Raw genomic sequence first — 55998 nt, forward strand, 5'->3', positions numbered from 1 at the left:
GATCGCCGCTGCGAAGAACCACCGCTTCGACACATGATGCTCGGCGAAGAAGTCGCGCAGGATCTCGCCCACCGCATAGCCGATGCCGGTCATGACGAAGCCCCAGAGCAACGCGCCGATGATGTTGTAGAACAGGAAGCGCCGTGGGCGTACGCCGCTGGCGCCGATCAGCAGCGGGCCGATCAGGCGGAAGCCGTAGGCGAAGCGGATGCCGATGATCCACAGCGCCTCGTGGCGATGGATACGGCTGCGCAGCCAGTCGATGCGTGCCTGCTGGCGCTTGAAACGACCGAGGATGCTGTCGCCGTAGCGCCGCCCGAGAAAGAACAGCGTCTGGTCACCGATGAAGCCGCCCAGGGCCACGCAGACGGCCGTGAGCGGAAACAGCAGATAGCCGTGGCGGGCGGCGATGCCGGCCAGGATGGCCACGCCATCGCCCTCAATCAGGGCGCCCAGCACGGCGGCGCCGTAGCCGTAGTTGCTGATGACCTCGCTGTCGATCATGGCGCGTCCCTAGAGACCGAGGATGGTCAGCATGATGAAGGTACCGAACAGCACGAAGTGGGTCATGCCCTCGATGGCGTTGGTCTCGCCGTCGTTGAGGTTGATGGCGGCGACGATCAGGGTCACGGCCATCATCACCGTCTGCACCGGGGTCATGGCCATCTGGATGGGCTGGCCATTGAACAGGGCGATGGCTTCCACCACCGGTACGGTGAGGATGACGGTGGACAGGCTGGCGCCCAGGGCGATGTTGATCACCGACTGCATGCGATTGGCCATGGCCGCGCGCAGGGCCGTGAGGATCTCCGGACTGGCGGAGATCACCGCCACCACCAGGGCAGGCACCAGGGCCGGCACGGCCAGGCCTTCCAGACCGGTATCCAGCGACTTGGACATCACCTCGGCCAGGGCCCCGGTGGCGACGATGCCGACGATCAGGAGGCCGATGGACAGCGCCGAGCTGCTCTCGCCATGGCCGCCTGCCTCGCCCTGCCCTTCCACGGCCGGGCGCTTGCGCTTCTTCTCTGGGTAGCTGTAGCTGAAGAAGTAGCTGTGTGGACCGGTCTGCATGCGCAGGAACAGCGCATAGAGCAGCGCCATGGCGCCGATGGTGAAGAAGGAATAGACGTGCCACTGGGCCGTGGGGATGAATTCCGGCACCAGCATGGAAATGCTCACCGCGGTCATGATCATCACGCCGTAGCTGCGGCTGGAGTCGTCGTTGTAGGGCTGCTCGCCGTGCTTGAGGCCGCCGAGCAGTGCCGCGAGACCGATGATGCCGTTCATGTCCAGCATCACCGCGGCGTAGATGGTGTCGCGGGCCAGGGTCGGCGAGTGGTCGTGGCTCATCATGATCGCCAGGATGATCACCTCCACCAGCACGGCGGAAAGGGTCAGGATCATGGTGCCGTAGGGATCGCCGACCTTTTCCGCCAGCAATTCGGCGTGGTGGGCGACGCGCATGGCCGCGCAGATGATGGCGGCGATCAGGCCGCCGGCGACGACCAGCGCCAGGGTCTGGCCACCGCCGAGCAGCGCGTGTTCGAACACATAGGCCAGCACCGTGGCACCGATGGCGACCAGCAGCAGGGTTTCGTCTTTGAGGGCGGCGAGCATGGAAAAGGCGTCCTTGGTTGAGCAATGCCTTGTTACGACCGCCATAGACGGCAAAACGCTCGCACCTCGATACGCCTCTGCCCTGCTCCCCCGCGCGGCGGCCCCTCAGCCGACCCGGGCGCGCGGCGCCAGACGCCTCCACACCGCCTTGGTGCCGGTGGCGCAGACCTGGCGATAGCCCAGGGCGTGACGCTCGACCAGGTACCAGGACACCACCGCCAGCGGCAGGGTGATGCCGATGGAAAGGATCACCATGGTCCAGGCCTCGATGCCGGGGATCACCGCCGCCAGGGTCTGCTGCACCGGAAAGGAGTAGATGTACAGACCATAGGAATAGTCGCCCACCTCGTTGAAGGCGCGGATGCGCCCGGCCGGCACGAAGGCGAGATAGAGCAGCACGTAGCCCAGCACCAGGTTATAGACCAGAAAGAAGCTGTCACGGTCGGGCATGGCCACCGCCAGCAGCGCTACGGCGGCGACGAAGAGCGCGCGCGACAGTGGGATGTAGGCGCGCAGCACATAGAAGGCGCCACCGAGAAAGAACATCTGGAACAGCCGCAGCAGATGGGATTCGCTGGCGAAGAAGTAGTGGGCGAACAGCTTGAACAGGGCGGCGCCCACGGCGAACAGCAGGATGGCGCGCTGGAAGTGGCGACTGTCCAGGCGCAGCCAGAGCACGGCCAGCCAGAGCAGCGCCAGGGCGCCGTACATGCCTACCTCGAAGGGCAGCGTCCACAGCGAGCCATTGACGATGGCCTGCAGCGGATTGCCTTCGAACAGCCCGGGCAGGTCGAACTCGGCGCCGGCGATCAGGCCGGTGTTCTTGAACAGATAGAACCAGGTCTGGGGATCGCTCAGATAATCCTGCAGGGGCGCCCGGGTCAGCCAGGCGCCGAGGCCGAGCACCGTCAGCACCAGCATCACCAGCAGCCCAGGTACCACCCGCAGGGCGCGACCCCAGACGAAATCGATGATGTCGGCCCGGCTGAGCAGGCTCTTGGTGACCAGGAAACCGCTGGTGATGAAGAAGATGTCGACCGCGATGTCGCCCAGGGTCATGCCCAGGCTCTCGCGTCCGGGCTCCGCCGTGGGGGTGCCACTGGAGATGGCGAAGCTGTGGCTGAAGACCACGGCGAGCGCCGCAATCATGCGAATCAGATTGAGATTGTTGTTCTTGCCGCCAACATGATCCTGAACGGTCTGCACGGATACCTCACGCGTGGTGTTTGGAGCCATGCGTCCCGATTGTAGTCAGATCCAGACCCGATGCAGGCGTTATGGCCTTTTGCTGGCCCAAAGCGTGGAATGCTGGGAATTTCTGACCGACGAAGCCACCGTACATCGGTCAGCGGGAACCCGGATGGCTGCGGAAAACCGGGCAAAGCGTGCGACAATCGTCCATCTTTTCCTGATTCAAGCTATCCCGAGGATCCCATGTACGACTGGCTCAACGCCCTGCCCAAGGCCGAACTGCACCTGCACCTGGAAGGCACCCTGGAGCCCGAGTTGCTGTTCAAGCTGGCCGAGCGCCATGGCGTCGCCCTGCCCTGGGGTGATGTCGAAGCCCTGCGCGCCGCCTACAACTTCGGCAATCTGCAGGAATTCCTCGACCTCTATTACGCCGGTGCCGACGTGCTGCGCACCGAGCAGGACTTCTACGACCTGACCTGGGCCTATCTGCTCAAGTGCAAGGAACAGAACGTCATCCACACCGAACCCTTCTTCGATCCCCAGACCCACACCGATCGCGGCATTCCCTTCGAGGTGGTGGTGCGCGGCATCACCCAGGCGCTGGCCGATGGGGAAAAGCAGCTGGGCGTGACCAGCGGGCTGATCCTGAGCTTTCTGCGGCACCTGTCCGAGGACGCCGCCCAGGCCACCCTGGATCAGGCGCTGCCGTTCCGCGACCACTTCGTCGCCGTCGGCCTGGACAGCTCGGAAAAGGGGCATCCGCCGAGCAAGTTCAAGCGCGTCTTCGCCCGTGCCCGCGCCGAAGGCTTTCCGGCCGTCGCCCACGCCGGCGAGGAAGGTCCGCCGGAGTACATCTGGGAAGCCCTCGACCAACTCGGCGTGGTGCGGATCGACCACGGCGTGCGCGCCTTCGAGGACGAGCGCCTGATGGCTCGCCTGGTCGACCAGCAGATCCCGCTCACCGTCTGCCCGCTGTCCAACACCAAGCTCTGCGTGTTCGACGACATGAGCCAGCACACCATCCTCAAGATGCTCGACCGCGGCCTCAAGGTCACCGTCAACTCCGACGACCCGGCCTACTTCGGCGGCTACGTCACCGAGAACTTCATGGCCCTGCACGAAGGCCTGGGCATGACCCAGGAGCAGGCCCGGCGCCTGGCGCAGAACAGCCTCGACGCCCGCCTGGTGAAATGAGCATGAGCCTGACCGCTGCCGAGATTTCCTACTACGAACGCTTCGCCGAGCGCCTGGCCGATGCCGCCGCCGTGGCCATCCAGCCCTACTTCCGCGCCCAGCTGGCGGTGGACGACAAGGGCGACGCGGCCGTCGCCGGGCGTCGCTACGACCCGGTGACCATCGCCGACAAGGCCGCCGAACGGGCCATGCGCGAACTCATCCAGGCCGAGCACCCGGATCACGGCATCCTCGGCGAGGAAGAGGAAAACGTCGCCGGCAGCAGCCCCCTGAGCTGGGTGCTCGACCCCATCGACGGCACCCGCGCCTTCATCACCGGCCTGCCGCTGTGGGGCACCCTGGTGGCGCTCAACGACGGCAGCCGCCCGGTGATTGGGGTGATGAACCAGCCCTTCACCGGCGAACGCTACCTGGGCACCCCGGCCGGCGCCTGGCGCAACGGCGCGGCCCTGCGCACCCGTCCCTGCGCCAGCCTGGCCCAGGCCCGGCTGATGTGCACCAGCCGCGATATCTTCGACACCCCCGAGCGCCTGGCCGCCTTCGACGCCGTGGCGGCCGAGGTACAGCTGGCCCGCTTCGGCGGCGACTGCTACGCCTACTGCATGCTGGCCTCGGGCTTCGTCGACGTCATCATCGAGGCGGGCCTGCAGCCCTACGACGTCCAGGCACTGATCCCCATCATCGAAGGCGCCGGCGGCCGCATGACCGCCTGGGACGGCGGCGATGCCCAGCAGGGCGGCGCCATCCTCGCCTGCGGTGATCCGAAGTTGCATGCGCTGTTGGTGGAGCGGTTGCAGCACCTGGCCTGAGGCTTGGTAGATGGATTCGTAGGTTGGGTTGAGCGGAGCGAAGCCCAACACGGAGTCTGCCGTGATGTCTTGGCTTATCAGTGCCCTATTTGCTTATCGAGTGCTCGGATGGCTTTTGTTTCGCCCCCTCGGGCGAGTCACTTTTGCCAGTCGCGGCTGCGCGCCCCGGACAAAAGTATGCAAAAACGCATGCCTCACGTTCGGCCCTTCGCTCCGGCGGCGCTCTAGGGGCACGGCACGAAGGGGTGTCCTGCCTCGCACCTCCCTCCGCAACACCTGCACTCGGCCTCACTGACGGGGACGGGAGGCCAGCCTGAGACTACGGTGTTTACAGGCAAAGTCAGAGCGATTCGTAGCGTGGAAAACCGCGCAGCGTTTTCCACTGAGGGAGTAAGGCCTATCGCGTGGACAAGGCTGCGCCGTTGTCCACCCTACCGGTTTGCACCCAAGGCATCAGGCTAGCGAATCGCCCCGTTCAGGAGGGCGAACGCCAGTGTCGTGAAGTGGGGCGAGCCGCATGGATGCGGCGAGAGGTCCAGTGGGCCATGGACGGCCCATCTGGACCGACCCCGGAACGGCGCTGGCGTGAGCGCACCCGAAGCGAAGCGGAGGGCCGGATGCCCGGGGCAAGCGTTTTTGCTTACTTTTTTGCGGGGCGCGCAGCCGCGACTGAAAAAAGTGAGTCGCCCGGGTGGGCGAAACAAAAACCTTCAAAGCGCTCGATAACCAGCCCTGGCACCAATACCAGCAATCGCGGCCATGGGCCGCTCCTACAGGCCCAATCCAAGCCTGTAGGAGCGGCCCATGGCCGCGATCGCCCCCCGCTAACCTCTTAAGCCCCCTCTAAGCCAACTCCCGTATACCGGCAGGATTCCGCCAAGAGTCCCTGCCGTGCTCCCCTCCTCTTCCACCGCCTCCCCCAGAGCCGCACAGCTGGAGCGGGCCTTGCTGCTCGGCTGCCTGGCCGCCTACCTGCTCGCCGGCCTGTTCGGTCGTGGTCTGTGGAAGGCCGACGAACCCTATTCCTTCGGCATGGTGTGGAATTTCCTCACCACCCCGGACTGGCTGGTGCCCCGAGTCGGCACCGCGCCCTTCATGGAAAAGCCGCCGCTGATGTACTGGACAGGCGCCTTGACCGCGCGACTGGCCACGCCCTGGCTGAGTGCGCCCGACGGCGCACGGCTGGCGGTGCTGGGCTGGATGCTGGTGACCCTGGCCGCCCTCGCCTGGCTGACCCAGAGGCTGCTGCCCGGCCGCCGGCGCGAGGCCGTGCTCGCCCTGCTGGGCATGCTCGGGGTGGTGCAGCACAGTCATCTGCTGATCGCCGACGTGCCGCAACTGGCCGGCGCCACCCTGGGCCTTGCCGGGCTGGCCGCGCAGCTGCACGACAACCGCCATCCCTGGCGCCGTGGCCTACTGTTCGGCAGCGGCCTGGGCATCGCCTTCATGAGCAAGGGCCTGCTGGTCCCCGGGGTGCTGGGCCTCACCGGGCTGCTTTGTGCGCTCTGCTGGCCGCGGCGGCTGGTCGAGCCGGAAGGACGGCACTGGCTGCTCGCCGCCAGCCTGGCCGCCCTGCCCTGGCTGCTGGTCTGGCCGGCGCTGCTCTGGCACCGGTCGCCGGAGCTGTTCCATACCTGGCTGTGGACCAACAACATCGGCCGCTTCTTCGGCCTGGAGGCGCGCAACAGCGATACCGATGGCCTGGCCTCCAGCCTGGCGGATCTGCTGGCGCTGTCCTTTCCCACCGGGCTGATCCTGCTGGGCGCCACGCTCTGGCAGCTGTATCGCCGCGGCGGCAGCCCGCTGAAGCGCCTGGGTCGGCATCCGGGACTGGCCACGGTGGTGCTCTATGCCATCGTCTGCCTGGCGGTCCTGCTCAAGTCGGCGGTGTTCCGCAGCCTCTATCTGCTGCCGCTGTTTCCGGCCCTGGCACTGCTGGCGGCGCGGCTGCAGCCTCCGCCCGCGCTCGCCGCCCTCGGGCGCACCCTCGGCCTGGCCTTCTGGACGCCGATCATCGTCTTGCTGACCTTGGGCGGTTTCGGCCTGGCGCTGGGCTGGCCGCTACCCTGGCCAGCGCTGGTCCGGGACCATCTGCCGCTCGCTGAACGACTGCCGGTCGGCCTGCTGGCCTGGACCCTCGCCGCGCTGGCGTTGCTCGGCTGGGGCCTGGCACTAGGACTGCACAGACGCCTGGCACCCGGCAGTCTCTGGTTCGTCGGCCTCACCGTGAGCTGGAGTCTGGCCAACAGCCTCTGGCTGCCCTGGGTCGACCTGGGCAACAGCTATGCCCGGCCCTTCACCGAGTTGCAGCGGGTGCTGCCACGGACGGATTGCGTGGCCAGCTACGGCCTGGGCGAGTCGGAGCGTTCCATGCTGCACGTCTACGGCGGCTACCCCCCATTGGAGCTGACCGCGCTGCGACAGGTGCCCTGCCAGGTGCTGGTGGTGCAGGACGAATGGCACGAAGCCGTGGCGGTACCGCCGGGCTGGCAGCTGCTCTGGCAGGGCGCCCGCCCCGGCAATCTCAAGGAGCGCTTCCGCGCCTTCACGGTGTCGCCGAGGGTGCCCTGAGGTGTTGGATACTCAAGCCAACCTACGGCGGCTCCCCGCGCAGGTTGGGTCGAGACGGCTCCATCGTCTAAGCCCAACGGACCGCGATCAGGAGCCGCTGCCAGCACCCCAGGCCGCGAGCAGATCCTGGGATTCCATCACCAGTCCGAGGTGCAGGGAGACCATGCTCAGCGCCGCGCGCTCCAGGCTTTCATCGGTCCCTCGCACCAGGTCGCGCAGGACGATGACGCGATAGGTGCGGTTGCTGGCATCGAAGGCGGTGTTGAGCACGCAGCAGTCGGTGAAGCCGCCAACCAGCACCACGGTGGTGATGCGCTGGTTGCGCAGCAGGAAGTCCAGGTCGGTGGGATAGAAGGCCGACAGCCGCCGCTTGTTTTCCACCCGCAGATCCTCGGGCAGCACCTCGGTCAGCAACTCGGTCCAGGGCGAGCCTTCCACGGCATGGGCGTCGGCATTGGGAATCGGCCCGACGTGCAGCGGAAAGGTCCGTCGCCAGGCCGCGGGAATGCCGCCCAGGTCGTCGGTGCCATTGGCGCGCAGTACCGACTTCACATGGACGATGCGCACGCCCAGGGCGCGGGCCTGGCGGTGGAAGGTATCCACCGGCGCCACCAGGTCGCGGGCGCGTGGCGCCGGGCAGGGGCAATCCGGCGAGGCGTCCAGGTGGCCGCGGTGCAGATCGATGGACAGCACCGCCGTGGTGCTCGGGTCCAGGTAATCGGCGAAGTCCGTCCGCGCCAGCAGCCGGGGTTCCTCATAGACGAAAACACGCAGGTTCATCGACGCTCCTCACGGACATAGGCTTCGCCCAGGGCGCCGGGTTGGCTCAGGCGGTCACGCCCGGCCAGGGCGACCCAGATCATCACGCCCAGGGTGACGGCATAGGGCGCCATCAGGATGAAGTATTGCGACAGCCGCACCCCGGCGGCGGCCAGTTGCGGAATCAGCGCCTCGATGCAGCCGAACAGCAATGCCCCGGCCAGGGCGCGCCAGGGCGACCAGCGGGCGAAGATCACCAGGGCCACGGCGATCCAGCCACGGCCGCCGGTCATCTCGGCGATCCACAGCTTGGTGCTGAGCACGGCGATGTAGCCGCCGGCGAGACCCACCAGCGCCGCGCCGGCGAGGATCGCCAGCAGTCGATAGCCGGCCACCGAGAGACCGGCGGCATCGGCCGCCTGGGGATTCTCGCCCACCGCCCGCAGGCGCAGGCCGGGGGTGGTGCGTTCGAGCCAGGCGATGACGGCGAGAAAGATCAACGGAGTCAGGTAGACCAGCAGGTTCTGCTGGAATAGACGCCCCACCAGCGGCAGCTCCGACAGCGGCCAGAGCGCCAGCGCCGGCAGGCCGGCCACTGGCTGGTTGGTCCAGCCCCAGAGGGTACCGAGCAGGCCGGTGAGGCCCTGGCAGAAGAACACCAGGGTCAGGCCGGCGATCACCTGGTTGATGCGCAGCCAGATCACCATGACCGCGAACAGCAGCGAGACCAGCGCCGCCGCGCCCATGGCCGCCAGCAGCGCCAGGCCGGCATTGCCCAGGGCCAGTTGCGCGCCGATGCCGAACAGCGCGCCGACCAGCATCAGGCCCTCGGCATGCAGGGCCAGCACCCCGGATCTTTCCGTGAGGATCAGCCCCAGCGCCGCCAGGGCGTAGGGTATGGCGAAGTCGGGGACGTTACCCAGCCAGCTGGCGAGCAGGTTCAAGCGGCACCTCCCTGGCTGCGTCTGAGCCGATGGCGGATGAAGAAATCCGAGGACGCCACGCAGATGACGATCAGCGCCTGGATCAGCTGCACCATGGCGAAGGGGATCTGGTAGAACACCTGCAGATTGCGCCCGGCGACGAACAGGGTCGCCACCAGGAAGGCCACCACGGCGGCGGCCAGGGGGTTGTTGCGCGCCAGGAAGGCGATGAGGATCCCGGAGAAGCCATAGCCCTGGTAGAAGGACTGGGTCAGCCGCCCCTCCTGCCCGGCCGCCACCACGAAGCCGGCCAACCCGGCCAGGGCGCCGGAGGCCAGCACCGTGGCGAGGATGGTGGTGCGCACCGGCACCCCCACGGCGCCGGCCACCCGCGGATTGGCGTCGACGAATCTCAGGTAGAGCCCGGCCCGGCTCAGGGCCACGAACCACCAGGCCAGCACCGCCACCAGCAGCGCCAGGGGCACCGCCAGACTCAGCCCGGGCAGCAACTCCGGCAGCCGCTCGAATGGGCGGAACAGCGGCGAATAGGGAAAGGCGTCGCGCGGGTCCTTCCAGGGACCGAACACCAGGTGCAGCAGGAAGTTGGCGGCGATGTAGTTGAGCATCAGCGAGGCGATGATCTCGTTCACCCCTAGGCGCAGCTTGAGCAGCAAGGACGCCAGCGCCCAGAGCAGACCGCCGAGCAGCGCCGCCACCAGCATAAGCGGCAGGCGCAGGGCCTCCGGACCGATCTCGAACAGCGACACCGCCGTGGCGCCGATGGCCCCCCAGATCATCTGGCCTTCCAGGCCCAGGTTCCAGAAGCGCGCGCGAAAGGCCAGGCAGCCGGCCAGACCGACCAGGATCACCGGCGCGGCCTGGAACAGGGTGGCCTGCAGACTCTGGGCATCGAACAGGGTGGCGACCACGAATTCGTTGAGCAACTCGCCGGCCGGCACCCCGGCCAGGACCAGGATCGCAGCCGACAGGCCCAGGCCCAAGAGCAGCGCCAGGCCGAGGATCAGCGCCTGCCAGGGCCAGGCCAGCTGCTGGCGGATCTCCAGGGTGTAGCGCCGGCTGAACAGCGGTTGCCGTGGTCGCGGGCCATCGACCGGGGAAAGCGGAGCACTCAGGGGTTCAAGCATGATTCACCATGGCATGGCCGATCGCCTGGCGATCGGCGGGTCGCTGGAATTCGGCGACGAGGCGTCCGGCGCTCATCACCCCGATGCGATCGGCGAGGGCCAGCACCTCGTCCAGGTCTTCGCTGATCAGCAACACCGCGGCGCCGGCCTCGCGGGCAGCCAGCAGCCGTGCCTGCACCTCGGCACCGGCACGCACGTCGAGGCCACGGCTGGGGCTGTGGGCCAGCACCAGCCGCGGTTCGCGGCCGAACTCCCGGGCGATCACCAGCTTCTGGGCGTTGCCGCCGGAGAGCAGCGCCGCCTTCTGCCGCACCGAGCGCACGCCCTGGACATCGAATTGCGCCACCGCCGACTGGGTCGCCGCTTCCTGGGCGCGTCTATTCAGGCGGGCGAAGCCGCCGAAGCGACCGCTGTGCACCGCGCCGATGGCGAAGTTGTCGGCCACCGACAGGGAGCCGGCCAGGGCACTGCCATAGCGGTCGGCGGGAATGGCAGCGATGCGCAGGTCGCGGCGGCGGGCGCTGGCAGCCGCGGCCAGATCGCCGAAGCCCTCCAGCCGCACCTCGCCTTCGTAGGGCTGCGGCAGGCCCATCAGCACATCGGCCAGTTCGCCCTGGCCGTTGCCGCCAACGCCGGCGATGCCATAGATCTCGCCAGCGCGCAGTTCCAGGTCGATACCGTCGAGGGCGCGGCGCCCGCCGCGTTCCGGGGTGCGCAGGCCGCGCACCCTGAGCAGCGGTGCCCCGGCAGCACGGCGCGGGGTATCGGCCAGCGGCTGGGCGTCCCCCACGGTAAGGCGTACCAGTTCGTCCACCGACACCTCGGCGGGGTCCAGGCTGCGCAGGGTGCGACCGCCGCGCATCACCGTGAGGCGGTCGGCGTAGGTCAGGGCGTCCTGCATGCGATGGGTCACCAGCACCACCGCTGCGCCCTCCGCCGCCAGGGCGCGCAGGGTCTGCAACAGCCGCTCGCCTTCGCCATCGGTAAGCACCGCGGTGGGTTCGTCGAGGATGAGGATGCGCGCCCCGGCCAGTAGCACCTTGAGGATTTCCACCCGCTGCTGCTCGGCGATGGACAGGTCCGCCACCCGCTGCTCCGGGCGGATGGCAAAGCCCAGGGCGGCGGCCTGCTGGCGGATGCGCTCGCTGATCTCGGCCAGGCGCCGGCGATGGCTACCCTCCCCCGCAGGCAGGCCGAGCAGGACGTTCTCCGCCACGCTGAAGGGGCGCACCAGCTTGAAGTGCTGGTGGACCATGCCGATGTGCAAGCGAGCGGCGTCCGCCGGACCGCGTAGCCGCACCAGGTTGTCGTCCACCAGGAGCTCACCGCTCTCCGGCGCATAGAGGCCGGCGGCGATGTTCATCAGCGTCGACTTGCCTGCGCCGTTCTCGCCGAGCAGCGCATGCACCTCGCCCCAGCGCACCAGGAAATCCGCCTGCTGCAGCGCCTGGAAGCCATCGAAGGTCTTGCCGACGCCACGCAGTTGCAGGGCGTTGTGTCTTTTCATGCTGGTCGGCCTTTGTCCAGGGATAGCCTCCGTGGAAAACGCTGCGCGGTTTTCCACCCTACTCAGGCGTCAGCTCCGGTGCCGGGCCTCGAGAGGCCCGGCACCCAGGGGTGAACCGCTACTTCTGCGTCGTCACGCCCTGGACGAACCAGTCCATCTGCCACAGCGCCGGGTCGGACAGCACCTGGCCGGCGGGGACGCGCTCCTTGCCGTCGCGATCATTCAGAGGACCGGCGTAGATCTGCTTGCCCTTGAGCAGGGCCTCGCGCTCGGCCAGGATCTTCTCCTGGGCCGCCTTGGGCACGGCATCGCCGAAGCCGGCGATGTCGGTGCCGCCGTCGGCCATGGACACCAGGGCACCGTTGGGCGCGGGTTTCCAGTGGCCGGCGATCACGCGCTTGAGCTCGGGCACCAGGAAGCGATCCCAGACCCACACCGAGGAACAGAGGGTGGCCTTGGGCGCGAACTGGCGCATGTCGCGGTGGTGGCCGGTGCCATAGACGCCGCGCTCCTGGGCGACGATCTGCGGCGTGGGGGTGTCCACGTGCTGGCCGATGACATCGGCGCCCTGGTCGATCAGGGCAGCGGCCGCGGCGCGCTCCTTGACCGGATCGTTCCAGCTGCCGGTATAGATCACCGTGAGGGTGGCGTTGGGATTCATCTGCCGGGCGCCCAGCTCGTAGGCGTTGATGGTCCAGTTCACCACGCCGAAGGGATTGGCCGCGACGAAGCCCAGCTTGCCGGTCTTGGAGGCCGCGCCCGCGGCCATGCCGCAGAGGTACTGGCTCTCGTAGGTACGACCGTAGAAGGATTCCAGGTTGCGCCCGTTGGTGGTGCCCGAGGCGTTGAGGAAGGCCACCTCGGGATACTGCTCGGCCAGTTGCTTGAAGGTGTCGGAATAGCCGAAGGCGGTGCCGATGACGATGTTGGCGCCGCGCTTGATGAAGCGCTCGGCCGCCGGGCGGATGGCCGAGGCGGTCTCCGGCACGTTTTCCACGAACTGGATCTTCAGGCCCAGTTCCTTCTCGATCTTGACCCGCGCCTCGTCCATGGCCTGGGTCCAGCCGCCGTCGTTCTTGGCGGTGAAATACAGCATGGCGATCTTCGGCTCGCCCTTGAGGGTGAAGCCCTCGTCGTCCGCCCGTGCCACGCTGCCCAGCCCTACCAGCAACAGCACGCACGCCACTCTTCCCAGCCATCTGCTCAGCATCGTCTCGTCCTTAGTCTTGTCTACAACATGTGGTTGATACGGAACACGTTGCCTTCCGGGTCCAGCAGCACCGCCTGGTACCAGTGGTAGTAGGTTTCGTAGGGCGCCTTCAGCAGCCGGGCGCCAGCGGCCTCGGCCACCGGCACCAGCCGGTCCACCTCGGCGCGGCTGTCCACCTCCAGGTTGAGCAGGAAGCGGCAGCCTTCACTGCCGGCGAATTCGCCCAGCCCCAGCAGTTCATAGGCTTCCGGCGCATTGAAGCCGATGGCGGTCTTGCCGGTGTCCAGGCCGCGAAAGATCGGCGAGCGGATCGCCTCGATCTCCGGGAAGCCGAACACCCGCTGGTAGAAGCCGCTCAGGGCCACCACGTCCTGGGCGAAGACGTTGACGTAGGAAAGACTCGGCATCAGGCCACCCGCACGCCGGTCTGGGTACCGCCAAAGGTCGTCTGCTTGACGAACTTGGATCTCAGGTGGTCGCCCGAGGTGATGGGCGCATGGCGCGGCGGCGTGCCGGGCGTGGCGCAACCGGGCAGGCATTCGATGAGGGTGTCGTAGTTGGGCTGATGGAAGAACACCAGGGACTGGCGGCGGGTGTCGCAACCGGCATCCGCCGGTGGATTCACCACCCGGTGCAGGGTCGAGACCCAGCGGTCGTTGGTCCACTGCATCATCAGGTCGCCGATGTTGACCACGAAGCTGCCTGGCACCTTGGGCACGTCCACCCACTCGCCGTCGGCATTGCGCACCTGCAGGCCGCCCGGAGCGTCGTCGGGACGGACGATGGTCAGGCTGCCGTAGTCGGTATGGGCACCGGCGCGCAGCTGGCCAGGCAGCGCCGCTTCCTTCTGGTGGGGATAGCAGAGGGTGCGGAACATGCTGATGTGGCGATCGATGCGGCTGTCGAAGTAGGTCTCCGGCAAGTCCAGCCCCAGGGCGAAGAGCCGCATCAGGGTGCGCGCCAGATCGCTCATGGCGGCGAAATACTCGGCATAGGCCTGGCGAAAGCCGGGAATGGCCGCGGGCCAGACATTGGGCGCGAAGTGCGGCCCGGCTTCGGGACCGCGGTAGTAGGCCGTCTCCGGGACATCCAGCGGCCCGATGGAAAAGGATTCCTTGAGATCTCCCGGCGCCGCCTCCTCCAGGCTGTAGGACAGGCTTTCCTCGGCCACTGCGCTGTAGCCGCGTACCTGATCCGGGCGCGGTCGATCGGCCTTGCGTTTCTCGGCCAGCGGCAGGTCGAAGAAGGCCCGCGACAGGCGCGAGACGCGCTCGACCAATTCGTCGGGCACCTGGTGGTGGGTGATGACCAGAAAGCCGATGTCGCGGCAGGCCTGGTCGACGGCCTTGGCCACCGCCTGCTTGCCGGCGGTCGAGCCTGCGAAATAGGGGGCCAGATCGATGATGGGAACACTGGACAGCGGCATGACGGACCTCACGAGTGGGACGGAAGGAGACAGCGCGACGCACGTTCACCGGGCAGGACGGCAGCAGTGAAATTGCAACCGTTGTGCCATCTTTGGACCATTTGGTAAAAACTATAAAAGCCAATCAAAACAGCGGGTTGAGGGAGATACTCAGGATCCGCTGCTGGTGCGCTGCACCTCGAACGGTCAGCGTGCACCGGGGTGGCGCCTGGGGTGCGGTCAGGGCTGACAGGGAAGGCTTTGGGGTGCTGGATCGGCTTGGCGGTGTCGGGCTTCGCTGCGCTCAACCCAACCTACGGCGGTCATGGGTTGGGTTGAGACGGCTCCCTCGTCGAAGCCCGACAGCCCCCACTAGGCCAGCTCGTGATAACGCCGGTCGAAGTACAGCAATCCGCCTTCGCCACCCGGCTCGGCCACCCCCAGCACCTCGCAGAGCAACAGGTCGTGGCTGCCTACCGACTGCACCCCGGCGATGCGGCAATCGCAGGCCACCAGGGCGCCGTCCAGCACCGGCGCACCGGTGGCGAGGCGGGTCCAGCGCGCCGCGGCGAAGCGTTCGGCCATGGCGGTCTTGCCGCCGAAGAGGTTGGCCAGCGCCTGCTGGCCGGCGGCCAGGACGTTGACGCAGAGCACGCCGTTGGCGCTGAAGGCCGGATGCACCGAGGCGCCGCGGTTGAGGCAGACCAGCAGGGTCGCCGGGCTGTCGCTGACGCTGCATACGGCGGTGGCGGTAAAGCCGGCCGGGCCGGCCGGACCATCGGTGGTGACCAGATTGACCGCGGCGCCCAGGCGCGCCATGGCCCCACGGAAGAGGTCGCGTTCGACCGGGGCGGCGGGCGTCGTGGCAGGCGGCAAGGCATGGGCAACGGACATGGCGCTATTCCTCGGAAGATTGGCTGAGATAGTCGAGCACCACCCGGTCGAAAGTGGCGGGGTCGGTGACGCTGGAGGCATGGCCGCCCCACTCCAGCAATTCGAAGCTGGCCCGGGGCAGGCCCGTGGCCAGGCGCTGGGACGAGGTCCAGGGCACCAGCACATCGTCGCGGTTGGCCAGCACCAGGGTCGGCACCTCGATCCGCGCCAGTTCGGCGTCCACGTCGAAAGCCAGCAGGGCACCGATGCGCCGCAGGACATTGGCCTCGCCGGGGAAGTGCGCCAGGGCATGGGCTTCGTCGGCGGCCAGGCGCTCGCCGTGTTCGGCGATCCAGGTGGCCGGATAGAGAAAGATCGCCTGGGCCTGGACATAGGCCGCGGCGCCGCTGTCGCGCAGCAGCCGTTGACGCAGGGCGAAGCAGCGCCCGGTGTGCGGATTGGGCCGGCTCCAGGCATTGACCAGCACCTGGCGGCGGATCAGGCCCGGGCGCAGCAGGTTGGCCTGCAGGCCCACCAGGCCACCCAGCGCATGGCCCATGAACAGACAGCGGTCGAGTTCCAGGCGATCGGCCAGCGCCAGCAGGTCCTCCGCCATATGCTGGATGCGGTAGTCCGCCGGCAATTCGGCCGGGCTCCTGCCGGTGCCGGTCTGGTCATAGACCACCACCCGGAATCTTTCGCCGAGGGCCGCCAGTTGCGGCGCCCAGAAGGCCCCGGCGCCACCCAGCCCGGAGCTGAGCAGCAGGGTCTCGGCCGCCGGATCCTGGCGGCCATGGAGTTCGAAGTGCATGGGCGGTCCTTGAAGGTTGGGTGGTTGAGGCTTCCCTCACCCCAGCCCTCTCCCAGGGGAGAGGGGCTAGACGGAGCGCGGCCTAGCCGACATGGGCGATGCTGGCGATCTCGATCAGGGCGTCGGGCTTCACCAGGCCGCACTGGATGCAGTAGCGCGCCGGCTTCTCGCCGGGAAAGAATTCGGCGTACACCGCATTGATGGCGGCGTAGTTCGCCCAGTCGGTGAGCATGATCATGTTGAAGGTGACGTCGGCCATGGTGCCGCCGGCCGCCTCCACCACGCCCTGGATGGTGGTGAGCACATGGCGTGCCTGGGCCGCGGCGTCGCCGACGTGGACCACGTTGTTCTGGGCATCGAACGGCAGAGTGCCGGAGACATAGAGCACCCCATCGGCCAGGCTGCCAGGCACGAAGGGGGCGATGGGGGTACCGGTACCGGCGGGGATCACGGCTTGCTTGGGCATGGTGGCTCAGTCCTTGGCGAAGGTGGTGTGGAAATCGGCGCAGCTGGCGACCCAGCCGAAGAAGGTCTCGATGTTGAACAGCGCGGCGTCGTGGGCCGAACGGGGCCCGGCCTGGTGGCAGGCGTCGTGCAGACAGACGCCGAAGTATTCGAGGAAGAAGCCATCCCTCAGGGTCGACTCCACGCAGACGTTGGTGGCGACGCCGACGAACACCAGGTTGCGGATGCCACGGGCGCGCAGCAGGCTGTCCAGGTGGGTGTTGTAGAAGCCGCTGTAGCGGGTCTTGGGCACCACCAGGTCGGCGGCCGCCGGCTGCAGCCGATCCACCAGGGCATAGTCCCAGCCACCCTTGGCCAGCAGCTGCCCCTGCAATTCGGGTCGCTTGCGCATGGTCTTGAGGGCGTTGGACTTGTGCCAGTTGGGCGAACCCGGCCCGCCCGCCTCGCGATACTCCGGATCCCAGCCATTCTGGAACCAGACCACCTGAATGCCCGCGCCACGGGCGGTCTCCACCACGGCGGCGACGTTCTCGATCACCGGGCCGGTGGCGGAGACGTCGAAGCCGGCCAGATCCAGATAGCCGCCCTGGCTGGCATAGGCGTTCTGCATGTCCACCACGATCAGGGCGGTCTCGCTGGCCTTGAGCCGCAGCGGTTCGGGACGCGCCGGCAGCGTCACGGCTTCGGCTTCGTCGGCAGGCAGGGCATAGCCCGCCAGGGTTTCCACAGCGTTCATCAGGCACTCTCCTTGAGCAGATCGACGTGACGGCGGCTCTGCATCAGCGGCTGGATGCGCTCGCCGAAGTCGGTCACGCCCTGGACGAAGTCATCGAAGGTCAGCAGCACCCCGCTGGCCCCGGGTACCTCGGCGATCTCGTCGAGCATCCGCGCCACGCTGGCGAAGGAGCCCACCAGGGTGCCCATGTTGATGTTCACCGCCGAGGTCGGATCGGCCATCTGCCGCACATTGGTGTCGCTGCCGGACTTGGTGTCGGCGGCCGCCTGGGCGCCCAGCCAGGCGATGGCCTCCTCGTCGGCACCGGCCTTGTAGTGCTCCCACTTGGCGCGAGCGGCCTCGTCGGTCTCGGCGGCGATGATCATGAACAGGGCGATGGAGGAGACCTCGCGCCCGGTCTTGGCGGTGGCCGCCTGCAGCCGCTCCACCGCCGGGGCGAAGGCCTTGGGCGTGTTGACGCCCTTGCCGAAGACGAAGCTGTAGTCGGCGTGTTCGGCGGCGAAGGCCAGGCCGGCATCGCTCGCCCCGGCGCAGACGATCTCCATGGGTGCCTGGGGCTGCGGACTGACCCGGCAGTCTTCCATGCGGAAGTGCGCGCCCTGGAAGTCCGACTGGCCGGTGCCCCAGAGATCGCGCAGCACCTGGGCGTATTCACCGAGGTATTGATAGCGACTGGCGAAGAACTCATCGCCTGGCCAGAGCCCCATCTGGCTGTATTCGGGCTTTTGCCAGCCGGTGACCAGGTTGACGCCGAAGCGGCCACCGGAAATGCAGTCGATGGTGGCGGCCATGCGCGCGACGATGGCCGGCGGCAGGGTCAGGGTCGCGGCGGTGGCGAACAGCTTGATGCGCGAGGTCACCGCCGCCAGCCCGGCCATGAGGGTGAAGGACTCCAGGTTGTGGTCCCAGAATTCGGTCTTACCGCCGAAGCCGCGCAGCTTGATCATCGACAGGGCGAAGTCGAAGCCGTAGTGCTCGGCGCGCTGCACGATCTCGCGATTCAGCTCGAAGGTGGGCCGGTACTGGGGCGCGTTTTCCGACAGCAGCCAGCCGTTGTTGCCGATGGGAATGAAGACACCGATGTTCATCGCTCGCACTCTCCCGCAGTCAGGAATCGAAGCGCATCCAGATGCGCCGTTGCTGCAGGATCGGAGCAGAAAGCTTGCCAAGTCTTGAAAGTTCAAGCCAATCAAACACTTGGGGTCTATTCGAGAATAAAGCTGGACCATTTGGTCCAGATTAGAGCACCTAGTTTGTGCAAGGCGCCCGAATCCGGGGCATGCAGGCTGGCGCGTCATGCTAGAGTTCGGAGACCGGCGCGATACCCTTCGGGGTCCGCCGATGATTCGTCACCAGGACGGTGCGAAGCTCAACGACCGCGCCTGCAGCCGGCCCGCGTCAGATGTCCAAGAAGGCCCAAGGAGCAGTTCGTGAGTCAGGCCAGTGATCTTCCGCCACGCAAGTCCCGCCAACCCAGCCCTGCCGCCCAGCAACGCCGGCAGCGCCAGATAGAAGCCAAGCGCGCCCAGATCCTCAGCGCGGCGCTCGATATCTTTTCCCGCTTCGGTCTGCACGGCGCCAGTCTGGATCAGGTGGCGCTGCAGGCGGACGTCTCCAAGACCAACCTGCTCTACTATTTCAGCAACAAGGAAGAGCTCTATGTCGCCGTGCTGCGTCAGCTGCTGGCGACCTGGCTGAATCCCCTGCGCACCTTCAGCGAAGACCAGGAACCCCTCGACGCCCTGCGCGGCTATCTGCGCCAGAAGCTGGAGATGTCCCGCGACTATCCCGCCGAGTCCCGGCTGTTCTGCCTGGAGATGGTCCAGGGCGCACCGCTGCTGCTGCCCGAATTGCAGGGCAGCCTGCACGACCTGATGGACGAGAAGACCCGGGTGATCCGCACCTGGATCGCCGCCGGCAAGCTGGCGCCGGTGGATCCACACCACCTGATCTTCAGCATCTGGGCCATCACCCAGCACTATGCGGATTTCCGGGTGCAGGTGCAGACCCTGTGCGGCCGCTCGCTGAAGGATCCGCTGTTCTTCGACGAGGTCCTGCAGGGCCTGGAGACGCTGATCATCGACGGACTCAGGCCCCGCGCCGGCGGCCCGGCCTAGGCCGCCAGGAAGAACTCGGCGAACAACTCGCTGAGCCTCGGCCAGAGCGGTGCCGGCAGGTCATGGGCCATGTCCGGTATCAGCTCGAAGCGGGCGCCGGGAATGGCCCGCGCCACGGCGCGACCACAGGCCGGACGCAGCAAGGGATCCCGCGCGCCGTGCACCACCAGGGTCGGCGCCTGGATGCGGCGGGCGAAGGGCCGCAGATCGCCGCTGCCGAGCAGGGCGAACAACTGCCGCTGCACCCCCTCCACATCCACCCCGCGCGCCAGGATGCGCTGCACCAGTCGTTCCAGATCGGCGTCGCTTTGGCGATACCTCGGACTCTCGATACCGCGCAGCAGGGCCTTCTGCCGGGTGAGCGCCGCCTCCGCCGGCAGATCGGCCGGCGGCCGCAGCAGCAGGCTGCCCAGCAGCTTGAACGAGGGCGGCGGCAACAGCGGCTGATTGGTCGACGAGAACAGGATGCCCAGCCGCGCGACCCGCTGAGGCCATTGGGCGGCGAGGATCTGGGCGATCATGCCGCCCATGGAACCGCCCAGTACGAAGGCGCGCTCCAGCCCCAGGTGATCGAGCAGCCCGACCGCATCGGCGGCCATGGCTTCCAGGCGATAGGGCACCGCGCTGGGCTTGCCCAGTTGCGCCCGCCCCAGCACCGGCCATAGTGAAGGCGGCCGTCCACCCGGCCAGCTCAGCCGCGAGGACTGGCCGACGTCGCGATTGTCGAAACGAATCACCCGCAGGCCCCGGCGCACCAGGGCCTCGCAGAAGCCTTCCGGCCAGAGCAGCAACTGGGCGCCAAAGCCCATGATCAGCAGCAGCGCCGGATCGGCGGGATCGCCCCAGTCCTCATAGGCCAGCTCGAGGGCGCCGACCCGGGCGCGACCTTCACGTATGTCCATGGCTCCCTCGCGAAATGGCTAAAGGGCCATGCTACCCCAAGGTCGTACCCGCGAAAGCGGCAGAACCGGGCGGTCACGCAGCGCTGCTGCGCTATGCTCGGACAGACCTCTTCCAGAGACCTTCGCCATGTCCGCAGCGCCCCTGGTTTACCACCTGACCGACGAAGCACGCGAAGACCTGCGCCAGGCCATCGCCGCGCCGCTGAGGCGCTACAACGACAGCCAGGCGGGCCCGAGCGGTTACCGGGCCCTGGTCATCAGCCTGACCCGTGGCGGCGAAGCCCTCGGCGGCCTCTGGGGCTACACCAGCTATGGCTGGCTCTATGTGCAGTTGCTGGCGGTGGAGGAAGCCGCCCGCGGCCAGGGCGCCGGCCGCGAGTTGCTGTTGCGCGCCGAGGCCGAGGCGCTGGTCCGCGGTTGCCACGGCGCCTGGCTCGACACCCACGAATTCCAGGCCCGCGGCTTCTACGAACGCCTGGGCTACGAGGTGTTCGGCGAACTGGCGGACTATCCGCCGGGCTTTGCGCGGTATTTCTTGCGCAAGGCGCTGGGCCGATCGGCCGATTAGCGAGGGACCATGCGCGCTTTCCTGTTTCAAACGCTGGGTCTGGTAACGCTGCTGGCGCTGGCCGGCAATAGTCAGGCCGACCCTGGCATCAAGGTGATCGATGAGCGTGGCTGCCTGCTAGGCCTCACCACGGGCGGGCAAACTCGGACTCAGCCAACGCTGGACTTTGTCGGTGCCCACTACGATGAGCCAGGGATACGTCGGGAAGTACTCTTGCAGATGACGCAGACTGCCCTGGCCGCCGGCTGCCCGGCCGATGAGCCGGTCGATACCGGCGGCCTGACGCCACTCAACGTCGCTATCCTCTTCAATCGGCCGGACCTGGTCGCGCTGCTGTTGCGCTACGGTGCCGATCCAGAGCGGCGTATCAGACGTCCAGGCCGGGCATCGGACGGTTGGAATTCCTATCAGCTGCAGGCCTTTCTGAAACAGAAACGGCCCCTCGATCGCAGTGCCATCGACCGCCTGCTGGAAGAGCACCGTCACAGCAGCGCGCGTCCCTGAACCCGCTACGACGCCGTCAGGAAATTCCCCACCCGCGCATTTTCTTCGCCACCTTCCAGCAGCGGCACCTCGGCTTCGTCCTTGAGTTGCACGCCGGAGAGCTTGCGGCGATCCGCTTCGCGCATCAGGTAGAGCAGCTTGTGCGCCGCCAGGCCATAGGCCAGGCCCTCCAGGCGCACGTTGGAGATGCAGTTGCGATAGGCGTCGTTGAGGCCCGGGCGCGGGCCGTAGGTGAAGTAGAGGCCGAGGCTGTCGGGCGAACTCAGACCGGGGCGCTCGCCGATCAGCATCACCAGCAGACGCGCCTTGAGCAGCCCGCCGATCTCGTCGCCGACCGCCACCCGCCCCTGTTCCACCAGGGTCACCGGCGCCCAGCGCCAGCCCTCGGCCCCGGCCTGATCGGCCAGGCGCTCCAGGAACGGCAGCGCATGGCGATGCACCGCCAGGGCCGAGAGGCCGTCGGCGATGACCACGGCGACGTCGAAGCCCTCGGGATGCTCGGCGGCATAGGCCTGTAACTCACGCGCGGATTCCTCGGACAGCTTGCGGCCCAGGTCGGGACGTTGCAGATAGGTATGGCGATCCGGCGCGGCGCTCTTGAGTACCAGGGTCTCGCGCCCCTGGGCAGCCAGGCCTTCGCGCAAGGCCTGATGATCGAAAGCCAGGTGCACCGCATCGCGGGCCTGGGCATGGGCGGCCTGGAAGTCCAGCTGGGCCGACGTCGGCAGGCTGGTCCCAGCACGGCCGAGGGCGATGCGCGCCGGGGTCAGGCGCCGCAATTCGGCCCAGGGGTCGGGGCGGGCGGTGTCGTTGGGGTTCATGAGCGACTCCTGAACGATTCGGTATCTAAGCTATCGCGGCCATGGGCCGCTCCTACGGGTACAGAGGGAGTTTGTAGGAGCGGCCCATGGCCGCGATCCTCCCTACAACTGCGCCAGCGCCCGCTGGAATGGCGCTGGCAAGCCTTCGCCAAGGCGGAAGCGGCCGTCCTCCAGCCGCAGGATGCCCAGCCGGTCGAGCCAGGCGGCGAATTCCGGGGCCGGCTGCAGGCCCAGCACCTGGCGGGCGTAGAGGGCGTCGTGGAAGGAGGTGGTCTGGTAGTTGAGCATCACGTCGTCCGACCCCGGGATGCCCATGATGAAGTTGATGCCCGCCGCGCCCAGCAGGGTCAGCAGCATGTCCATGTCGTCCTGGTCGGCCTCGGCATGGTTGGTGTAGCAGATGTCGCAGCCCATGGGCACGCCGAGCAGCTTGCCGCAGAAGTGATCCTCCAGCCCGGCGCGGATGATCTGCTTGCCGTTGTAGAGGTACTCCGGGCCGATGAAGCCGACCACGGTGTTGACCAGCAGCGGCTTGAATTGCCGCGCCACGGCGTAGGCGCGCACCTCGCAGGTCTGCTGGTCGACGCCGTGGTGGGCGCCGGCGGAGAGGGCGCTGCCCTGCCCCGTCTCGAAATACATGAGGTTGTCGCCCAGGGTGCCGCGGCGTTGCGACAGTCCGGCATCAAAGCCTTCCTGCAACAGCGCCAGGCTGATGCCGAAGCTTTCGTTGGCGCCCTGGGTGCCGGCGATGGACTGGAACACCAGGTCCACCGGCGCACCCCGCTCAATGGCGGCGATGCTGGTGGTGACGTGGGTCAGCACGCAGGACTGGGTGGGTATTTCGTAGCGCTGGATCACGGCGTCGAGCATCTTCAGCAGTTCGCAGATGCCGCTGGTGCTGTCGGTGGCCGGATTAATGCCGATCACCGCATCGCCGTTGCCATAGAGCAGGCCGTCGAGGACGCTGGCGGCGATGCCGGCCGGATCGTCGGTGGGGTGATTGGGCTGCAGCCGGGTCGACAGCCGTCCACGCAGGCCGATGGTGTTGCGAAAGCGGGTCACCACCCGGACCTTTTGCGCCACCAGGATCAGGTCCTGGATACGCATGATCTTGGACACCGCGGCGACCATCTCCGGGGTCAGCCCCGGGGCCAGGGCGGCAAGACTCGTCTCGTCGGCCGCCGGCCCCAGCAGCCAGTCGCGGAAGCCGCCCACGGTGAGGTGGGCGACCGGGGCGAAGGCCTGGGCATCGTGGCTATCCAGGATCAGCCGGGTGACCTCGTCGGCTTCGTAGGGGATCACCGCCTCGCTGAGAAAGTGCTTGAGCGGCACCTCGGCCAGCGCCATCTGCGCCGCCACCCGCTCCACGTCGCTGCCGGCGGCGACCCCGGCCAGGACATCCCCGGAACGCGCCGGGGTGGCCTTGGCCAGCAGTTCCTTGAGATCGGCGAAGCGCCAGGTCTGGCCACCCACGCTGTGCTGGAAACCGCTCATGCTACCTCCTCGGGTTGCTCAGGCCTCGCCAAAGGCGGCATCGGGCGCGATGTCGCTCTGTCTACGGCTGAGACCGCAGACCAGCGCGCCTATCACCATCAGCACCACGAAGACGCTGGCGATCACCGGGTTGTACCAGACCATGGCGATCAGGCAGACCACCGCCAGCACCAGGGCGATGGCCGGCACCACCGGATAGCCGGGGGCGCGGAAGGTGCGCTCCAGGTTGGGCTCGCTGCGCCGCAGTTTGAACAGGCTGAGCATGCTCATGATGTACATGACGATGGCGCCGAACACGCTCATGGTGATCATGGCGGCGGTCAGGGTCAGGCCCTGCAGGCTGATCACGCCGTCGCTGAAGATGGCGGCGATGCCCACCACGCCACCGGCCAGCACCGCGCGGTGCGGGGTCTGGAAGCGCGACAGCTTGGCCAGGCCATGGGGCAGGAAGCCGGCGCGGGCCAGGGCGAAGAACTGCCGGGAATAGCCGAGGATGATGCCGTGGAAGCTGGCCACCAGGCCGAACAGGCCGATGCCCACCAGCAGGTGCAGCCACATCGAGCCCTCGCCTACCACGCCCTTCATGGCCTGGGGCAGCGGATCGTTGATGTTGGACAGGGCGCGCCAGTCACCCACGCCGCCGGCAAAGATCATCACGCCGATGGCCAGGGTCACCAGGGTGAGGATGCCGGCGATGTAGGCCTTGGGAATGGTCCGCTTGGGGTCCTTGGCTTCCTCGGCGGCCATGGCCGCGCCCTCGATGGCGAGAAAGAACCAGATGGCGAAGGGAATGGCGGCGAACATGCCGCCCACCGCGGCCAGGGAGAACTGGTCCTGCCCGGCCCAGCCGCCGCTGGTGAAGTTGGTCAGGCTGAAGCCCGGCGCTACTACCCCCATGAAGATCAGCAGCTCGATCACCGCCAGCACCGTGACCACCAGCTCGAAGGTGGCGGCGATGCTCACCCCGAGGATGTTCAGGGTCATGAAGATGAAATAGGCCGCCACCGCGCAGAGCTTGGGATCGAGGGTGGGAAACTGCACGTTGAGGTAGGCGCCGATGGCCATGGCGATGGCCGGCGGGGCGAAGACGAACTCGATCAGGGTGGCGATGCCGGCGATGGTGCCGCCCATGGGGCCGAAGGCGCGCCGGCTGTAAGCGAAGGGTCCGCCGGCGTGGGGAATGGCGGTGGTGAGCTCGGTGAAGCTGAAGATGAAGCAGGTATACATCACCGCCACCACCAGCGCGGTGATCAGAAAGCCCAGGGTCCCGGCGACGCCCCAGCCGTAGCTCCAGCCAAAGTATTCCCCGGAGATCACCAGCCCCACGGCGATGCCCCAGAGGTGCAGGGTGCCGAGGGTCGGCTTGAGTTTCTCGTTGGTCATGACAGGCCACTCCCCTTGTAGCGACGTGATCCGAATGGGTCACCGCGATCCCGCGATGCCCGGCTTTTTCGAGCTTAAACAGCTGGGGGCCGTGGCGACTTGACCGCTCGGCACGGTCGCTGTGACCTCGGGTCAAGTCGGCGTTACCCCTCTTCCCAGGGTGCTACCCGAGACCGCACCACCCTGGTGCGATGCCCGACCGCCCGCCCCGCGATGAGGCACGTCAAGGCGCCCAATAGCGTGAAGCCCTCGGCGTTCCAGCCCCGATGGAGGACCGCTTTCCGCCCCGGGGCACAGCCTTTGCTTCATTCATGCCGATCCCCTCCCTGGACCCGCACCATGCCCCTGGCCGCCTCCGGCTTCGCCGCCCTGACCTCACCGTCGCGCAACCTTGGCGTGCTCTCCGCCGCCGCCAGCGGACTGGACGCCGTCATCACCAGCCATGGTGGCGATGTCGATCGCATCTTCGGCACTGCCGGCATCGACCCCGAACAGCTGCAGCACCCCACCCTGAGCCTGGGGTTGGGCAACTACTGCCGGGTCCTGGAGGAAGCCGCCGCCCAGTCCGGCTGCGACAATTTCGGCCTGCACTACGGCGGCCAATTCAAACCGCAGATGCTCGGCCTGCTGGGCTACGTGGGGCTCTGCTCGCCCACCGCCGAGGCCGCCCTGCAGAATTTCGCCGCCGCCTTTCCCTTTCACCAGCACAGCACCCTGATCCAGCTGGTGGACGCCGGTGACTGCTGGCGCTTCGACTACCAGGTGCGCCACGGCGCCATCGTCGCCCGCCGCCAGGACGCCGAGCTGACCCTAGGCATGCTGCTCAACCTCTTGCGCCATGTGCTCGGGCCCACCTGGGCGCCGCGCGCGGTGCAGTTCGAACACCCGCGCCCCGAGGGTTGGCACGAGCACCGCCGGCTGTTCGACGCGCCAGTCAGCTTCGGCCAGCCCTGCAATGCCATGCTGGTGCCCAAGGCCGACCTGCGCGGCCGCGCCATGCCCGACCACGATCCGCTGCTCCTGCTGGTGGTGCAGGACGCCATCCGCCAGCTCGGCCAGCGGCTGCCACAGATGGAACTGCTGGAAGAGGTCCGCGCCTCGGTGCGCCTGGCGCTGCCCCTGGGCGAGCCCAGCCTGGAGTCCATCGCCCAGCGCCTGGACCTTTCCACCAGCCAGCTGCAACGCCGCCTGCGCGACCAGGGCGCGAGCTTCTCGGCGCTGGTCGAGGGCGTCCGCCGCGACCTGGCGCAGCACTACCTGCGGCAGCGCCTGCCGGTCACCGACCTGGCGCCGCTGCTGGGCTATTCGGAGACGAGCGCCTTTTCGCGGGCGTTTCGGCGGTGGTTTCAGGTGAGTCCGCGGCAGTGGCGGCAGCTTTCTTAAAATGGGGTGGGGAAAAGAGCCACGAACGCCGGCTGACGTAGGTTGGCGCTGAGCGTAGCGAAGCCCAACAAGGTAGGGTTGCGGCTCTGTGTTATGGGTGCCATAGCTGTTTATCTAGCTTTGCTGGTACTTCTTGTTTCGCCCCCTCGGGCGAGTCACTTTTGCCAATCGCCGCAAAAGTAACCAAAAACGCTTGCCCCACCATCCGGCCTTTCGCTTCGCTCCAGGTCCGCTCACGCCAGCGCCGCTCCGGGGTCGGCCTACACGGGCCGTCCATGGCCCGTTAGGCCTCTCGCCGCATCCCTGCGGCTCGACCCACTCCACGACACTGGCGTTCGCCCTCCTGAACGGGGCGATTCGCCAGCCTGAAAATATTGGTTGAACAGCCACAAAAGCTCGTAGCCCGTAGCCCGTAGCCCGTAGCCCGTAGCCCGTAGCCCGTAGCCCGTAGCCCGTAGCCCGTAGCCCGTAGCCCGTAGCGTGGACAACGGCGAAGCCTTGTCCACTGATGGCTTAGGTGCCCACCAGTGGAAAACGCTATGCGGTTTTCCACGCTACAGATCCTGTGAACACCCAGGCATCAGGCTGGCGCCCCGCCCCGTCAGTGAGGCCGAGTGCAGGTGTCGCGGAGGGGGATGCGAGGCAGGACGCCGAGCAAGGCGCGAGGGGCAGGAGGCCCCTTCGTGCCGTGCCCCCGGAGCGGCACCGGAGTGAGGGGACCTGGAGCGAAGCGGAGGGCCGAAACGTGGGGCAAGCGTTTTTGGTTACTTTTTTGGCGACTGCAAAAAGTAACTCGCCCGGGTGGGCGAAACAAAACCATCAACAGACCTCGATAAGCAGCTAGAGCACTGGTAAACCGAGGCATCACGGCCAACCTCCGCAACGTTGGGCTTCGCTCCACTCAGCGCCAACCTACCGAAGCGGTGAAGGTGATGCGCCCGAGCGGGCGAAACAAAAACCATCAAAGCACTCGGTAATCAGCCAAACACCCCCACCATACCTAGCCGAAAGCCAACCTCTGCCCACTCGGTCAGATTCTTGCAAGGCGCTCCCCAAACAGCCCCAACCAGAACAACGACCACCCGATGACCTCTGCCCTGCCCCCTGCCCTCTTCACCCCCGCCTGGCTGGCGCGCCTGGAGCTGGCCTATGCCCGCCAGGGCGACTGGACCCGGCCGACCACCCGCCGCCACCTCGGCCCCTTGCGGGTGCAGAAACACCTGCACGCCGAAGGTTCCGAGGTCTGCCAGCACATCGTCGTGCATCCCCCGGGTGGCATCGCCGGGGGTGATCGGCTGGACATCGACGTCAGCGTCGGCCAAAACGCCTGGGCCCAGCTCACCAGCCCCGGCGCAGCCAAGTGGTATCGCGCCGACAGCGCCGCCCACCAGCAGGTCGAGCTGCGCGTCGCCGCCGGTGCCACCCTGGAATGGCTACCCCAGGAGACCATCGTCTTCGCCGGTGCCCAGGCCCACCTCGCTACCCGCATCGAGCTGGAGGGCGATGCCCGCCTCTGCTACTGGGACATCGTCGCCCTGGGTCGTCCGGCCAGCGCCGAGCGCTTCACCGACGGCCTGTTTCAGGCCCATCTGGACATCCGTCGCGACGGCACCCCGCTGTGGCACGAGCGCCAGCGCCTGGTCGGCGCGGATCGCCTGCTGGACTCGCCGATCGGCCTCGCCGGTCAGCCGGTGTTCGCTACCCTGCTGCTCACCGGCACCCTGGACGCCGACACCCTGGAACGCTGCCGCGAACTCGGCCTGCCGGTGCGCGGCGACCTGACCCAGTTGCCCGGCCTGGTGGTCGCCCGCTGCCTGGCCGCCGAGTCGCTGCAGGCCCGCGCCTGGTTGATCGAGGTCTGGCGCCTGCTGCGCCCGGCGCTGCTCGGCCGCGCTGCCGTACCGCCGCGAATCTGGAGTACCTGATATCTTCGTGATCGCGGCCATGGGCCGCTCCTACATGGAAGCGCAGAATTGTAGGAGCGGCCCATGGCCGCGATGCCCTTCGCCAAAGAGAACACCCATGGACCTGACGCCCCGCGAGAAAGACAAACTGCTCATCTTCACCGCCGGCCTGGTGGCCGAACGCCGCCTGGCACGTGGGGTGAAGCTCAACTACCCGGAAGCCATGGCGCTGATCTCCGCCGCCCTGCTCGAAGGTGCCCGTGACGGTCGCACCGTGGCCGAGCTGATGCACTACGGCACCACCCTGCTGACCCGCGACCAGGTGATGGAAGGCGTCCCGGAAATGATCCCGGAGATCCAGGTGGAAGCCACCTTCCCCGATGGCACCAAGCTGGTCACCGTCCACCAGCCGATCGCCTAGGGAGTCCGCCATGAGTCTGATCGTCCGCGACGCCACCCCTGCCGACCTGCCGGCCGTGCTGCACATCTACAACGACGCCGTCAGCAACACCACGGCGATCTGGAACGAGACCCCGGTGGACCTGGCCAACCGCCAGGCCTGGTTCGACCTGCGCGCCACCCAGGGCTACCCCATCCTGGTCGCCGAGAACGCCGAAGGCACGGTGGTGGGCTATGCCTCCTTTGGTGACTGGCGCCCCTTCGAAGGCTTTCGCCACACCGTCGAGCACTCGGTCTATATCCATCCCGACCAGCGCGGCCAGGGCATCGGTCCGCGGCTGATGACGGTGCTCATCGAACGCGCCCGCGCCTGCGACAAGCACGTGATGGTGGCCGCCATCGAGAGCGGCAACCAGGCGTCCATCCGCCTGCACGAGCGACTGGGCTTTATCACCACCGGGCAGATGCCCCAGGTCGGCACCAAGTTCGGTCGCTGGCTGGACCTCACCTTCATGCAACTGATGCTGGAGCAGCGCCCATGATCCCCGGCGAATACCAGATCCAGGACGGCGACATCGAACTCAACGCCGGCCGCCGCACCCTCAGCCTGACCGTCGCCAACAGCGGCGACCGGCCGATCCAGGTGGGCTCCCACTACCACTTCCACGAAACCAACGACGCCCTGGTGTTCGACCGCACCCTGGCGCGCGGCATGCGCCTGAATATCGCCGCCGGCACCGCCGTGCGCTTCGAGCCGGGCCAGAGTCGCGAGGTGGAGCTGGTCGAGCTGGCGGGGCTGCGCACCGTCTACGGCTTCGCCGGGCGGGTAATGGGGAAGTTGTAGCGGCAAGCGCCCTCACCCCAACCCTCTCCCAAGGGGAGAGGGGGCTAAAAGCAGACATCGAGCTCCCGCCCTTCCCCCTCCCTCCGGGGGAGGGGAAGGGTGAAGGCCAACCAGAACACCCAGCCTCCCAGGAACGGCTCCCTGCGAGGCAACAGGACGACACCCGCCCTTCCCCTTCTCCCTCCGGGAGAGGGTCGGGGTGAGGGCAAACCAGAACACCCAGCTTCCCAGGGACGACTCCCTGCGAGGCAACAGGATGCCGCCCGCTCCTCCCCCTCTCCCTCCGGGAGAGGGTCGGGTGAGGGCCAACCGGACCACCTTTATTCGGGATTCACGCCTATGAAAATCTCCCGCCAAGCCTATGCCGACATGTTCGGCCCCACCACCGGTGACCGGGTGCGCCTGGCCGACACCGAGCTCTGGATCGAGGTCGAAGAAGACCACACCGTCTACGGCGAAGAGGTGAAATTCGGCGGTGGCAAGGTCATCCGCGACGGCATGGGCCAGAGCCAGCTGCCCGCCGCCGAGGTGGTCGATACCGTCATCACCAATGCGCTGATCGTCGACCACTGGGGCATCGTCAAGGCCGACGTCGGCCTCAAGCACGGCCGCATCCATGCCATCGGCAAGGCCGGCAACCCGGACATCCAGCCGGGTGTCAGCGTGCCCATCGGCGCCGCCACCGAGGTCATCGCCGGTGAAGGCATGATCCTCACCGCCGGCGGGATCGACTCCCACATCCACTTCATCTGCCCGCAGCAGATCGAAGAGGCGCTCATGAGCGGCACCACCACCATGATCGGCGGCGGCACCGGGCCGGCCACCGGCACCTATGCCACCACCGTGACCCCCGGTCCCTGGCACATGGCGCAGATGCTCAAGGCCGCCGACGCCTTCCCGATGAACATCGGCTTCACCGGCAAGGGCAACGCCAGCCTGCCGGGTCCGCTGGAGGAGCAGGTCCGCGCTGGCGCCATCGGCTTGAAACTGCACGAGGACTGGGGCACCACCCCCGCCGCCATCGACAACTGCCTGGCGGTGGCCGATCGCTTCGACATCCAGGTGGCCATCCACACCGACACCCTCAACGAATCCGGCTTCGTCGAGACCACCCTGGGCGCCTTCAAGGGTCGCACCATCCACACCTATCACACCGAAGGTGCCGGGGGCGGCCACGCGCCGGACATCATCAAGGCCTGCGGCTTCCCCAACGTGCTGCCCAGTTCCACCAACCCGACGCGGCCCTTCACCAAGAACACCATCGACGAGCACCTGGACATGCTCATGGTCTGCCACCACCTGGACCCGAGCATCGCCGAGGACGTGGCCTTCGCCGAGAGTCGCATCCGCCGCGAGACCATCGCCGCCGAGGACATCCTCCACGACCTCGGCGCCTTCGCAATGATCAGCTCCGACAGCCAGGCCATGGGCCGCGTCGGCGAGGTCATCACCCGCACCTGGCAGACTGCCGACAAGATGAAGAAGCAGCGCGGCCCGCTGCCCGAAGACGCCGCCGGCAACGACAACTTCCGGGTCAAGCGCTACATCGCCAAGTACACCATCAACCCGGCGATCACCCATGGCATCAGCCACGAGGTGGGCTCCATCGAAGTGGGCAAGTTCGCCGACCTGGTGCTCTGGCGCCCGGCGTTCTTTGGCGTCAAGCCGACGCTGATCCTCAAGGGCGGCGCCATCGCGGCGAGTCTGATGGGCGACGCCAACGCCTCCATCCCCACCCCGCAACCGGTGCACTACCGCCCCATGTTCGGCAGCTACGCCGGCATGCTCCATGACACCAGTCTGACCTTCATCAGCCAGGCCGCCTTCGAGGCCGGGGTGCCGGAGCAACTGGGGCTGAAGAAGCGCATCGGCGTGGTCAAGGGCTGCCGCACCGCGCAGAAGAGCGACCTCATCCACAACGGTTATCTGCCGACCATCGAGGTCGATCCGCAGAACTACCAGGTCAAGGCCGACGGCCAGCTGCTCTGGTGCGAACCGGCCGAGGTGCTGCCGATGGCGCAGCGGTATTTCCTGTTCTAAAGGGGCCTGTTCTAACCAGGCACAGGGTAGGTTGGGCTTCGCTGCGCTAAACCCAACCTACCCGAAGCCCTCTGCGGTTCAGCCGCGACTGATCGGCGCCGCTGGCGCTTCGGCCCGGTCGTTGCGGTCGTAGGCGGCCTTGTCCAGCTGGCCCATCCAGCGCGCGGTCAGGGTGCCGGCGGTCATGGAGCCGTTGACGTTGAGGGCGGTGCGGCCCATGTCGATCAGGGGTTCGATGGACACCAGCAGCGCCACCAGGGTGACCGGCAAGCCGAGGGCCGGCAGCACGATCAGAGCGGCGAAGGTGGCACCGCCGCCCACGCCGGCCACGCCCGCCGAACTCAGGGTGACGATGCCCACCAGGGTGGCGATCCACAGCGGATCGAAGGGGTTGATACCCAGGGTCGGGGCGACCATCACCGCCAGCATGGCCGGATAGAGACCGGCACAGCCGTTCTGGCCGATGGTGGCACCGAAGGAGGCGGCGAAGCTGGCGATGGCCGGCGGTACGCCGAGGCGCTCGGTCTGGGCCTCGATGTTCAGCGGGATGGTCGCCGCGCTGGAGCGGCTGGTGAAGGCGAAGCTCAGCACCGGCCAGACCTTGGGAAAGAAGCGCGCCGGCGACAGGCCGCTCAGGGTCAGCAGCAGCGCATGGACGCCAAAGAGGATGCCTAGGCCCAGGTAGGAGGCGATCAGGAAGGTGCCCAGCTTGAGCACGTCCTGGGGACTGGCGGTGGCGACCATCTTGGTCATCAGTGCCAGCACGCCATAGGGGGTGAGTTGCAGCAGCAGGCGCACCAGCTTCATCACCCAGGCCTGGAGCACGTCGATGCCGGCCAGCACCTTCTCGCCACGCACCGGATCGTCGCGCTGCAGGCGCAGGGCGGCGACGCCGAGGAAGGCGGCGAAGATCACCACGCTGATGATGGAGGTGGGATTGGCGCCGGACAGATCGGCGAAGGGATTCTTCGGAATGAAGGACAGCAGCAGCTGCGGCACCGACAGATCCGCCACCTTGCCGACATAGCTGTTCTGCAGGGCGGTCAGGCGCGCGGTCTCCTGGGCGCCCTGCACCAGGCCTTCGGCGCTCAGGCCGAACAGCCAGGTCACCAGCACCCCGACCAGGGCGGCGATGGCGGTGGTGAACAGCAGGGTGCCCAGGGTCAATAGGCTGATGCGCCCCATGGAAGAGGCTTCGCGCAGCCGCGCCACGGCGGCCAGGATGGAGGCGAACACCAGCGGCATGATGCTCATCTGCAGCAGCTGCACATAGCCGTTGCCGACCAGGTTGAACCAGCCGATGGAGGTCTTGAGCACCGGGGCGTCATGGCCGTAGACGAGTTGCAGCACCAGGCCGAAGGCCACGCCCAGGGCGAGACCGATGAAGACGCGCACGGCCAGGCTCCAGCCGGTGTTGCGGGTACGCGCCAGCAGGCCGAGCAGCACGGCGAAGGCGACGAGGTTGAGGACGAGAGGCAGATTCACACGAGGTCTCCGATACGGCGCCCGACGCGGCCGCCGGACGAAAAGGCGGCGATGGTAGCAGCTCGGGCCGACTCGGCTTAGATCGAGGCGCTATCACCTGATAACCCTGCGACCTTGGGAGGAGCGGTTCTATCGCCGGGGCGAACGGTATTTCCGCCGGGCCTGGCGCTGCTAGAGTGCGCTCCGTCGGGAAACGATGCCCGACGCTGCCAACCCAAAAAGGAGTGACTCCATGCAACGTTTCGCCAAGCTCGCCGCTTCCTTCGCCCTCGCCGCCGCCGTCGCCGGCTGCACCGGCACCGCGATGAAGACGCAAAATCTGGATCCGTCGCAGTACACCGTCGTCGGTCATGGCGAGGGCAAGGCCACCGGTCTCATGATCCTGGGCTTCATCCCGGTCCAGCAGAACGACCGCTTCGTGCGCGCCCAGCAGGCCGCCATCAAGTCCCGCGGCGGCGATGCCCTGATCAATGCCCAGGTGCAGGAAAACTGGTTCTGGGCCTATGTCCTGAACGGCTACACCACCACCGTTTCCGGCGACGTGGTCAAGCTCAAGCGCTGAGCCCCGCCCGACCGACAGGCGCCGCCCATGGAGGCGGCGTTTTTGCGCTAGGCTGGTCGCTTCTTTCCGAGGAGCCGACCATGACCGCGACCCTGATGAAACTCCCGCTGCAATCCATCGATGGCGAAACCCTGACCCTGGAACGCTACCTGGGCAAGGTGCTGCTGGTGGTGAACGTCGCCTCCAAGTGCGGCCTGACCAGCCAGTACGAGGGGCTGGAACGCCTCTACGAGGCCCAGCGCGAACGCGGCCTGGAAGTGCTCGGCTTTCCCGCCAACAACTTCAAGCAGCAGGAGCCCGGCAGCGACGCCGAGATCAAGGAATTCTGCACCCTGACCTATGGCGTGCAATTCCCTATGTTCGCCAAGCTCAGTGTGGTGGGTGAAGACAAGCATCCGCTCTATGAAGAACTCACCCGTGCCCAGCCCGAGGCGACCGGTGACGGTCCCTTCCGTGAACGCATGGTGAGCCGTGGCGGCAGCCCCAATCCCAAGCCCGAGGTGCTGTGGAATTTCGAGAAATTCCTGATCGGGCGCAATGGCGAGGTGGTGGGGCGCTTCGCGCCGGATGTGACGGCGGATGATCCGCGGTTGGTGGAGGCGATTGAGGTGGAGTTGGCGAAGGGCTGAGGGCTTGAGTGTTCACCAGAGCTGTAGCGTGGAAAACCGCGCAGCGTTTTCCGCTGGCAGTAGCTTGACTACCGAATAGGGGCAACGTCTTTATCGCGGCCATGGGCCGCTCCTACGGGATCTTCCGATTGCTGTAGGAGCGGTCCATGACCGCGATTCCAATAGCTCAAGGACAACGTCTGAGCTTGATCGCCGACAGTGGACAAGGCTTCGCCGTTGTCCACGCTACGGGTTACGGGTTATTCAACCAATACTTTCAGGCTGGCGAATCGCCCCGTTCAGCAGGGCGAACGCCAGTGCCGTGGAGTGGGTCGAGCCGCATGGATGCGGCGAGAGGTCCAGTGGGCCATGGACGGCCCATCTGGACCGACCCTGGAACGGCGCTGGCGTGAGCGGACCTGGAGCGAAGCGAAAGGCCGGATGGTGGGGCAAGCGTTTTTGGTTACTTTTTTGCGGGGCGCGCAGCCGCGACTGCAAAAAGTAACTCGCCCGGGTGGGCGAAACAAAAACTCTCCAAGCACTCAATAAGCAGCCATGGCACCTACTAAACAAGCGTGAGCCTTGCAATGTTGGGCCTCGCTAACGCTCAACCCAATCTCCAGGCGTCTTCTGCTCAAGAGGTCGGATTGCGACGGTCGACCGCCACAACCCAACCTTCTCCTTACCCGCGCTGCAACACCCCGCGCATGGAGCCAAAATGCCCCGGGAAGGAGCAGAAGAAGGTGTATTCCTTGCCGGCTTCCAGGGCCCCGGTATCGAAGGACACGGAATCCTTCTCGCCACCACCCAACATCTTGGTATGGGCGATGATGCGTTCGTCGCCCTCGGGCAGGTAGCCCTTGGCTTCGCCCGCGTTCATGCCGGCGGCGTCGACGGCCGAGGCGTCGGTGGAGCGGGTCAGCACCCAATTATGGCCCATGACGTTCTTGGGCAGGCTGCCGCTGTGGATCAGCTCCACGGTAAAGGTCTTGCACGAGGCCGGGACCTGGATGGAAGCGCGGCTGTAGGTCATCTGGTCGCCGGCTTCGATCTGGGTGGTACAGCTGTCGGCGGCCCAGGCGCCGGTACTTCCCAGGGCGAACAGCGCGGCGGCGAAAAGCGTGGATTTCATGAACCCTCCGGATGCGTGAAAGTCGCCAGTCAGACCGATGCGAGGGTGGCGGGTTCCAGCGGCCATGGCAAGGGAGCGGCTTCGCTCTATCGCCTCCATCGAAACCTTTGCCAGGTCGCCAGGCCTTACCTCTGGGTACTATCCCTCCATCACCCGCCAGCCAAGGACGCCCGCCATGACCCTTACCGCCCTGTTGCACGAGTTGTTCGCCAGCTATGCCCAGGCCGCCAGTGGCAATGCGCCGGAAGAGGATTTCCTCGCGCGATGACGGTGCTTTGATCACGGATGACGGGCAGCTAGGCTAGGCGTTTTGCCTGCCTAGGAGTCCCCATGTCGCTGAAAACCGTCTGTGTCTTCTGTGGTGCCAAGCCTGGCGCCTCGCCGGTCTTCGCCGAAGCGGCCGCGCACCTCGGGCGTACCCTCGCCGAGCGCGGCCTCACCCTGGTCTACGGCGGCGGCAAGGTCGGCCTGATGGGTGTGGTCGCCGATGCCGCCCTGGCCGCCGGTGGCGAAGTCATCGGCATCATTCCCCAGAGTCTCAAGACCGCCGAACTGGGCCACACCGGCTGCACGCGCCTGGAAGTGGTCGACGGCATGCATGCGCGCAAGGCGCGGATGGCGGAGCTGGCCGATGCCTTCATCGCCCTCCCCGGCGGCCTGGGCACCCTGGAAGAACTCTTCGAGGTCTGGACCTGGGGGCAGCTCGGCTATCACGCCAAGCCCATGGGCCTGCTGGAGGTCGACGGTTTCTATGCCCAGTTGGAGGGCTTCCTCGATCACCTGGTCGCCCAGGGCTTCGTCGCCGCGCCGCACCGCGCCATGCTGCAGGTGGAGGCTTCGCCAACCGCCCTGCTAGACGCCCTCGCCACCTGGCAGCCCACGGTGCCGCCGCGCTGGGCCGAAGCGGCACCGCGCTAGCGCCGCTACACCGCCCGTCCCGGCTCTCGAACCCTCGCCGCTTGTGGCCTGTCGGTACTGACAGGCCCGCAAAAGTCACACGAGCGACGAGGATTCCTCCATGACCGATTTTCCCAAAGCCCCGATGCCGGAACAGCAGCAGGAGGTTCCCGGCCTGCAATCGCGCATGAATCCGGTCCCGGATTGCGGTGAGCAAAGCTACAAGGGCTCTGGCCGTCTGGCCGGCAAGAAGGCGCTGATCACCGGTGGCGACAGCGGCATCGGCCGCGCCGTGGCCATCGCCTTCGCCCGCGAGGGCGCCGATGTCGCCATCAGCTACCTGAACGAGCACGAAGACGCCGAGGACACCGCCCGCCTGGTGCGCGAAGCCGGGCGCGAGGCCCTGCTGCTGCCGGGCTGCCTGTCCAAGCGCGAGCAGTGCCTGGCAGTGGTGGACAAGACCGTGGCCGCCTTCGGGCGCATCGACGTGCTGGTCAACAACGCCGCCTTCCAGATGACCCACGAGACCCTCGACGAGATTCCCGACGACGAGTGGGTCTACACCTTCGATGTGAACATCACCGCCATGTTTCGCATCACCCAGGCTGCGGTGAAGCACATGGGCCAGGGTGGCTCCATCATCAACACCACCTCGGTGAATTCGGACATGCCGCGGCCGACGCTGCTGGCCTATGCCACCACCAAGGGCGCCATCGCCAACTTCACCGCGGGCCTGGCGCAACTGCTTGGCGAAAAGGGCATCCGCGCCAACAGCGTGGCCCCCGGCCCTGTCTGGACCCCGCTGATCCCGGCCACCATGCCGCCCGAGCAGGTCAAGGAATTCGGCGGCAACACCCCGCTCGGCCGCCCCGGCCAGCCGGTGGAACTGGCGCCGGTCTACGTGATGCTGGCCTCCGACGAATCCAGCTACACCTCGGGCGCGCGCATCGCCGTCACCGGCGGCAAGCCGATTCTCTGAGTGTTCTCTGCCCCGGCCCGGGCCGGGGCGCCTTTCTTGCCGCTGGAGTCCCCCGATGCTCGGCCAACCCCTGCGCCTTTCCACCCCCTTGCGCACCCATGTGTTCGGCGGTCACGAGATCGCCGAGCGCCTCGGCAAGCGTGGCCTGCCCCCGGGCCGCATCGCCGAGACCTGGGAAATCAGCGACGTACCGGGCAGCAGTGCCACGGTGCTCGACGGTCCCCTCGCCGGCCAGAGCCTGCATGACGTGGTGCAGGCCTATCCCGAACAACTGGTCGCGCCCGGCTGGCAGGGCCCCTGGTTTCCCCTGCTGACCAAGTTCATCGACGGCAGCGGCCGCCTGCCGGTGCATCTGCACGCCGATGACGCCACCGCCCGCCGCCTGGAATGCCAGCCCAACGGCAAGACCGAGGCCTGGCACATCCTCTGGGCCGAACCGGGCGCCACCGCCCTGGTGGGCCTCAAGCCCGGCCAGAGTCGCGAGCGCGTGCGCGACGCCCTGCTGCGGCAGGACTACGACGCCGTCATGCGGCGCCTGCCGGTGCGCGCCGGCGAGACCTTCTTCATCCCCGGCGGCACCCTGCACAGCTTCGGTCCCGGCACGCTGATCTACGAGATCGAACAGACCTCGGACATCCAGCAGCAGGCCATGCCCTGGCGCATGACCGATGGCGAGCCGCTGCCCCACGCCGACTGGCGCGCCGGTATCGAGGCGCTGCTGGACGAACTGGACCTGGACGCCGATCCGCGGGTCACCCCCGGGCTGCGCCTGCCCCTGGGCGATGGGCACGACCGCCTGCTGTGCACGGCCTGCCGGCACTTCGCCCTGGAACGCTGGCGGCTGGCCGGCGCCGGGGCGCCGCCGCTGGACTATCGCTTCTCCAGCGCCCGCCTGCTGAGCAACGTCGGGCGTCCGGTACGGCTGGAGTCGGCTGGCTGGAGCGGCATGCTCGGCGCCGCCGAATCCCTGCTGCTGCCGGCCGCGCTCGGCGAAATCCGTCTGAGCGGCCCGGCCGACCTGCTGGTCGGCTACGTGCCGGATCTGCATCAGGACATCCAGGCGCCCCTGGCCGCCGCCGGCTACGGCCCCGCGGTCATGGCCGACCTGGGTATTGAATGCTCTTCCTGAACTGCAAGCTCACTGACCTTCAAGGAGTCCCCATGAGCGACTATCCCAAGCCCCCACTGAAACCCCAACCCCAGACCTTTCCCGGCTCCGAAGCGCGCATGGATCCGCTGCCCGACAGCGGCGCCGCAACCTATCGCGGCTCGGGTCGCCTCAAGGGCAAGGCGGCGCTGATTACCGGTGCCGACAGCGGTATCGGCCGCGCCGTGGCCATCGCCTTCGCCCGTGAGGGCGCCGATGTCGCCATCGCCTACCTGGACGAGCACGAGGATGCCCGGGAGACCGCCCGCTTGGTCACCGAGGCCGGGCGCCAGGCCGTCCTGCTGCCCGGCGATCTGGTCGACCGCCAGACCTGCCTGGACGTGGTGCAGAAAACCGTCGAGGCCTTTGGCCGGATCGACGTGCTGGTCAACAACGCCGCCTTCCAGCAGGTGCGCGACAGTCTCGACGAGATTCCTGACGAGGAATGGGTGCATACCTTCAACGTGAACATCCATGCGATGTTCCGCATCACCCAGGCGGCGGTGAAGCACATGCCGCGCGGCGGCTCCATCATCAACACCGCCTCGATCAACGCCGACATCGCCCCGCCGACCCTGCTGGCCTATTCGGCGACCAAGGGCGCCATCGCCAACTTCACCGCGGGCCTGGCGCAACTGCTCGGCGACAAGGGCATCCGCGCCAACAGCGTGGCCCCCGGCCCGATCTGGACGCCGCTGATCGTCAGCACCATGAAGCCCGACGAACCTGAGCAATTCGGCGCCAGCACCCCGCTGGGCCGCGCCGGCCAGCCGGTGGAGCTGGCCCCGGCCTATGTGCTGCTGGCCTCGGACGAAGGCAGCTACATCTCCGGCGCCATGCTGCCGGTGACGGGCGGGATGCCGGTGCTCTGAGGGTTCTGGCTGGGGTGCCTGGGTTTGCCCTCCCCCAGGGAGAGGGGGTAAATAATTTCGTAGGTTGAGCGCAGCGAAGCCCAGCGCGGGGACATCCAGCAGCGTGGGGCTTCGACGATGAAGCCGTCTCAACCCAACCTAAGAGGCTTGCCCCTCTCTCAGAGAGAAGATTGCTCGGGCAGCCGCGTGGAAAACGCTGCGCGGTTTTCCACCCTACGAATCCATGCAGACAGCCAAAAGCCTCGGTCAGACGCCCCCTCTCCCCCTGGGAGAGGGCCGGGGTGAGGGTCGCCTGGAGGTCCTACGGCTGCAGGTAGCGCACCATGGCATCGCCGATCATGGTCTTGTGGCGGCGCAGCACCGCCGGTTCCTCCATGTCGATGTCGTGGATGCGGCCGAAGGTGTGGCGGTTGGAGACGCGGTAGAAGCAGAACGAGCACATCAGCAGGTGCACATCCACCGCGTCCAGCCCGTTGCGGATCTCGCCGCTGGCTTCGCCGCGGGCGAGGATGCGGCGCAGGGCTTCCAGCGCCGAGGAGTTGAGGCTGGAGATGGTCTCGGACTGGGCCAGATGGCGACCGCGATGGATGTTCTCGATGCTCACCACGCGGATGAAGTCGTCGTGGCTGCGGTGATGCTCGAAAAGGAATTCCGCCAGGGTACGGATCGCCTCCAGCGGCGGCAGGCGGTCCAGCGGCAATTCGGCCTCGTTGCCGCGCACGTCGCTGTAGAGCTTTTCCAGCACCGTCAGGTAGAGCTGCTCCTTGCTGCCGAAGTAGTAGTAGATCATCCGCTTGGAGGTATGGGTGCGCTCGGCGATGGCGTCCACCCGCGCGCCACTCAGGCCCAGGTCGGCGAACTCGGCCACGGCGGCGGCGAGGATGGCCTGGCGGGTCTTCTCGGGATTGTTCTTGCGCGGGGTACGCAGCGTGGGCGCGAGCGCCGGGGTGTCCTGCATCGGGCTGACTCTTGTCGGAGGAGAGGCGCGGGCACCCCGGGGTGCCCGCCTGGCTCAGAATTCCAGGGGCGCCGGGCGACCCTGGCGCGCCTGCAGCATGGCCGCCAGGCGGACCGGGCTGTTGGCGGCGCCGTAGCCACTGTAATCCTTGCGCTGCAGGATTTCGAAGAAGAAGCGGTCGGCGAAGGACTCGGTGTAGACGTGGAACAGCTCGCCGCCCTGGGCATCGCGGTCGTAGAGGACGTTGTAGTAGGCCAGCCGACTGAGGAAGTCGTCGTCGAAATCGAAGCGCGCCCCCAGGTCGTCGTAGTAGTTCATCGGGATCTCCAGCAGGGGCACCCCGGCGGCCTTGGCCTGCTCCACCGCCTGGAAGATGTCCTGGCAGGCGAAGGCGATGTGGTGCACCCCCGAGCCGCGATAGCTGGACAGCGCCCGGGCGATGGCGGTGTTGCGATTCTCCGAGATGTTGAGCGCCAGGCGCACGCTGCTCTCGCGATTCTTCAGGGCGCGACTCTTGACCAGGCCATAGGGGTCCGGGACCACCACCTCGTCGTCGGCGCTGAAATCGAACAGGCTCTTGTAGAACAGCACCCAGCTGTCCAGGGCATCGGCCGGCAGGGCGATGGCCACGTGGTCGACGTGGGTCAGGCCGAGGCCGCCGCTGGCGCCGGCGCTGACGTCGAAGTCGGTGTCATAGAGACTGCGGCCGTCGGCGCCACGATCGGCGAGATAAATCAGGCTGCCATCGGGCGCCCGCACCGCCGGGATCTCGCGCTCGTTGGGACCGACCAGGCCGCGATAGGGCTGCGCCCGGTACTGCTGGGCGCGCTCCAGGGCGGCCTGGCTGTCCGGCACGCGCAGGGCCATGGCGCACAGCGAGGGGCCGTGGGCCTCGAAGAAGTTGTGGCCGAAGGAATAGGGTTCGGCATTGAGCACCAGGTTGATCTCGCCCTGGCGCAGCAGGGTGACGTTCTTGGAGCGGTGCCGGCCGGCCCGGACGAAGCCCAGTTTGCCTAGCCAGCCCGCCAGGTCGGCGCCATGGCCGTCGTCCACGGCGAATTCGAGGAATTCGGTGCCCTCCAGGCGCGGCGCCTCGGGCGGGGCGAACAGCGGCGCAGCCACCGGGCTCTCTTCTCGCTGCAACCGCGCGGCGGTCTGCTCCTCCAGGTAGAGCAGGGATCTCAGGCCATCGGCGGCGGTGGCGCGGGTCTGGGCGGCGCGGAAGCCGTCATTGAAGATCTCCAGCGACAGCGGCCCCTGGTAGCCGGTCTGCAGGATGGGCGCGAGGAAACCGGCCAGGTCGAATTCGCCCTGCCCCGGGAAGCAGCGGAAATGCCGACTCCACTCCAGCACGTCCATCTGCAGCACGGGCGCATCGGCCATCTGCACGAAAAAGATCTTGTCCCCCGGGATCTGCGCGATGCCCGCCGGATCACCACCAATGGACAGGGTGTGGAAGCTGTCGAGCAGCACGCCGAGATTGGGATGATCGACCGCCTTCACCAGCCGCCAGACCTGCTGCCAGGTGTTGACGTGGCGCCCCCAGGCGAGGGCTTCGTAGCCGATGCGCAGGTCACGCGGGGCGGCGCGCTCGGCCAGCAGCTGCAGGTCGTCGGCGATCAGGCGCTCGTCGCCGAGGCTGTCGGCGGCGGTGTTGCTGCACACCAGGATGAGGTCGGTGCCCAGCTCCTGCATGAGGTCGAACTTGCGCTCGGCGCGGTCGAGATTGCGCTGCAGCCGCTCGCGGCGATTGCCCTCGAAGTCGCGGAACGGCTGGAACAGGGTGATCGCCAGCCCCAGGTCCTGGGCGCGCTGGCGAATCTCCCGCGGACTGGCACCGGAATACAGCAGGTCGTTCTCGAAGATCTCCACACCGTCGAAGCCCGCCGCGGCGATGGCCTCGAGCTTTTCGGTCAGGGTGCCGCTGATGGATACGGTCGCGATGGAACGCTGCATGCCGGTGCTCCTGTGTTGAACGGCCACTCCGCGGGCTGGGCCAGGGCGGGGTGACACGGATCTGTCGGGTCTGGTGCCGATTATTCGTGGCGCCCGGCGACCCAACAATGGATTATGTACGAACCGGTTAGTTTCTGTTCGCTGATCGAACAGTTGGGCTTCCGGCGAATTGACCAGTCCCGTTAGCGCCTCGCACTATGATCGTAGAGCCCAGCGCTCGTCGCTTCCGCCGCGTCGACCATAACAAGACAAACAAGAGTGTGCGTCCATGCCCCAGCTATCCACATTATCCTGCGTCCCCCGTCTCGTCTGCAGCCCCACCGCGCGCAGTCGGCGACGGCCAGGCTAGGTCCTCCCGTCCTTTCCATCTTCGGCTCCCGCGACCCGAGCGAGTTCGTGCGCGGCGCTGAAACCCTCCTGGCCTGACAATAAAATTCCGGAGACAACCATGGCCAATACCGCCTCCCCCACCCCCGGCTCCCAAGCCAAGAAAGCCACTGCCAGCGGCTGGATCGGCTCGGCGCTGGAATACTACGACTTCTTCATCTACGCCCAGGCGGCGGCGCTGATCTTCCCGCAGATCTTCTTCCCCTCCAGCGATCCCAAGATGGCCATCGTCGCCTCCCTCGCCACCTATGGCGTGGGCTATCTGGCCCGTCCGGTCGGTGCCTTCGTGCTCGGTCACTGGGGCGATACCCGCGGTCGCAAGAACGTCCTGCTGCTGTGCATGTTCCTCATGGGCATCGCCACCATGGCCGTGGGCCTGCTGCCCACCTACCACCAGATCGGTATCCTCGCGCCCATCCTGCTGGTGGTGCTGCGCCTGATCCAGGGGTTCGCCGTGGCCGGCGAGATCTCCGGGGCCAGCTCCATGGTGCTCGAACACGCCCCCTTCGGCCGGCGTGGCTACTATGCGAGCTTTACCCTGCAGGGCGTCCAGGCCGGCCAGGTGATGGCCGCGGCGATCTTCCTGCCGCTGGCCTACTTCATGCCCGCCGACGCCTTCAACAGCTGGGGCTGGCGCATCCCCTTCCTGCTCAGCGCCTTCGTCCTGCTGGCCGGCTTCATCATCCGTCGCGAGGTCCATGAGACGCCCGCCTTCGTCAAGGAAGAAGCCAAGACCGAGACCGCCAGCGTGGCCCGGCGCTCGCCCATCGGCGAAGCCCTGAGCACCAGCTGGAAGGCCATGATCCTGGTCGCGCTGATGGCGCTGATGAACGTCATCCCGGTGGTGGCCACCATCTTTGGCGCCGCCTATGCGGTGCAGCCGGCCTACGGCATCGGCTTCGACAAGAGCGTCTACCTGTGGATACCGGTGGTGGGCAACATCGTCGCCGTGCTGGTGATCCCCTTCGTCGGCAACCTCTCCGATCGCATCGGCCGCCGGCCGACCATGATCGGCGGCGCCCTGGGTTCGGGTCTGCTGGCCTTCGGTTACCTCTATGCCATCAGCATCCACAACCTGCCGCTGGCCTTCATCATGTCGCTGCTGATGTGGGGCGTGGTCTACCAGGGCTACAACGCGGTCTTCCCGAGCTTCTACCCGGAGCAGTTCCAGACCCGCTACCGCGTCTCGGCCATGGCCATCGCCCAGAACATCGGCACCATGCTCACCGCCATGCTGCCGGCGCTGTTCACCCTGGTCGCCCCGCCTGGCACCGAGAACATCTGGCTGGTGGTCGGCGGCCTGGCCTTCGGCGTGACCTGCCTGTCGGCCCTGGCGGCCTACCTGTCGCCGGAGACCTACCGGGTGCCCATGAGCGACCTGGGCAAGCCAGGCGCCCTGCAGATGGACAAGCACTCCTACGACACGGCCCGCCAGGACAGCCTCAAGGCCAGCGTCTGACCCCTCGCGAGCCCTCGCCTGGCGAGGGCTCCGCCCTGCTACCTTGGTAGCCTTGCCGCAAGACATACGTTGTCATATAACTACCCAGCCGAACGCCTCGGTCGCTGCTTTCCGATAATTCAAATAAGAAAGGAATCCCCCATGTCGCCTGCACCCTCCTAGCCGTCCCTCGCCTCACCGCCCGACCCGCCCTCGTCAGATGCCGCCCCCGCGCCGGCAGGGCACCCCTTACCTACAAGAACAAGGAACACCATGAGCACTCGACTCGCTTCCGGCCGGCTCGCCCGTGCCTGCGCCGCCTTCGCCGCCCTCGCCAGCACCACGCCGCTGTGGGCCGCGGACGGCTTCATCGAAGGCACCAAGGCCAATCTCAACCTGCGCAACTTCTACTTCAATCGCAACTTCGTCGATCCGGCGTACACCGCGCAGAACAAGGCCGAGGAATGGACCCAGAGCTTCATCTTCGGCCTGACCTCCGGCTACACCCAGGGGCCGGTGGGCTTCGGCGTCGACGCCCTCGGCCTCTACTCGATCAAGCTCGACGGCGGTGCCGGCACCTATGGCACCCAGCTGCTGCCGACCCATGCCGGCAACGAGCCGGCCAAGGATTTCGGGCGCCTGGCGGTGGCCGCCAAGGCCAAGGTCTCCAAGACCGATATCAAGGTCGGCGAGTGGTTCGCCGTGCTGCCGATCCTCAGGTCCGACGACGGCCGCTCGCTGCCGCAGACCTTCCAGGGCGCGCAGATCCACTCCACCGAGATCCAGAACCTGGAACTCTGGGGCGGCCAGATGCGGCAGAACAGTCCGCGCAACGACGCCAGCATGGAAGACATGTTCATGCAGGGCCGCGCCAATGCCACCTCCGACCGCTTCAACTTCGTCGGTGGCGAATACAGGTTCAACGAGAAGCGTACCCAGATCGGCCTCTGGTACGCCCAGCTCGAAGACATCTACCACCAGAAGTTCATCAACCTGATCCACTACCAGCCGCTGGGCAGCTGGACCCTGGGCGCCAACCTCGGCTACTTCATCGGCGACGACGACGGTTCGGCCCGCGCCGGTGCCCTGGACAACCGCACCGCCTATGCGCTGCTCTCGGCCAAGCAAGGCGGCGGCACCTTCTATGTCGGCCTGCAGCGCGTCAGTGGCGACAGCGCCTGGATGAGGGTCAACGGCACCAGCGGCGGCACCCTGGCCAACGACAGCTACAACTCCAGCTACGACAATGCCCGGGAACGCTCCTGGCAGGTGCGCTACGACCACAACTTCGCCGCCTTCGGCGTGCCGGGCCTGACCCTGATGAATCGCTACTTGAGTGGCGACAACGTGCACACCGGCAATATCACCGACGGCAAGGAATGGGGTCGGGAATCCGAGGTGCAATACGAGGTGCAGAGCGGCCCGCTGAAGAAACTGCTGATCCGCTGGCGCAACTCCAGCATGAGACGCGACTACAGCGCCAGCGGCTCCTTCGACGAGAACCGCATCATCCTCAACTACCCGATCTCGGTGCTGTAGGGCGCCGGTTCGCGGCTGGGCGGGTGGCCGTTCCGCCCGCCCAGCCGACCGCTGTCGCTTGCCCGGATCGCCCAGGCCTTATACTGTACAAAGATACAGCCAAGAGGCCTCGACATGACCCAGCCCCAGCGCCCGCCACGGGGTCGTGGCACCGCCAGCAATCCGCACAATCGCTTTGCCGCGACCCGCAGCGAGGCCGAGCACGATGGCTGGTACGAGGAAGCCACCCCACTGACCTTCACCACCGCCGTCCGCCAGGAAACGGCCAAGACGGTGATCAGCCGCAACCAGTCGCCGGACGTCGGCTTCGATCGCTCGGTGAATCCCTATCGCGGCTGCGAGCATGGCTGCATCTATTGCTTCGCCCGCCCCTCCCACGCCTACTGGGACCTCTCGCCCGGCATCGATTTCGAGACCCAGCTGATCGCCAAGACCAATCTGGCGGAGCGGCTGGAGGCGGAGCTGAGCAAGCCGGGCTACCAGCCGCAACCCATCGCCCTGGGCATCAACACCGATGGCTACCAGCCCATCGAGCGGCAATACCAGCTGACGCGTCAGGCGCTGGAGATCCTGCTGCGCTATCGCCATCCGGTGACCCTCATCACCAAGAGCGCACTGATCCTGCGCGACCTGGATCTGCTGGTGCAGCTGGCCGAGCGCAACCTGGTGCGGGTGGCCTTCAGCCTCACCACGCTGGATGATGACCTCAAGCGCATCCTCGAACCCCGCACCGCTGCGCCCCAGGCCCGGCTGCGCGCCATGCGCACCCTGCACGAGCACGGGGTGCCGGTGAGCGCCCTGCTGGCGCCGATGATTCCCATGATCAACGACCATGAACTGGAAGCCCTGCTGGAGGCGGCCCGCGACCACGGCGCCCGCTCGGCCGGCTATACGCTGTTGCGACTGCCGCTGGAGATCGTCGAGCTGTTCGAGGAATGGCTGCAGACGCACTTCCCCGAGCGTGCCGCCCATGTGATGAGCCTGATCCGGCAGTCGCGCGGCGGGAAGAATTACGACAGTCGCTTCGGCATCCGCATGAAGGGCGAAGGCCAGTTCGCCGAGCTGCTGGCCCAGCGCTTTCGCCTGGCACGCCGCCGCTTCGGCCTGGAGCGTCGCGAGGGCGAAGGCCTGGACTGCAGCCAGTTCGCCCCGCCGGGAGAGCAGCTGGGGTTGTTTTAGCACGGGCGTCGAACGGGCTTGCCCCTCACCCCAACCCTCTCCCAAAGGGAGAGGGGGAAAAGCGCCGCAGCCCCTCACCCCAGCCCTCTCCCAAGGGGAGAGGGGGAAAAGCAGCGGCGCGCGCCTCGTAGGTTGGGTTGAGCGCAGCGAAGCCCAACGGCGTGGCCTCCCTCACCCAGCCCTCGCCATCCAGCTGCTAGGCTAAACGGCTGTGCCTATCTCTGGAGTCGCCATGACCGCCCCTACCCCGCTCACGCCGGCCCAGGCCGTTGCCGCCGGAATCGACTTCGCCGAGCTCAAGGTCGATGCCAGCGGCCTCTACTGGAGCCAGTACGATCCCACCGATGGCGCCACCCGCCTCTGGGTCCGCGAGGCCGGCGCCGCGCCGCGCTGCCTCACGCCGGCGGGGTTCAGCCTGCGCAGCAAGGTCTACGAATACGGCGGCGGCGCCCTCTGCCTGGGCGATCAGGGACCGCTGTTCGTCAATGAAGCCGACCAGGCGGTCTATCGCCAGCCGCGTGACGGCGGCGCGCCCGAATGGCTGGCCGGAGGCGAGGCCTGGCGCTACGGCGATCTGCACTGGGATGGTGTCCGGCAGCAGGTGCTGGCGGTCGAGGAGGATCGCCGCGAGCAGCCGCCGCGCCATCGCCTGGTCGCCTTGAGTGCCGGTGGCGCACGCCAGGTGCTGGCCGAGGGTGCGGATTTCTATGCCGCACCGCGCACCAGCGCCGACGGGAGCCGCCTGGCCTGGATCGAGTGGGACAGGCCCCACCAGCCCTGGACCCGCACCCGGCTGCTGACGGCGACGCTGGACGCCGAGGGATGTCCCGGTGCGCCCACCGTGGTGTCGGCCGATCCCGAGGAGTCGCTGCAACAGCCGCTGTTCGATAGCGAGCAGCGGCTCTGGGCGCTGAGCGATCGCCAGGGCTGGTGGCAGCCCTGGTGCGAGTCCGCGGCGGGCTTCGCGCCCCAGGAGGCGCCTGCGGCGGATCATGCCGCCGCGCCCTGGCAACTGGGCGGCGCCAGCTGGTTGCCGACGGCGGAAGGCTGGCTGGCGACCTGGCAGGAAGACGGCTTCGGCGTGCTCGGCGAGCGCCGGGCAGCGGGCGAGACCCGCCGCCTGGCCGCGGACTTCAGCCGTTTCCGGGGCCTGGCCCTGGACGACAGCCATTGCTACTGCATCGCCGCGGCGCCCACGCGCCCCTCGGCGGTGCTGGCCATCGATCGCCGGAGCGGCGCGGTGGAGATCGTCACCGGCGGCGTCGCGCCCCTGGGCGACAGCGCCATCGTCGCCCCCCAGCCGCTGAGCTATCCCAGTGGCGACGGCCAGGCCCAGGGCTTTCTCTATCTGCCGGAGCGGCACGGCGAGGGTCCGCCGCCGCTGCTGGTCAGCATCCACGGCGGTCCCACCTCCTGCACCTATCCGGTGTTCGATGCGCGCATCCAGTTCTGGGTGCGCCAGGGCTTCGCCGTGGCCGATCTCAACTATCGCGGCAGCAGCGGCCATGGCCGGGCCTACCGCCAGGCGCTGCACCTGCGCTGGGGCGTGGTGGACGTCGAGGACGCCTGCGCGGTGGTCGACCACTTGGGCGCCCAGGGCCTGGTGGATCCGACGCGAGCCTTTATCCGTGGCGGCAGCGCCGGCGGCTACACGGTGCTCTGCGCCCTGGCCTTCCACGACGTCTTTCGCGCCGGCGCCAGCCTCTATGGCGTCAGCGATCCCCTGGCGCTGGCCAAGGTCACCCACAAGTTCGAGGCCGACTACCTGGACTGGCTGATCGGCGATCCCGAGGCCGATCGCGCGCGCTACGAGGCACGGACGCCGCTGCTGCATGCCGAGGGCATCCAGGCACCGGTGATCTTTCTGCAGGGCCTCAAGGACGCCGTGGTGGTCCCCGCCCAGACCGACGCCATGGCCGCGGCCCTTGAGGTGCGTGGCATACCGGTGGTGGTCAGGCGCTATCCCGACGAAGGCCATGGCTTTCGCCGAGCGGCCAACCAGGCGGATGCCCTGGAACAGGAAGCCGCCTTCTATCGCCGCTGGCTATAACGGCGGCGCACTGAGAAAGTCGGTCCAGGCCGACGCTGAGCGCGCCTGGCCCGTATAGAATGGCGCTTTAGCCGTCGAGTTCTTGCATGCCCTTCGTTCGCCGCGGTATCGAAAGCATCGTCTCCACCTGGCTGGCCGGCCTGCTGCTGCTCCTGCCACTGGTGCTGACCCTGGCGCTGATCGGCTGGATCGTCAGTTTCCTCAATGGCCTGATCGGCCCCAACACCACCCTGGGCCGGTTGTTCGTGGCGGTCGGTCATCCCTTCGTCGGCAATTCCATGGCGGCCTATGGCCTCGGCACCCTGCTGCTGCTGGTGCTGCTCTATCCGCTGGGGCTGGCGGTCAAGCTGGGCCTGCGTCGGCCGCTTGGCTGGTTCGCCGACATGACCTTTCGCCGCATTCCGGTGGTGGGCAAGCTGTATGGCCTGGCCGAGCGCTTCGTCGAGTTGCTCGATCGCAAGGAAGGCGGGGCGGACATCCGCGCCATGAGTCCGGTGTGGTGCTTCTTCGGGGGTCAGGGCGTGGCGGTGCTGGCACTGCTGCCCAATCCGGCGGTGATCGACATCGAGGGTCGTCACTATCACGCCGTGCTGGTGCCTTCGGCGCCGGTCCCCGTGGGGGGCGGCCTGCTCTATGTCCCGGTGGACTGGGTGAAGCCGGCGGACATGGGCATCGACATGTTCACCAGCATCTATGTCTCCATGGGCATCACCCTGCCGCCAGTGGTCAAGGATCGCCAGGTGGAATTCATTCCCCTGGAAGAAGCCGTGCGCCGCCAGCAGGAAAACGGGACGGCCGAGGAGCCGCCCCGCCAGCCTCGATAAGGATTTGCTAAAAGGTCGCCGAGCGAAGGTCAGGCAAGGCAAAAACCAGCGAGGAAGCGGAGTTTACAAATAGTAAATGAGCATTCCGAGCTGGTTTTTAACGCAGCATCACCGAGCGCAGGCACTTTTTAACCTTAGTTCTGCACCGCCTGGACCGAGCCCCCATCCACGCGCAGGTTGCTGCCATTGATGAAGGAAGCACGCTCGGACACCAGCAGGGCGATGGCCGCGGCCACCTCTTCCACCTTGCCGCGGCGCTTCTGCACGATGCCGGGCCGTTCTTCGTCGAGAAAGCTTTCGATGGCTTCTTCGAAGGAGACGCCCTTTTCCTCGGCGCGCTTTTCCATCATGCCGTCGGTCATGCCGGTCTCAATGAAGGCGGGGGACACGGTGTTGCACAGCACGCCGTGGGCCGCTTCCTTGTACGACAGGTTCTTGATGAAGGCGGCCAGGGCCGCCTTGGCCACGTTGTAGACGGCCTCTTCCCAATAGGGCTGGACGGCGTTTTCCGAGGTGATGCAGACGAAGCGACCCCAGCCGCGCTTGCGCATGCGCGGAATGGCGGCGCGACCGACGCGCACGGCGGAAAAGAAGTCGGTGGCCCAGGCTTCCTCGTAGTCGGCATCGGCTAGTTCCAGGGGATCGCCCTTGGCGCCGGTGACGCCGGCGGTGTGCACCACGATGTCGATCTGGCCGAAACGGGATTCACCCTGTTCCACCAGCCGGTCCACCGCGGCCTGGTCGGTCATGTCGGCGGCGATCAGCAGCGTATCGCCCGGCAGGCCCTTGGCCGCCTCTTCCAGCTTGCCCTGCTCCAGGTCGGAGAGCACCAGCTTGACGCCCTCCTCGGCCAGCAGCTTCGCCGTGGCCAGACCCATGCCACCGCTGGCACCCGTGATGAGGGCGACGCGCCCCTTGATTCCCAGATCCATACCGACCTCGCTCGCAGATTTTTTCAATGCCGTGATCCGGCGTCTCTGATTCCGACTCGCCACGAGGCGCCGTTGCGCTTACCGTTCGGCGGAAAGCGCAACGGCAGCCCCGTCTGCCGGTCCAGATAGGCAAGACCCCTGGGAAGTTCACGATGCACGCACCCCGCCTGCCCCTGACCCTCTTTCACGACGGCGCCTGCCCGCTGTGCGCCCGCGAGATCGCCTGGCTGCGGCGCCATGCCGACCCCGGCCAACTGCAGCTGGTGGACCTGGCCGCGCCGGACTACCCGACCCAGGCGCCGGTCGATGCGCCACCGCGCCAGGCCATGCTCGATCTGCTGCACGCCCGGGATGCCGACGGCCGCTGGTTCAAGGGTCTGGACGCCACCTACTGGAGCTGGCGCACCGCCGGCCTCGGCCACTGGGCGCGACCGCTGGCCTGGCGGCCATTGCGGCCCCTGCTGGAACTGGGCTATCGCCTGTTCCTCAAGCTGCGCCCGGGTCTGACCTGGCTGCCCCATCCCGAGGGCAGTCGGCGGTGCCAGGATGACGTCTGCACCCTGGACGAGCCGCGCGACCGCTCGCGCCGGGGCTGACGCCGCCACTCGCTCGCACCCGCTTCGGTCCCGCAGACGCGCGGGCCCACCCTGCTGGCATCCGGCCAGGGTTCGCCTGCAGGCGCGTCTCGGCTAAACTGCGCGGCTGCTCGCGTTACGGATCCTGACATGTCTGCTGCTCTACCCGCCCGCGCCCTGGGCCTCGACTTCGGTACCTCCAACTCCACCGCCGGCTGGTTCAGGCCCTCGGGCGAGGTCCTGCTGCCCCTCGAAGAGGGCAAGGCCACCCTGCCCTCGGTGATCTTCTTCAACGCCGAGGAGCGCCGTCCGGCCTATGGCCGCCAGGCGCTGCACGAATACCTGGAAGGCTACGAGGGGCGTCTGCTGCGCTCGCTCAAGAGTCTGCTCGGCTCCAACCTGCTCAAGGGCGAGACCAGCATCCTCGGCAGTGCCCTGCCCTTCACCGAGGTGCTCGGCCTGTTTCTCGGCACACTCAAGCAGCGCGCCGAACAGCAGGCCGATCGCCCCTTCGACGCCGTGGTGATGGGCCGTCCGGTGCACTTCGTCGATGACGATCCGGTCGCCGACCAGGAAGCCGAGGACACCCTGGCCGCCGTGGCGCGCCAGGTGGGCTTCAGCGACATCTCCTTCCAGTTCGAACCCCTCGCCGCCGCCTTCGACTACGAGCGCAGCATCGAACGCGAGGAACTGGTGCTGATCGTCGACATCGGCGGCGGTACCTCGGACTTCTCCCTGGTGCGCCTGGCACCGGAGCGCCGTGCCCTGGCCGATCGCGCCGGCGACATCCTCGCCACCGGCGGCGTGCACGTCGGCGGTACCGACTTCGACCGCCAGCTGAGTCTGGAAGGGGTCATGCCGCTGCTGGGCTACGGCAGCGCCATGAAGAGCGGCGCCACCATGCCCACCAGCCACTACATCAACCTGGCGACCTGGCACACCATCAACGCCGTCTACGCCAAGAAGAGCGTGCTGGCCCTGCGCGACATGAGATACGACGCCCAGGACACCCGCTGCATGGATCGCCTGTTCAAGCTGATCGAACAGCGCGCCGGCCACTGGCTGGCGATCCAGGTGGAAGACGCCAAGATCGCCCTGACCGACGACTGGCGCCGCACCCTGCGCCTGGATCGCATCGAGACCGGCCTGGCCGCGGATCTGGAACGGCCGCTGTTCGACGCCGCCATCGCCCTGCAACTGGAACGCCTGAGCCGTGGCGTGGACGACCTGCTGGCCCGCGCCGACCTGGATCCGGCGCGGGTCGACAGCCTGTTCTTCACCGGCGGCTCCAGCGGCATCCCGGCGCTGCGCCAGGCCCTCGCCAGGCGCTTCCCCGGCGCCCGCCTGGTGGACGGCGATCGCTTCGGCAACATCGGCAACGGCCTGGCCATCGAGGCGTTCAAGCGCTACGGCTGAGTCCTTCGATACTGTTGGGGCCGGCGTCGACTCCGCATCAGGCTCGCTTGCCGGACGCGCTCCGCCGCGATCTCGCTACCGCGAGCCAAGCCGCCGAGACCCCGAAGTAGCAGGCACCGAAGGCCACATAAGGCGTCACGCTGGAAACATCCAGCGGGACACCGTCAGCTGCCTGCTTCACAAAGAATCCACCCGCCAGGGCGGATTGAGCGCCACTCAGGATCATCGCCCACTGACCAGCGGACGTCCGCCAGCGTCGTACCGCCACCGCCAGCTGGAAAAGCCCAGCGGCCATGGCCCAGACCCCGAACACCCCGATCGCGGCGCCCACGCCAGACGTCAGTGCCAGCCCTATCGCCACCGCGACGCCCAGACTGACGACGGCGTTGAGCCGCTGCCCAGCGTTGTGCCGCAGTCCGCCGCTCTGGCGGGCATCGAGGACGTTCGCCAGGGCATCCCACGCAGGGTAGAGGACGAGCAGGAGCGGCCCCGCCCAAGCCGTCGCGTGGCCAAGGGCGAGGGCCAGCGCGATCCACAGCAGCGCAACCGCCGCCCTGAGCAAATAGTAGCGTTGCAGCCAGGGGCTGCCGGTCGAAGCGCCTAAGGCATGACTCATGGAGTACTCCAGCGGTGTTCATCCAGGGAACGGCAAAAAGGCTTGCCGAGAAAAGCAGCCACTCACCGGGCGAAACGGCCCCGGCCCCCGGCGATGAGCATGCCGCCCAGGCGGGTCGGGCAACGGGGGGATCGAGATGATCCGCGCGGTGCGTGGAAGGGTCGGGGGCCACGCAGCCCCGCCTGGATCTATCAGTCGAAGTCGGTAGGCAGGGCGATGTCGCGCCAGGTCGCCATATCAGCGTGCAGCGCCTGCGACTTGCGCTCCGCGATGTCGTAGGCGACCGGTCCGAGCGGCAGATGCAAGGGTGGCTCGGTCGCCATGACGGCCTGCACTATCACCGTGGCAGCCTTGCGCGGATCGCCGGCCTGTTTGCCATCGTTGCTGTCCCGGTAGGCACGTCGTCGCCCCGCCGTGTCGGCATAGGCCGGGATCACCCGGTTCGCCATGGCGATGGAGCGCCCGAGAAAATCGGTGCGAAACGGCCCGGGCTCGACGATGGTCACGCGGATTCCGAAGGGTTCCACTTCCTTGGCCAGCGACTCGGAAAATCCCTCGACAGCAAATTTGCTCGCGCTGTAGTAGCCGGAACCCGGTCCTCCCGAGAGCCCTGCCCCGGATGAGAGGTTGACGATGCGGCCGCCGCCGCGTCGCCGCAGGGCAGGCAATGCCAGGCGGGTCGTTTCGATCAGACCGAATACATTCACCTCGAATACCGGCCGGTATTCGCTGGGCTCGGCCTCCTCCACGGCACCGATGAAGCCTATCCCGGCGTTGTTGACCAAGACATCGAGACCGCCGAATTCCCGCTCGGCATAGGCAATCGCGGCAGCCACCGAGGCGGGCTTGGTGACGTCCAGCTGCACGGCCCTCAGGTTCTCCGGGAATTGCCGAACCAGGGGTTGCAACAGGGCGGGATCGCGAGCCGTTGCGACGACTCTGTCGCCACGCGCGGCGGCCATGGCCGCAATATGGCCGCCAAGACCGCTTGAGCAACCGGTAATAAGCCAGGTCTTTCTCATGCTGTTCTCCTCGCGCGGTGAAAGGCGCTGTTCAGTCTGCATCGCAGGCCCCTCGCGTGGCGGTCGCCGGAGCGCTCGGCCAGCTCAAAACGGCCGCTCGCGCCAAGGCCCCGCCCATCGTCAGGGCGGCAGCGGAAAAGGCGACCTGCACCGCTCTTCCGCCAGCACCATCGGGGGCGAGGGCGAAAAACAGGCCGCCGATGAGCGCCACCGCCAGGGCGGCGCTGATCTGCAGGGTGGCATTCGTCAAGCCGGCGGCGAGTCCGGCCAGGCTCGGTGCCACCTGGTCCGCGTTCACCCTCACCAGGGCCGGAAGCGCTATGCCCTGCCCCAGGCCGATCAACAGCAGCGGCACCGGCAGCCAGGAGGGCAGGCCTGCCAGCGCGGCCGCCAACAGCAGGCCCATGACCTCCAGGGCCATGCCGGAGGCGGCGGTGCGTGCCCCCAGCCGCTGGGCAAGATGCGGACTGCAGAGGGGCCCGAGGAGGAAGCCGATCCCCAGCGGCAGGATCGCCCACCCCGCGGCCAGGGCTCCATGCCCCAGACCGGCCTGCTGGTAGACGGCGAAAACGAGAAAGAAAGGCGCCAGGGCATAGAACAGGAAGGTCGCCAGGAGGCTGCGTCTCAGCCGGGGGGCGGCAAGCAGGGAAGGCAGCACCAGGGGCGTCTCGCCGGCCGCCTCCTTGCGTTGTTCGTAGCGCCAGAAGGTGATCAGCAATCCGCCACTGACGACGAGCAGGGGGAGCGACCACCAGGGCCAGTGCAGGCGTGGCCCCTCGACCAGGGGCACCACCAGCGCCAACAGCCCCGCCGCGAGCAGGCCGGCACCCATGACATCCAGCCGGCCCGGTTGCGGGGCCCGGCTCTCGCGCAGCGCGACCAGCGCGGCCGGCAGGGCGCAGAGAATGACGGGAAGATTGATGAGGAAGATGCTGCGCCAGCCCAGTCCGAAGGGATTGGCCTCGATCAGCACCCCGCTCAGGACCTGGCCCAGCACAGCGGCGAGTCCGAAGGTCGCGCCGTACAGGCCGAGCGCCCGATTCTTCTCTTCTGCCGGAAAGGTCGCATGGATCAGGGCCATGGACTGCGGCGCCATGATGGCCGCCGCCACCCCCTGCAGCAGCCGCCCAGCGATCAGCACAGCTGGCGTTGGCGCGAACCCGCATAGCGCGGAGGCGAAACCGAAGCCGAGCATGCCGCCCAGATAGACACGCTTGCGGCCGAACATGTCACCCAGGCGACCGCCCAGGATCAGGGTGACCGCATAGGCCGTCGCATAGACGGATACCACCAGCTGGGCCAGATCCGACGAGGTAGCGAAGTCGCGACGGATCACCGGCAGCGCCACATTGACGATGAAGAAGTCGAGCGGTGGCAGTAGCGTACCCACCAGCAGCACGCCCAGCGCGAACCAGCGACGGCTATCGGGCTGGGCCATGGGAAGGGATGAGCTCATGACTTTTACCTTTAATCGGGCTGCATCCTGATCCGCGCGCGCGTTGCCGGCGCGCGGCGGGTTGATGCAGCGATTTCTCGAAAAGCGCGGCCACAGCTGGCAGGAGCGTGCCCGCGAGCGGTTGGCAAGCGGCCGACCGCTGTCGGCGCGGCAAGGGCCACCGCCTGGTCTAGCGCATGCCGCCGGAGCCGAAGAGAGTTTCGCCGGTCACCCAGCGGGCATCGTCGGACGCCAGGAAGGCGACGATGGGGGCGATATCCCCTACCTGGCCGATACGGCCGAGTGGGGTGCGGGCCTCGTTCCAGGCCTGGAATTCCGCGCCGAGGGCGCCGGCGGCCTGGGTGCCCTCGGTGTCGATGAGGCCAGGATTGACGGCATTCACGCGGATAC

General features: G+C 67.4%; 53 protein-coding genes (1 of these 53 only partly in view). 25 read left to right on the plus strand and 28 right to left on the minus strand.

The features are described from left to right. The 3 genes from OXS31_RS20195 to OXS31_RS20205 all read right to left on the minus strand — a co-directional run. On the minus strand, nt 1–504 hold a 504-nt coding region (locus tag OXS31_RS20195; RefSeq protein WP_267401507.1), incomplete at its 3' end, for a DedA family protein. A 9-nt stretch (nt 505–513) separates the two neighbouring features. Continuing rightward, nucleotides 514–1620, minus strand: a complete 1107-nt coding sequence (locus tag OXS31_RS20200) for a calcium:proton antiporter (RefSeq protein ID WP_150339653.1) — start codon at nt 1618–1620, stop codon at nt 514–516. 105 nt (nt 1621–1725) lie between these two features. Continuing rightward, nucleotides 1726–2826, minus strand: coding sequence for an acyltransferase (locus OXS31_RS20205; protein WP_267401508.1), 1101 nt, complete (start codon nt 2824–2826; stop codon nt 1726–1728). A gap of 228 nt (nt 2827–3054) precedes the next feature. Here OXS31_RS20205 and OXS31_RS20210 point away from each other — a divergent pair, with 228 nt between their 5' ends. From OXS31_RS20210 to OXS31_RS20220, 3 genes are all read left to right on the plus strand, one after another. Continuing rightward, nucleotides 3055–4005: an adenosine deaminase gene (locus OXS31_RS20210; RefSeq protein ID WP_077171511.1), complete on the plus strand. Its 951-nt coding sequence runs from the start codon at nt 3055–3057 to the stop codon at nt 4003–4005. Nucleotides 4006–4007: 2 nt separating this feature from the next. Beyond that, on the plus strand, nt 4008–4814 hold the full coding sequence (gene hisN / locus OXS31_RS20215; RefSeq protein ID WP_108582423.1) for a histidinol-phosphatase: 807 nt from the start codon (nt 4008–4010) through the stop codon (nt 4812–4814). Between the two features lie 891 nt (nt 4815–5705). Further along, nucleotides 5706–7385, plus strand: a complete 1680-nt coding sequence (locus OXS31_RS20220) for a hypothetical protein (protein WP_267401509.1) — start codon at nt 5706–5708, stop codon at nt 7383–7385. Between the two features lie 87 nt (nt 7386–7472). On the opposite strand, the gene OXS31_RS20225 is transcribed toward OXS31_RS20220, so the two are convergent. From OXS31_RS20225 to rutA, 12 genes are all read right to left on the minus strand, one after another. Continuing rightward, nucleotides 7473–8165 carry an isochorismatase family cysteine hydrolase gene (locus OXS31_RS20225; RefSeq protein ID WP_267401510.1) on the minus strand — a complete coding sequence of 231 codons (693 nt, stop codon included), beginning with the start codon at nt 8163–8165 and terminating at the stop codon, nt 7473–7475. Continuing rightward, entirely contained in the window at nt 8162–9088 is a 927-nt protein-coding gene (locus tag OXS31_RS20230; RefSeq protein ID WP_027600937.1) for an ABC transporter permease, read from the minus strand. Before OXS31_RS20230 ends, OXS31_RS20225 begins: the two co-directional genes overlap by 4 nt. Further along, nucleotides 9085–10212 carry an ABC transporter permease gene (locus tag OXS31_RS20235; RefSeq protein WP_267401511.1) on the minus strand — a complete coding sequence of 376 codons (1128 nt, stop codon included), beginning with the start codon at nt 10210–10212 and terminating at the stop codon, nt 9085–9087. Before OXS31_RS20235 ends, OXS31_RS20230 begins: the two co-directional genes overlap by 4 nt. Further along, nucleotides 10205–11719, minus strand: a complete 1515-nt coding sequence (locus OXS31_RS20240; RefSeq protein WP_267401512.1) for an ABC transporter ATP-binding protein — start codon at nt 11717–11719, stop codon at nt 10205–10207. The genes OXS31_RS20235 and OXS31_RS20240 overlap by 8 nt, the downstream gene beginning before the upstream one ends. A gap of 118 nt (nt 11720–11837) precedes the next feature. Further along, nucleotides 11838–12929 carry a BMP family ABC transporter substrate-binding protein gene (locus OXS31_RS20245; protein WP_139346904.1) on the minus strand — a complete coding sequence of 364 codons (1092 nt, stop codon included), beginning with the start codon at nt 12927–12929 and terminating at the stop codon, nt 11838–11840. Between the two features lie 20 nt (nt 12930–12949). After that, entirely contained in the window at nt 12950–13336 is a 387-nt protein-coding gene (locus tag OXS31_RS20250) for a VOC family protein (protein WP_027600056.1), read from the minus strand. Then, nucleotides 13336–14355, minus strand: coding sequence for a 2-oxoglutarate and iron-dependent oxygenase domain-containing protein (locus OXS31_RS20255; protein WP_027600055.1), 1020 nt, complete (start codon nt 14353–14355; stop codon nt 13336–13338). Before OXS31_RS20255 ends, OXS31_RS20250 begins: the two co-directional genes overlap by 1 nt. Nucleotides 14356–14706: 351 nt before the next feature. Next, the gene (locus tag OXS31_RS20260) at nt 14707–15228 is read right to left on the minus strand and encodes a flavin reductase (protein WP_042138494.1); all 522 of its coding nucleotides are present in this window, start codon (nt 15226–15228) and stop codon (nt 14707–14709) included. A 4-nt stretch (nt 15229–15232) separates the two neighbouring features. Beyond that, the gene (gene rutD, locus OXS31_RS20265; RefSeq protein WP_267401514.1) at nt 15233–16018 is read right to left on the minus strand and encodes a pyrimidine utilization protein D; all 786 of its coding nucleotides are present in this window, start codon (nt 16016–16018) and stop codon (nt 15233–15235) included. 82 nt (nt 16019–16100) lie between these two features. Beyond that, on the minus strand, nt 16101–16484 hold the full coding sequence (gene rutC / locus OXS31_RS20270) for a pyrimidine utilization protein C (RefSeq protein WP_027600052.1): 384 nt from the start codon (nt 16482–16484) through the stop codon (nt 16101–16103). Nucleotides 16485–16490: 6 nt separating this feature from the next. Then, nucleotides 16491–17219, minus strand: coding sequence for a pyrimidine utilization protein B (gene rutB / locus OXS31_RS20275; RefSeq protein ID WP_267401515.1), 729 nt, complete (start codon nt 17217–17219; stop codon nt 16491–16493). Further along, nucleotides 17219–18307, minus strand: coding sequence for a pyrimidine utilization protein A (gene rutA / locus OXS31_RS20280; RefSeq protein ID WP_027600944.1), 1089 nt, complete (start codon nt 18305–18307; stop codon nt 17219–17221). Before rutA ends, rutB begins: the two co-directional genes overlap by 1 nt. 342 nt (nt 18308–18649) lie before the next feature. Here rutA and rutR point away from each other — a divergent pair, with 342 nt between their 5' ends. After that, nucleotides 18650–19336 carry an HTH-type transcriptional regulator RutR gene (rutR, locus tag OXS31_RS20285; protein ID WP_042138500.1) on the plus strand — a complete coding sequence of 229 codons (687 nt, stop codon included), beginning with the start codon at nt 18650–18652 and terminating at the stop codon, nt 19334–19336. On the opposite strand, the gene OXS31_RS20290 is transcribed toward rutR, so the two are convergent. After that, nucleotides 19333–20238 carry an alpha/beta fold hydrolase gene (locus OXS31_RS20290; RefSeq protein WP_267401517.1) on the minus strand — a complete coding sequence of 302 codons (906 nt, stop codon included), beginning with the start codon at nt 20236–20238 and terminating at the stop codon, nt 19333–19335. The two genes, rutR and OXS31_RS20290, sit on opposite strands and share 4 nt — an antisense overlap. A gap of 127 nt (nt 20239–20365) precedes the next feature. Here OXS31_RS20290 and OXS31_RS20295 point away from each other — a divergent pair, with 127 nt between their 5' ends. Together OXS31_RS20295 and OXS31_RS20300 are read left to right on the plus strand one after the other, a co-directional pair. Beyond that, nucleotides 20366–20806 (plus strand): GNAT family N-acetyltransferase, encoded by a 441-nt coding sequence (locus tag OXS31_RS20295; RefSeq protein WP_044342962.1) that lies wholly within the window; start codon nt 20366–20368, stop codon nt 20804–20806. Nucleotides 20807–20815: 9 nt separating this feature from the next. Continuing rightward, a complete protein-coding gene (locus tag OXS31_RS20300) occupies nt 20816–21310 on the plus strand; it encodes an ankyrin repeat domain-containing protein (protein WP_052504161.1) in 495 nt (164 codons plus the stop codon). A 5-nt stretch (nt 21311–21315) separates the two neighbouring features. On the opposite strand, the gene eutC is transcribed toward OXS31_RS20300, so the two are convergent. The 3 genes from eutC to eat all read right to left on the minus strand — a co-directional run bounded on the left by eutC (nt 21316) and on the right by eat (nt 25008). Beyond that, a complete protein-coding gene (gene eutC, locus OXS31_RS20305) occupies nt 21316–22131 on the minus strand; it encodes an ethanolamine ammonia-lyase subunit EutC (RefSeq protein WP_144948060.1) in 816 nt (271 codons plus the stop codon). Nucleotides 22132–22233: 102 nt separating this feature from the next. After that, entirely contained in the window at nt 22234–23625 is a 1392-nt protein-coding gene (locus tag OXS31_RS20310) for an ethanolamine ammonia-lyase subunit EutB (RefSeq protein ID WP_169855099.1), read from the minus strand. Nucleotides 23626–23643: 18 nt separating this feature from the next. Beyond that, complete coding sequence (gene eat / locus OXS31_RS20315; RefSeq protein ID WP_027600043.1) at nt 23644–25008, minus strand: ethanolamine permease; 1365 nt, start codon at nt 25006–25008, stop codon at nt 23644–23646. Between the two features lie 339 nt (nt 25009–25347). Here eat and OXS31_RS20320 point away from each other — a divergent pair, with 339 nt between their 5' ends. The 6 genes from OXS31_RS20320 to ureC all read left to right on the plus strand — a co-directional run bounded on the left by OXS31_RS20320 (nt 25348) and on the right by ureC (nt 31578). Continuing rightward, nucleotides 25348–26391, plus strand: coding sequence for an AraC family transcriptional regulator (locus OXS31_RS20320; RefSeq protein WP_027600042.1), 1044 nt, complete (start codon nt 25348–25350; stop codon nt 26389–26391). 1085 nt (nt 26392–27476) lie between these two features. Next, nucleotides 27477–28316, plus strand: a complete 840-nt coding sequence (locus tag OXS31_RS20325) for an urease accessory protein UreD (protein WP_267401528.1) — start codon at nt 27477–27479, stop codon at nt 28314–28316. A 97-nt stretch (nt 28317–28413) separates the two neighbouring features. Further along, nucleotides 28414–28716 (plus strand): urease subunit gamma, encoded by a 303-nt coding sequence (gene ureA / locus OXS31_RS20330; protein WP_007162996.1) that lies wholly within the window; start codon nt 28414–28416, stop codon nt 28714–28716. A 10-nt stretch (nt 28717–28726) separates the two neighbouring features. Then, entirely contained in the window at nt 28727–29236 is a 510-nt protein-coding gene (locus tag OXS31_RS20335) for a GNAT family N-acetyltransferase (RefSeq protein WP_027600040.1), read from the plus strand. Beyond that, entirely contained in the window at nt 29233–29538 is a 306-nt protein-coding gene (locus OXS31_RS20340) for an urease subunit beta (RefSeq protein ID WP_197852156.1), read from the plus strand. The genes OXS31_RS20335 and OXS31_RS20340 overlap by 4 nt, the downstream gene beginning before the upstream one ends. 339 nt (nt 29539–29877) lie before the next feature. Beyond that, the gene (ureC, locus tag OXS31_RS20345; protein WP_027600952.1) at nt 29878–31578 is read left to right on the plus strand and encodes an urease subunit alpha; all 1701 of its coding nucleotides are present in this window, start codon (nt 29878–29880) and stop codon (nt 31576–31578) included. A gap of 78 nt (nt 31579–31656) precedes the next feature. Here ureC and OXS31_RS20350 read toward each other — a convergent pair whose 3' ends face one another. Continuing rightward, nucleotides 31657–33063, minus strand: a complete 1407-nt coding sequence (locus tag OXS31_RS20350) for an L-cystine transporter (RefSeq protein ID WP_027600038.1) — start codon at nt 33061–33063, stop codon at nt 31657–31659. A 232-nt stretch (nt 33064–33295) separates the two neighbouring features. Here OXS31_RS20350 and OXS31_RS20355 point away from each other — a divergent pair, with 232 nt between their 5' ends. Next, nucleotides 33296–33625, plus strand: a complete 330-nt coding sequence (locus OXS31_RS20355) for a hypothetical protein (RefSeq protein ID WP_007163001.1) — start codon at nt 33296–33298, stop codon at nt 33623–33625. A gap of 80 nt (nt 33626–33705) precedes the next feature. Continuing rightward, entirely contained in the window at nt 33706–34254 is a 549-nt protein-coding gene (locus tag OXS31_RS20360; RefSeq protein ID WP_108582410.1) for a glutathione peroxidase, read from the plus strand. A gap of 661 nt (nt 34255–34915) precedes the next feature. On the opposite strand, the gene azu is transcribed toward OXS31_RS20360, so the two are convergent. Next, nucleotides 34916–35365 carry an azurin gene (gene azu / locus OXS31_RS20365; protein ID WP_267401548.1) on the minus strand — a complete coding sequence of 150 codons (450 nt, stop codon included), beginning with the start codon at nt 35363–35365 and terminating at the stop codon, nt 34916–34918. A 330-nt stretch (nt 35366–35695) separates the two neighbouring features. Here azu and OXS31_RS20370 point away from each other — a divergent pair, with 330 nt between their 5' ends. The 4 genes from OXS31_RS20370 to OXS31_RS20385 all read left to right on the plus strand — a co-directional run bounded on the left by OXS31_RS20370 (nt 35696) and on the right by OXS31_RS20385 (nt 39260). Beyond that, nucleotides 35696–36283 (plus strand): TIGR00730 family Rossman fold protein, encoded by a 588-nt coding sequence (locus OXS31_RS20370; RefSeq protein ID WP_027600035.1) that lies wholly within the window; start codon nt 35696–35698, stop codon nt 36281–36283. Between the two features lie 100 nt (nt 36284–36383). Further along, on the plus strand, nt 36384–37241 hold the full coding sequence (locus OXS31_RS20375; RefSeq protein WP_042137614.1) for an SDR family oxidoreductase: 858 nt from the start codon (nt 36384–36386) through the stop codon (nt 37239–37241). Nucleotides 37242–37296: 55 nt separating this feature from the next. After that, nucleotides 37297–38370: a class I mannose-6-phosphate isomerase gene (locus OXS31_RS20380; RefSeq protein ID WP_108582409.1), complete on the plus strand. Its 1074-nt coding sequence runs from the start codon at nt 37297–37299 to the stop codon at nt 38368–38370. A gap of 32 nt (nt 38371–38402) precedes the next feature. Continuing rightward, complete coding sequence (locus tag OXS31_RS20385) at nt 38403–39260, plus strand: glucose 1-dehydrogenase (protein WP_027600032.1); 858 nt, start codon at nt 38403–38405, stop codon at nt 39258–39260. Between the two features lie 301 nt (nt 39261–39561). On the opposite strand, the gene OXS31_RS20390 is transcribed toward OXS31_RS20385, so the two are convergent. Then, nucleotides 39562–40218 (minus strand): TetR/AcrR family transcriptional regulator, encoded by a 657-nt coding sequence (locus tag OXS31_RS20390; RefSeq protein ID WP_027600959.1) that lies wholly within the window; start codon nt 40216–40218, stop codon nt 39562–39564. A gap of 54 nt (nt 40219–40272) precedes the next feature. Then, nucleotides 40273–42174, minus strand: a complete 1902-nt coding sequence (gene quiC, locus OXS31_RS20395) for a 3-dehydroshikimate dehydratase QuiC (protein ID WP_267401557.1) — start codon at nt 42172–42174, stop codon at nt 40273–40275. 448 nt (nt 42175–42622) lie between these two features. Between quiC and OXS31_RS20400 the strand changes: the two genes are divergently transcribed. From OXS31_RS20400 to OXS31_RS20420, 5 genes are all read left to right on the plus strand, one after another. Continuing rightward, nucleotides 42623–44020 (plus strand): MFS transporter, encoded by a 1398-nt coding sequence (locus OXS31_RS20400; RefSeq protein ID WP_144961609.1) that lies wholly within the window; start codon nt 42623–42625, stop codon nt 44018–44020. Nucleotides 44021–44272: 252 nt separating this feature from the next. Beyond that, on the plus strand, nt 44273–45538 hold the full coding sequence (locus tag OXS31_RS20405; RefSeq protein WP_267401571.1) for an OprD family porin: 1266 nt from the start codon (nt 44273–44275) through the stop codon (nt 45536–45538). A 114-nt stretch (nt 45539–45652) separates the two neighbouring features. Next, nucleotides 45653–46717, plus strand: coding sequence for a PA0069 family radical SAM protein (locus tag OXS31_RS20410; protein WP_027600962.1), 1065 nt, complete (start codon nt 45653–45655; stop codon nt 46715–46717). A gap of 232 nt (nt 46718–46949) precedes the next feature. Next, nucleotides 46950–48767: a S9 family peptidase gene (locus tag OXS31_RS20415; protein WP_267401575.1), complete on the plus strand. Its 1818-nt coding sequence runs from the start codon at nt 46950–46952 to the stop codon at nt 48765–48767. An 86-nt stretch (nt 48768–48853) separates the two neighbouring features. Further along, entirely contained in the window at nt 48854–49591 is a 738-nt protein-coding gene (locus OXS31_RS20420; protein WP_007160983.1) for a DUF502 domain-containing protein, read from the plus strand. 134 nt (nt 49592–49725) lie between these two features. On the opposite strand, the gene OXS31_RS20425 is transcribed toward OXS31_RS20420, so the two are convergent. Further along, nucleotides 49726–50523, minus strand: a complete 798-nt coding sequence (locus OXS31_RS20425; RefSeq protein WP_027600025.1) for an SDR family oxidoreductase — start codon at nt 50521–50523, stop codon at nt 49726–49728. A gap of 152 nt (nt 50524–50675) precedes the next feature. Between OXS31_RS20425 and OXS31_RS20430 the strand changes: the two genes are divergently transcribed. Both OXS31_RS20430 and OXS31_RS20435 read left to right on the plus strand, forming a co-directional pair. Continuing rightward, entirely contained in the window at nt 50676–51119 is a 444-nt protein-coding gene (locus OXS31_RS20430; RefSeq protein WP_144956691.1) for a DUF393 domain-containing protein, read from the plus strand. Between the two features lie 129 nt (nt 51120–51248). Next, nucleotides 51249–52514, plus strand: coding sequence for an Hsp70 family protein (locus OXS31_RS20435; RefSeq protein WP_074585064.1), 1266 nt, complete (start codon nt 51249–51251; stop codon nt 52512–52514). 37 nt (nt 52515–52551) lie between these two features. On the opposite strand, the gene OXS31_RS20440 is transcribed toward OXS31_RS20435, so the two are convergent. The 4 genes from OXS31_RS20440 to OXS31_RS20455 all read right to left on the minus strand — a co-directional run. Beyond that, entirely contained in the window at nt 52552–53130 is a 579-nt protein-coding gene (locus OXS31_RS20440) for a DUF308 domain-containing protein (protein WP_169854517.1), read from the minus strand. A gap of 191 nt (nt 53131–53321) precedes the next feature. Continuing rightward, nucleotides 53322–54152, minus strand: coding sequence for an oxidoreductase (locus OXS31_RS20445; protein ID WP_169854516.1), 831 nt, complete (start codon nt 54150–54152; stop codon nt 53322–53324). 31 nt (nt 54153–54183) lie between these two features. Further along, nucleotides 54184–55608, minus strand: a complete 1425-nt coding sequence (locus OXS31_RS20450) for an MFS transporter (protein WP_267401587.1) — start codon at nt 55606–55608, stop codon at nt 54184–54186. Between the two features lie 169 nt (nt 55609–55777). Then, nucleotides 55778–55998, minus strand: partial view of a glucose 1-dehydrogenase gene (locus OXS31_RS20455; RefSeq protein WP_169854515.1) — the 3' portion only. The gene runs 526 nt beyond the window's last position; only the last 221 of its 747 coding nucleotides appear in the window; its start codon lies beyond the right edge, outside the window; it ends in the stop codon at nt 55778–55780.

This window comes from Pseudomonas sp. GM_Psu_1 (genome assembly GCF_026544185.1).
GTDB lineage: Bacteria > Pseudomonadota > Gammaproteobacteria > Pseudomonadales > Pseudomonadaceae > Chryseomonas > Chryseomonas oryzihabitans.

Bases quoted from the DNA above. Each gene is read 5' to 3' on its own strand.
- OXS31_RS20360 (WP_108582410.1), top strand. From the start codon at position 33,706: ATGACCGCGACCCTGATGAAACTCCCGCTGCAATCCATCGATGGCGAA.
- OXS31_RS20410 (WP_027600962.1), top strand. From the start codon at position 45,653: ATGACCCAGCCCCAGCGCCCGCCACGGGGTCGTGGCACCGCCAGCAAT.
- OXS31_RS20250 (WP_027600056.1), bottom strand. From the start codon at position 13,336: ATGCCGAGTCTTTCCTACGTCAACGTCTTCGCCCAGGACGTGGTGGCC.
- OXS31_RS20255 (WP_027600055.1), bottom strand. From the start codon at position 14,355: ATGCCGCTGTCCAGTGTTCCCATCATCGATCTGGCCCCCTATTTCGCA.
- OXS31_RS20320 (WP_027600042.1), top strand. From the start codon at position 25,348: ATGCCCCTGGCCGCCTCCGGCTTCGCCGCCCTGACCTCACCGTCGCGC.
- OXS31_RS20420 (WP_007160983.1), top strand. From the start codon at position 48,854: ATGCCCTTCGTTCGCCGCGGTATCGAAAGCATCGTCTCCACCTGGCTG.
- OXS31_RS20425 (WP_027600025.1), bottom strand. From the start codon at position 50,523: ATGGATCTGGGAATCAAGGGGCGCGTCGCCCTCATCACGGGTGCCAGC.
- OXS31_RS20245 (WP_139346904.1), bottom strand. From the start codon at position 12,929: ATGCTGAGCAGATGGCTGGGAAGAGTGGCGTGCGTGCTGTTGCTGGTA.
- ureA (WP_007162996.1), top strand. From the start codon at position 28,414: ATGGACCTGACGCCCCGCGAGAAAGACAAACTGCTCATCTTCACCGCC.
- OXS31_RS20295 (WP_044342962.1), top strand. From the start codon at position 20,366: ATGTCCGCAGCGCCCCTGGTTTACCACCTGACCGACGAAGCACGCGAA.
- OXS31_RS20240 (WP_267401512.1), bottom strand. From the start codon at position 11,719: ATGAAAAGACACAACGCCCTGCAACTGCGTGGCGTCGGCAAGACCTTC.
- OXS31_RS20390 (WP_027600959.1), bottom strand. From the start codon at position 40,218: ATGCAGGACACCCCGGCGCTCGCGCCCACGCTGCGTACCCCGCGCAAG.
- OXS31_RS20325 (WP_267401528.1), top strand. From the start codon at position 27,477: ATGACCTCTGCCCTGCCCCCTGCCCTCTTCACCCCCGCCTGGCTGGCG.
- OXS31_RS20260 (WP_042138494.1), bottom strand. From the start codon at position 15,228: ATGTCCGTTGCCCATGCCTTGCCGCCTGCCACGACGCCCGCCGCCCCG.
- hisN (WP_108582423.1), top strand. From the start codon at position 4,008: ATGAGCCTGACCGCTGCCGAGATTTCCTACTACGAACGCTTCGCCGAG.
- OXS31_RS20200 (WP_150339653.1), bottom strand. From the start codon at position 1,620: ATGCTCGCCGCCCTCAAAGACGAAACCCTGCTGCTGGTCGCCATCGGT.
- rutC (WP_027600052.1), bottom strand. From the start codon at position 16,484: ATGCCCAAGCAAGCCGTGATCCCCGCCGGTACCGGTACCCCCATCGCC.
- quiC (WP_267401557.1), bottom strand. From the start codon at position 42,174: ATGCAGCGTTCCATCGCGACCGTATCCATCAGCGGCACCCTGACCGAA.
- azu (WP_267401548.1), bottom strand. From the start codon at position 35,365: ATGAAATCCACGCTTTTCGCCGCCGCGCTGTTCGCCCTGGGAAGTACC.
- OXS31_RS20235 (WP_267401511.1), bottom strand. From the start codon at position 10,212: ATGCTTGAACCCCTGAGTGCTCCGCTTTCCCCGGTCGATGGCCCGCGA.
- OXS31_RS20340 (WP_197852156.1), top strand. From the start codon at position 29,233: ATGATCCCCGGCGAATACCAGATCCAGGACGGCGACATCGAACTCAAC.
- OXS31_RS20450 (WP_267401587.1), bottom strand. From the start codon at position 55,608: ATGAGCTCATCCCTTCCCATGGCCCAGCCCGATAGCCGTCGCTGGTTC.
- OXS31_RS20400 (WP_144961609.1), top strand. From the start codon at position 42,623: ATGGCCAATACCGCCTCCCCCACCCCCGGCTCCCAAGCCAAGAAAGCC.
- OXS31_RS20385 (WP_027600032.1), top strand. From the start codon at position 38,403: ATGAGCGACTATCCCAAGCCCCCACTGAAACCCCAACCCCAGACCTTT.
- OXS31_RS20430 (WP_144956691.1), top strand. From the start codon at position 50,676: ATGCACGCACCCCGCCTGCCCCTGACCCTCTTTCACGACGGCGCCTGC.
- OXS31_RS20440 (WP_169854517.1), bottom strand. From the start codon at position 53,130: ATGAGTCATGCCTTAGGCGCTTCGACCGGCAGCCCCTGGCTGCAACGC.
- OXS31_RS20380 (WP_108582409.1), top strand. From the start codon at position 37,297: ATGCTCGGCCAACCCCTGCGCCTTTCCACCCCCTTGCGCACCCATGTG.
- OXS31_RS20355 (WP_007163001.1), top strand. From the start codon at position 33,296: ATGCAACGTTTCGCCAAGCTCGCCGCTTCCTTCGCCCTCGCCGCCGCC.
- OXS31_RS20375 (WP_042137614.1), top strand. From the start codon at position 36,384: ATGACCGATTTTCCCAAAGCCCCGATGCCGGAACAGCAGCAGGAGGTT.
- OXS31_RS20335 (WP_027600040.1), top strand. From the start codon at position 28,727: ATGAGTCTGATCGTCCGCGACGCCACCCCTGCCGACCTGCCGGCCGTG.
- rutA (WP_027600944.1), bottom strand. From the start codon at position 18,307: ATGAACATCGGTGTCTTCATTCCCATCGGCAACAACGGCTGGCTGCTG.
- OXS31_RS20445 (WP_169854516.1), bottom strand. From the start codon at position 54,152: ATGAGAAAGACCTGGCTTATTACCGGTTGCTCAAGCGGTCTTGGCGGC.
- OXS31_RS20300 (WP_052504161.1), top strand. From the start codon at position 20,816: ATGCGCGCTTTCCTGTTTCAAACGCTGGGTCTGGTAACGCTGCTGGCG.
- ureC (WP_027600952.1), top strand. From the start codon at position 29,878: ATGAAAATCTCCCGCCAAGCCTATGCCGACATGTTCGGCCCCACCACC.
- OXS31_RS20415 (WP_267401575.1), top strand. From the start codon at position 46,950: ATGACCGCCCCTACCCCGCTCACGCCGGCCCAGGCCGTTGCCGCCGGA.
- eat (WP_027600043.1), bottom strand. From the start codon at position 25,008: ATGACCAACGAGAAACTCAAGCCGACCCTCGGCACCCTGCACCTCTGG.
- OXS31_RS20370 (WP_027600035.1), top strand. From the start codon at position 35,696: ATGTCGCTGAAAACCGTCTGTGTCTTCTGTGGTGCCAAGCCTGGCGCC.
- OXS31_RS20405 (WP_267401571.1), top strand. From the start codon at position 44,273: ATGAGCACTCGACTCGCTTCCGGCCGGCTCGCCCGTGCCTGCGCCGCC.
- rutD (WP_267401514.1), bottom strand. From the start codon at position 16,018: ATGCACTTCGAACTCCATGGCCGCCAGGATCCGGCGGCCGAGACCCTG.
- OXS31_RS20435 (WP_074585064.1), top strand. From the start codon at position 51,249: ATGTCTGCTGCTCTACCCGCCCGCGCCCTGGGCCTCGACTTCGGTACC.
- OXS31_RS20290 (WP_267401517.1), bottom strand. From the start codon at position 20,238: ATGGACATACGTGAAGGTCGCGCCCGGGTCGGCGCCCTCGAGCTGGCC.
- OXS31_RS20310 (WP_169855099.1), bottom strand. From the start codon at position 23,625: ATGAGCGGTTTCCAGCACAGCGTGGGTGGCCAGACCTGGCGCTTCGCC.
- OXS31_RS20225 (WP_267401510.1), bottom strand. From the start codon at position 8,165: ATGAACCTGCGTGTTTTCGTCTATGAGGAACCCCGGCTGCTGGCGCGG.
- eutC (WP_144948060.1), bottom strand. From the start codon at position 22,131: ATGAACCCCAACGACACCGCCCGCCCCGACCCCTGGGCCGAATTGCGG.
- rutB (WP_267401515.1), bottom strand. From the start codon at position 17,219: ATGAACGCTGTGGAAACCCTGGCGGGCTATGCCCTGCCTGCCGACGAA.
- OXS31_RS20210 (WP_077171511.1), top strand. From the start codon at position 3,055: ATGTACGACTGGCTCAACGCCCTGCCCAAGGCCGAACTGCACCTGCAC.